General features: G+C 64.4%; 49 protein-coding genes and 1 pseudogene (1 of these 50 running past the window's edge). 30 read left to right on the top strand and 20 right to left on the bottom strand.

Features of this window, described 5'->3' with window-relative positions; translation table 11 throughout:
* The 6 genes from AC0L3P_RS19055 to AC0L3P_RS19030 form a co-directional block, all read left to right on the top strand.
* Positions 1–39, top strand: partial view of an aliphatic sulfonate ABC transporter substrate-binding protein gene (locus tag AC0L3P_RS19055; RefSeq protein ID WP_473303933.1) — the final stretch only. Its footprint begins 933 nt before the window's first position; 39 of the gene's 972 nt are visible here — the last part of the coding sequence; its start codon lies beyond the left edge, outside the window; the stop codon is at positions 37–39.
* Positions 40–165: 126 nt separating this feature from the next.
* Entirely contained in the window at positions 166–1,008 is an 843-nt protein-coding gene (locus AC0L3P_RS19050) for an ABC transporter permease (protein WP_473303931.1), read from the top strand.
* 4 nt (positions 1,009–1,012) lie between these two features.
* Entirely contained in the window at positions 1,013–1,798 is a 786-nt protein-coding gene (locus AC0L3P_RS19045; RefSeq protein WP_473303929.1) for an ABC transporter ATP-binding protein, read from the top strand.
* 69 nt (positions 1,799–1,867) lie between these two features.
* Positions 1,868–2,377, top strand: coding sequence for an OsmC family protein (locus AC0L3P_RS19040; protein WP_027566043.1), 510 nt, complete (start codon positions 1,868–1,870; stop codon positions 2,375–2,377).
* Between the two features lie 178 nt (positions 2,378–2,555).
* Positions 2,556–3,356 (top strand): hypothetical protein, encoded by an 801-nt coding sequence (locus AC0L3P_RS19035; RefSeq protein ID WP_473303926.1) that lies wholly within the window; start codon positions 2,556–2,558, stop codon positions 3,354–3,356.
* Positions 3,357–3,725: 369 nt separating this feature from the next.
* On the top strand, positions 3,726–5,402 hold the full coding sequence (locus AC0L3P_RS19030; protein WP_354064564.1) for a methyl-accepting chemotaxis protein: 1,677 nt from the start codon (positions 3,726–3,728) through the stop codon (positions 5,400–5,402).
* Between the two features lie 33 nt (positions 5,403–5,435).
* On the opposite strand, the gene mutS is transcribed toward AC0L3P_RS19030, so the two are convergent.
* Complete coding sequence (gene mutS, locus AC0L3P_RS19025) at positions 5,436–8,174, bottom strand: DNA mismatch repair protein MutS (protein WP_473303922.1); 2,739 nt, start codon at positions 8,172–8,174, stop codon at positions 5,436–5,438.
* Between the two features lie 216 nt (positions 8,175–8,390).
* Here mutS and pcaF point away from each other — a divergent pair, with 216 nt between their 5' ends.
* From pcaF to AC0L3P_RS18995, 6 genes are all read left to right on the top strand, one after another.
* A complete protein-coding gene (gene pcaF, locus AC0L3P_RS19020; RefSeq protein ID WP_354064568.1) occupies positions 8,391–9,599 on the top strand; it encodes a 3-oxoadipyl-CoA thiolase in 1,209 nt (402 codons plus the stop codon).
* Positions 9,600–9,721: 122 nt separating this feature from the next.
* The gene (locus AC0L3P_RS19015; RefSeq protein WP_473303919.1) at positions 9,722–10,615 is read left to right on the top strand and encodes a dioxygenase family protein; all 894 of its coding nucleotides are present in this window, start codon (positions 9,722–9,724) and stop codon (positions 10,613–10,615) included.
* Positions 10,616–10,706: 91 nt separating this feature from the next.
* Complete coding sequence (pcaH, locus tag AC0L3P_RS19010; protein ID WP_473303917.1) at positions 10,707–11,408, top strand: protocatechuate 3,4-dioxygenase subunit beta; 702 nt, start codon at positions 10,707–10,709, stop codon at positions 11,406–11,408.
* On the top strand, positions 11,409–11,999 hold the full coding sequence (pcaG, locus tag AC0L3P_RS19005; protein WP_473303915.1) for a protocatechuate 3,4-dioxygenase subunit alpha: 591 nt from the start codon (positions 11,409–11,411) through the stop codon (positions 11,997–11,999).
* Between the two features lie 207 nt (positions 12,000–12,206).
* Positions 12,207–13,898, top strand: coding sequence for a methyl-accepting chemotaxis protein (locus AC0L3P_RS19000; protein WP_473303911.1), 1,692 nt, complete (start codon positions 12,207–12,209; stop codon positions 13,896–13,898).
* Between the two features lie 75 nt (positions 13,899–13,973).
* Positions 13,974–15,038: a phosphotransferase gene (locus AC0L3P_RS18995; protein ID WP_473304079.1), complete on the top strand. Its 1,065-nt coding sequence runs from the start codon at positions 13,974–13,976 to the stop codon at positions 15,036–15,038.
* Positions 15,039–15,070: 32 nt separating this feature from the next.
* On the opposite strand, the gene AC0L3P_RS18990 is transcribed toward AC0L3P_RS18995, so the two are convergent.
* From AC0L3P_RS18990 to AC0L3P_RS18980, 3 genes are read right to left on the bottom strand one after another with little or no spacing between them, the layout of a single operon-like run.
* Positions 15,071–16,627, bottom strand: coding sequence for an MDR family MFS transporter (locus AC0L3P_RS18990; protein WP_473303909.1), 1,557 nt, complete (start codon positions 16,625–16,627; stop codon positions 15,071–15,073).
* 16 nt (positions 16,628–16,643) lie between these two features.
* The gene (locus tag AC0L3P_RS18985) at positions 16,644–17,819 is read right to left on the bottom strand and encodes an HlyD family secretion protein (RefSeq protein WP_473303907.1); all 1,176 of its coding nucleotides are present in this window, start codon (positions 17,817–17,819) and stop codon (positions 16,644–16,646) included.
* Positions 17,812–18,294: a MarR family winged helix-turn-helix transcriptional regulator gene (locus AC0L3P_RS18980; RefSeq protein ID WP_354205917.1), complete on the bottom strand. Its 483-nt coding sequence runs from the start codon at positions 18,292–18,294 to the stop codon at positions 17,812–17,814. The genes AC0L3P_RS18985 and AC0L3P_RS18980 overlap by 8 nt, the downstream gene beginning before the upstream one ends.
* 157 nt (positions 18,295–18,451) lie before the next feature.
* On the opposite strand from AC0L3P_RS18980, the gene AC0L3P_RS18975 reads away from it, so the two are divergent.
* From AC0L3P_RS18975 to AC0L3P_RS18950, 6 genes are all read left to right on the top strand, one after another.
* Positions 18,452–18,946, top strand: a complete 495-nt coding sequence (locus AC0L3P_RS18975) for a Fur family transcriptional regulator (RefSeq protein WP_007598132.1) — start codon at positions 18,452–18,454, stop codon at positions 18,944–18,946.
* Positions 18,947–18,982: 36 nt separating this feature from the next.
* Positions 18,983–19,936, top strand: coding sequence for a DMT family transporter (locus tag AC0L3P_RS18970; protein WP_007615962.1), 954 nt, complete (start codon positions 18,983–18,985; stop codon positions 19,934–19,936).
* Positions 19,937–19,948: 12 nt separating this feature from the next.
* The gene (gene ispG, locus AC0L3P_RS18965; RefSeq protein ID WP_354205920.1) at positions 19,949–21,232 is read left to right on the top strand and encodes a flavodoxin-dependent (E)-4-hydroxy-3-methylbut-2-enyl-diphosphate synthase; all 1,284 of its coding nucleotides are present in this window, start codon (positions 19,949–19,951) and stop codon (positions 21,230–21,232) included.
* 241 nt (positions 21,233–21,473) lie between these two features.
* Entirely contained in the window at positions 21,474–22,370 is an 897-nt protein-coding gene (locus tag AC0L3P_RS18960; RefSeq protein WP_473303904.1) for a TauD/TfdA dioxygenase family protein, read from the top strand.
* Positions 22,371–22,456: 86 nt separating this feature from the next.
* Positions 22,457–23,794 (top strand): Rieske 2Fe-2S domain-containing protein, encoded by a 1,338-nt coding sequence (locus AC0L3P_RS18955; RefSeq protein WP_473303902.1) that lies wholly within the window; start codon positions 22,457–22,459, stop codon positions 23,792–23,794.
* A gap of 3 nt (positions 23,795–23,797) precedes the next feature.
* Positions 23,798–24,619 (top strand): N-acetylmuramoyl-L-alanine amidase, encoded by an 822-nt coding sequence (locus AC0L3P_RS18950; RefSeq protein WP_473303900.1) that lies wholly within the window; start codon positions 23,798–23,800, stop codon positions 24,617–24,619.
* A gap of 26 nt (positions 24,620–24,645) precedes the next feature.
* Here AC0L3P_RS18950 and AC0L3P_RS18945 read toward each other — a convergent pair whose 3' ends face one another.
* The 3 genes and pseudogenes from AC0L3P_RS18945 to AC0L3P_RS18935 form a co-directional block, all read right to left on the bottom strand.
* On the bottom strand, positions 24,646–26,253 hold the full coding sequence (locus tag AC0L3P_RS18945) for a Na+/H+ antiporter (RefSeq protein WP_473303898.1): 1,608 nt from the start codon (positions 26,251–26,253) through the stop codon (positions 24,646–24,648).
* A gap of 48 nt (positions 26,254–26,301) precedes the next feature.
* Positions 26,302–27,171, bottom strand: a pseudogene (gene bla / locus AC0L3P_RS18940) (class A beta-lactamase).
* Positions 27,172–27,360: 189 nt separating this feature from the next.
* Entirely contained in the window at positions 27,361–27,735 is a 375-nt protein-coding gene (locus AC0L3P_RS18935) for a nuclear transport factor 2 family protein (protein WP_007598116.1), read from the bottom strand.
* Positions 27,736–27,829: 94 nt separating this feature from the next.
* Between AC0L3P_RS18935 and AC0L3P_RS18930 the strand changes: the two genes are divergently transcribed.
* Entirely contained in the window at positions 27,830–28,258 is a 429-nt protein-coding gene (locus tag AC0L3P_RS18930) for a GFA family protein (protein WP_473303896.1), read from the top strand.
* Positions 28,259–28,441: 183 nt separating this feature from the next.
* Positions 28,442–30,280 (top strand): caspase family protein, encoded by a 1,839-nt coding sequence (locus tag AC0L3P_RS18925; RefSeq protein WP_473303894.1) that lies wholly within the window; start codon positions 28,442–28,444, stop codon positions 30,278–30,280.
* 16 nt (positions 30,281–30,296) lie between these two features.
* Here the strand turns inward: AC0L3P_RS18925 and AC0L3P_RS18920 are convergent, their stop codons facing one another.
* Together AC0L3P_RS18920 and AC0L3P_RS18915 are read right to left on the bottom strand one after the other, a co-directional pair.
* Positions 30,297–30,986, bottom strand: coding sequence for a DUF1345 domain-containing protein (locus AC0L3P_RS18920; protein ID WP_473303892.1), 690 nt, complete (start codon positions 30,984–30,986; stop codon positions 30,297–30,299).
* Positions 30,987–30,993: 7 nt separating this feature from the next.
* On the bottom strand, positions 30,994–31,917 hold the full coding sequence (locus tag AC0L3P_RS18915) for a polyprenyl synthetase family protein (RefSeq protein WP_473303889.1): 924 nt from the start codon (positions 31,915–31,917) through the stop codon (positions 30,994–30,996).
* Between the two features lie 159 nt (positions 31,918–32,076).
* Here AC0L3P_RS18915 and mtgA point away from each other — a divergent pair, with 159 nt between their 5' ends.
* The 3 genes from mtgA (at position 32,077) to AC0L3P_RS18900 (ending at position 33,878) form a co-directional block, all read left to right on the top strand.
* Positions 32,077–32,751 carry a monofunctional biosynthetic peptidoglycan transglycosylase gene (gene mtgA, locus AC0L3P_RS18910; protein WP_473303885.1) on the top strand — a complete coding sequence of 225 codons (675 nt, stop codon included), beginning with the start codon at positions 32,077–32,079 and terminating at the stop codon, positions 32,749–32,751.
* A gap of 168 nt (positions 32,752–32,919) precedes the next feature.
* Positions 32,920–33,102, top strand: a complete 183-nt coding sequence (gene rpmF, locus AC0L3P_RS18905; RefSeq protein ID WP_007598106.1) for a 50S ribosomal protein L32 — start codon at positions 32,920–32,922, stop codon at positions 33,100–33,102.
* Between the two features lie 143 nt (positions 33,103–33,245).
* A complete protein-coding gene (locus AC0L3P_RS18900) occupies positions 33,246–33,878 on the top strand; it encodes a hypothetical protein (RefSeq protein WP_473303881.1) in 633 nt (210 codons plus the stop codon).
* Between the two features lie 6 nt (positions 33,879–33,884).
* Here AC0L3P_RS18900 and AC0L3P_RS18895 read toward each other — a convergent pair whose 3' ends face one another.
* Positions 33,885–34,145 (bottom strand): hypothetical protein, encoded by a 261-nt coding sequence (locus AC0L3P_RS18895; protein WP_473303877.1) that lies wholly within the window; start codon positions 34,143–34,145, stop codon positions 33,885–33,887.
* Between the two features lie 219 nt (positions 34,146–34,364).
* Between AC0L3P_RS18895 and AC0L3P_RS18890 the strand changes: the two genes are divergently transcribed.
* Positions 34,365–36,062, top strand: coding sequence for an EAL domain-containing protein (locus AC0L3P_RS18890; RefSeq protein ID WP_473303874.1), 1,698 nt, complete (start codon positions 34,365–34,367; stop codon positions 36,060–36,062).
* Between the two features lie 17 nt (positions 36,063–36,079).
* Here the strand turns inward: AC0L3P_RS18890 and AC0L3P_RS18885 are convergent, their stop codons facing one another.
* The 7 genes from AC0L3P_RS18885 to AC0L3P_RS18855 form a co-directional block, all read right to left on the bottom strand.
* On the bottom strand, positions 36,080–37,588 hold the full coding sequence (locus AC0L3P_RS18885) for a tripartite tricarboxylate transporter permease (RefSeq protein ID WP_473303872.1): 1,509 nt from the start codon (positions 37,586–37,588) through the stop codon (positions 36,080–36,082).
* 4 nt (positions 37,589–37,592) lie between these two features.
* Complete coding sequence (locus AC0L3P_RS18880; RefSeq protein WP_473303870.1) at positions 37,593–38,078, bottom strand: tripartite tricarboxylate transporter TctB family protein; 486 nt, start codon at positions 38,076–38,078, stop codon at positions 37,593–37,595.
* A gap of 82 nt (positions 38,079–38,160) precedes the next feature.
* Positions 38,161–39,135: a tripartite tricarboxylate transporter substrate binding protein gene (locus AC0L3P_RS18875; protein ID WP_354063755.1), complete on the bottom strand. Its 975-nt coding sequence runs from the start codon at positions 39,133–39,135 to the stop codon at positions 38,161–38,163.
* Positions 39,136–39,327: 192 nt separating this feature from the next.
* Complete coding sequence (locus tag AC0L3P_RS18870; protein WP_473303868.1) at positions 39,328–42,195, bottom strand: PAS-domain containing protein; 2,868 nt, start codon at positions 42,193–42,195, stop codon at positions 39,328–39,330.
* 207 nt (positions 42,196–42,402) lie between these two features.
* Positions 42,403–43,278: an acyl-CoA acyltransferase gene (locus AC0L3P_RS18865; protein WP_473303866.1), complete on the bottom strand. Its 876-nt coding sequence runs from the start codon at positions 43,276–43,278 to the stop codon at positions 42,403–42,405.
* Between the two features lie 37 nt (positions 43,279–43,315).
* Positions 43,316–44,296, bottom strand: coding sequence for an amino acid--[acyl-carrier-protein] ligase (locus AC0L3P_RS18860; protein WP_275168565.1), 981 nt, complete (start codon positions 44,294–44,296; stop codon positions 43,316–43,318).
* 56 nt (positions 44,297–44,352) lie between these two features.
* Positions 44,353–45,570, bottom strand: a complete 1,218-nt coding sequence (locus tag AC0L3P_RS18855) for an acyl-CoA dehydrogenase family protein (RefSeq protein WP_473303863.1) — start codon at positions 45,568–45,570, stop codon at positions 44,353–44,355.
* Positions 45,571–45,927: 357 nt separating this feature from the next.
* Here AC0L3P_RS18855 and AC0L3P_RS18850 point away from each other — a divergent pair, with 357 nt between their 5' ends.
* The 3 genes from AC0L3P_RS18850 to mtnA all read left to right on the top strand — a co-directional run bounded on the left by AC0L3P_RS18850 (position 45,928) and on the right by mtnA (position 48,327).
* Complete coding sequence (locus AC0L3P_RS18850; RefSeq protein WP_354063760.1) at positions 45,928–46,200, top strand: phosphopantetheine-binding protein; 273 nt, start codon at positions 45,928–45,930, stop codon at positions 46,198–46,200.
* 123 nt (positions 46,201–46,323) lie between these two features.
* The gene (locus AC0L3P_RS18845; protein WP_473303858.1) at positions 46,324–47,199 is read left to right on the top strand and encodes an S-methyl-5'-thioadenosine phosphorylase; all 876 of its coding nucleotides are present in this window, start codon (positions 46,324–46,326) and stop codon (positions 47,197–47,199) included.
* Between the two features lie 18 nt (positions 47,200–47,217).
* Positions 47,218–48,327 carry an S-methyl-5-thioribose-1-phosphate isomerase gene (gene mtnA / locus AC0L3P_RS18840; protein ID WP_275168558.1) on the top strand — a complete coding sequence of 370 codons (1,110 nt, stop codon included), beginning with the start codon at positions 47,218–47,220 and terminating at the stop codon, positions 48,325–48,327.
* 120 nt (positions 48,328–48,447) lie between these two features.
* On the opposite strand, the gene AC0L3P_RS18835 is transcribed toward mtnA, so the two are convergent.
* On the bottom strand, positions 48,448–49,083 hold the full coding sequence (locus AC0L3P_RS18835; protein ID WP_354063766.1) for an HAD-IA family hydrolase: 636 nt from the start codon (positions 49,081–49,083) through the stop codon (positions 48,448–48,450).
* A 111-nt stretch (positions 49,084–49,194) separates the two neighbouring features.
* Here AC0L3P_RS18835 and AC0L3P_RS18830 point away from each other — a divergent pair, with 111 nt between their 5' ends.
* Complete coding sequence (locus AC0L3P_RS18830) at positions 49,195–49,953, top strand: S1 family peptidase (RefSeq protein WP_275168555.1); 759 nt, start codon at positions 49,195–49,197, stop codon at positions 49,951–49,953.
* A gap of 125 nt (positions 49,954–50,078) precedes the next feature.
* Positions 50,079–51,581 carry a flavin-containing monooxygenase gene (locus AC0L3P_RS18825; RefSeq protein ID WP_275168554.1) on the top strand — a complete coding sequence of 501 codons (1,503 nt, stop codon included), beginning with the start codon at positions 50,079–50,081 and terminating at the stop codon, positions 51,579–51,581.
* Between the two features lie 185 nt (positions 51,582–51,766).
* Here AC0L3P_RS18825 and AC0L3P_RS18820 read toward each other — a convergent pair whose 3' ends face one another.
* Positions 51,767–52,696, bottom strand: coding sequence for a response regulator (locus tag AC0L3P_RS18820; protein ID WP_275168553.1), 930 nt, complete (start codon positions 52,694–52,696; stop codon positions 51,767–51,769).
* Complete coding sequence (locus tag AC0L3P_RS18815) at positions 52,680–56,051, bottom strand: hybrid sensor histidine kinase/response regulator (RefSeq protein WP_473303851.1); 3,372 nt, start codon at positions 56,049–56,051, stop codon at positions 52,680–52,682. Before AC0L3P_RS18815 ends, AC0L3P_RS18820 begins: the two co-directional genes overlap by 17 nt.
* A 173-nt stretch (positions 56,052–56,224) precedes the next feature.
* Between AC0L3P_RS18815 and urtA the strand changes: the two genes are divergently transcribed.
* Positions 56,225–57,484, top strand: a complete 1,260-nt coding sequence (gene urtA, locus AC0L3P_RS18810) for an urea ABC transporter substrate-binding protein (RefSeq protein ID WP_007615926.1) — start codon at positions 56,225–56,227, stop codon at positions 57,482–57,484.
* The last annotated feature ends 187 nt before the right edge of the window (positions 57,485–57,671 follow it).

Here is a 57,671-nt window from a genome sequence, read left to right as displayed (position 1 = left end):
GCTCTGATCGACGACCAGGTTCCGCTGCCGACGAATTGAAGGCAGGTGCGCGGCAAACTCGGTCGTCGTCCCGGATCTGCGCTCCGCTTCGCTGCGCTTGTCCGGGACGACGCCAAGAGTGCCGCGCGCCCTTGCAATCCCCGATCAGACGCGCTTCCTACGGCCATGATCTCCGACGCGCCAGTGCTGCAACAATCTTCGGAACCGGCCGAGAGCGCCGCGCCCTCGCGGCTGTCGCGCTATGCGGGGCCGACGCTGGGATTGCTGTTGCCACTGACCCTCGCGCTCGGTTGGGAGTTCCTGGTCTGGCGCGGCTGGTCCAACGGCCGGCTGGTGCCGCCGCCCTCGCGCGTGTTCGCCACCATCGCTGATCTTGCCCGCTCCGGCGAACTGGGCCGTCACATCGCCGCGACACTGTGGCGCGTCGGCCTTGGCTTTGCGTTCGGCGTGGTCGCGGGCACCTTGCTCGGCGCCATATCCGGCTATTGGTCGCTGGCGCGGCGGCTGCTCGATCCGACCGTACAGGCGCTGCGTGCAATTCCATCGCTGGCCTGGGTGCCACTGTTCATCCTCTGGCTCGGCATCTTCGAGACCTCGAAGATCGCGCTGATCGCGGTCGGCGTGTTCTTCCCGGTCTATCTCGGCGTGATGGGCGCGATCCTCATCGTCGATCGCAAGATCGTCGAGGTCGGTCGCACCTTCCGTCTCTCCGGACCTGCCATGATCCGCCGTATCCTGCTGCCCGCGGTGCTGCCGGCCTATGTCGTGTCGTTGCGCGTCGGTCTTGGTCTGGGCTGGATGTTCGTGGTGGCGGCCGAGCTGATCGGCGCGTCTGAAGGCCTCGGCTACCTCCTGCTCGACGGTCAGCAGCTCGGCAAGCCCGCGCAGATCCTCGCCGCCATCGTGATCTTCGCGATCCTCGGCAAGCTCACGGATTGGCTGATCGAGATCGCGGCCGCGCCCTTCCTGCGCTGGCAGGACGCCTTCGGGCGTACGACGGGAGCATAAGGCGATGCTGGCGCTCGACCGGGTCAGCAAGACCTATCCCAACGGCGTGCAGGCGCTGGCGCGCTTTTCCGCCGAGATCAGGCAAGGCGAGATCGTCGCCATCATCGGCGGCTCGGGCTGCGGCAAGTCCACGCTGCTGCGCGCCATCGCGGGGCTCGACCGCGCAAGCTCGGGCACGGTGACGCTCGACAACGAGCCGATCGCCTCGCCGCATGCCAAGATCGGCATCATCTTCCAGGAGCCGAGGCTGCTGCCCTGGCTCAGCGTCGCCGACAATATCGGCTTTGGTCTTGCCGACGGGCCCGCGACCGAGCGGCGTGAAAAGGTGGCGCGTGCGCTCGAGCGTGTCGGGCTCGCCGAGAAAGCGCAGGCCTGGCCGCGCGAGCTCTCGGGCGGGCAGGCACAGCGCGTCGCGATCGCCCGCGCCCTGGTGCCGCAGCCCGAGGTGCTCTTGCTCGACGAGCCGTTCTCGGCGCTCGATGCCTTCACCCGCAGGGACCTCCAGGATCATCTGCTCGATCTCTGGGCCGACACGCGGCCGACGCTCATCCTCGTCACGCATGACGTCGACGAGGCCGTGGTGCTGGCCGACCGGGTGCTGGTGATGCGGCCGCGGCCGGGCCGGCTGTTCGACCAGATCGAGATCAATCTCGGCCGGCCACGCGACCGCAATTCGCCGCTGTTCGAGAATTTCAAGCGAAGTGTGCTGACGTCACTCGACCGTTCGCTCGCCCGCAGCGTGCCCGACCGTGACGCAACCCAGGGTCCCGGTCAGGCCATGTGGTGGTGACAATTTCTCTCTGAGCCGGTACATCGCAATCCGGTACTTCGCAGAGACGATTTTCCCGGGAGAGACAAAATGGACGCCGCAGCACTGCGCCAGATGCAGGCCCCGATCAAGGAGCGCTACAAGACCGACCCCAAGACCGCGATGATCACGTTGAAGGCCAAGGGCTCGACCGATAGCGAGGGCATCGCCTGCAAGGTCGAGACCGGCCGCGCCATTGCAATGGCCGGCCTGCATCCCGCGACCGGCGGCTCCGGCCTCGAGCTCTGCTCCGGCGACATGCTGCTGGAGGCGCTGGTCGCCTGCGCCGGCGTCACGCTGAAATCGGTCGCGACCGCGATCGAGGTGCCCTTGAAGACCGGCAACGTCTACGCCGAGGGCGATCTCGATTTCCGCGGCACGCTCGGCGTCGACAAGGAGACGCCGGTCGGCTTCGCTGAGATTCGTCTGCGCTTCGACGTCGACACCGATGCGCCGCAAGACAAGCTCGACCTGCTGCTCAAGCTCACCGAGCGCTATTGCGTGGTCTATCAGACCATCAAGAACGGGCCGAAGGTCTCGGTCTCGATGCAGCGGATGTGACTGCGAGGTCGCAAGGCCAACAATCGATGTCGTCCCGGCCTAGTGCGCAATTGCGCACGGGGGCCGGGACCCATGACCCCGATGCTGATTGTCTTGCGATACTGACAACCACGATTCGTCCAACACAGCGCAGCCTGTGGTTATGGGTCCCGGCCTTCGCCGGGACGACAAAACAAAAATGTCCCCCGAGCTCCACTTCATCCTCATCCTCCTGCTGCGCATGGCGATCGCGGCGGCGTTCGTCGTGACGGCGTCGATCATCACCGAGCGCTCAGGGCCGGTGATCGGTGCGCTGGTCGCGACCTTGCCGGTTTCGGCCGGACCATCCTACGTCTTCCTCGCGCTCGACCACAATGCCGCCTTCATCGCGCAGGGCGCACTGTCGAGCTTGCCGGTCAATGCAGCGACGATCTTCATGTGCGTTGCCTATGTGGTCTTGGCACAGCGGCGCAGCCTGCTGGTGAGTTGCGGAAGCGCGGTCGCGGTCTGGATCGTGTTCGCCTCGATCATCAAGCAGTTCGACTGGTCGCTCACCGCCGGGCTCGCAGCCAATCTGATCGCGTTCGGCATCTGCATTCCGCTGCTCGCGGGCTATCGCTACGTGAGGATGCCACTGGTGACGCGGCGCTGGTACGACGTGCCGATGCGGGCCGCGCTGGTCGCGACCCTCGTCGCCATCGTCGTCTCGACCTCGGGCTGGGTCGGTCCCCGGATCAGCGGCATCATCGCGCTGTATCCGGTTGTGTTCTCCAGCATCATGTTGATCCTGCATCCACGCATCGGCGGTCCGCCGACCGCCGCGGTGCTCGCCAATTCGGCCTGGGGCCTGCTCGGATTCGGAATGGCGATCGCGGTGTTGCACGTTGCGGTCGTGTGGTTCGGCTCCGCCCCCGGTCTTGGGCTTGCACTCGCCACGTGCATCGTTTGGAATCTTACGCTGTGGGGGATCGGGCGGCGTACGCTGCACAAGGCGCGATAAGCACCGTGACACTACGGATAGCGCAATATCGAGTCGCGAACGGCCTCCTTCGGTGAAACCCGTTTGCGCCAACAGCGCGTCCATGTTCCGCAACGCGTTGAACAACAAGTCTCATTTCAAGTGACGCGATCGCGGCTGCCGCGTGCGAGAGAACGTTCGTGCAGCGCCAAGTTGCTCCTTTTGCCTGTCGATCTCCAAAAATCCGTTAGAACTTTATTCGACTTTTTCCCGTACGACTGACCTTGCGTACCCGCCTCGGTCTTCGCCATGCGACTTTTACCGGCGGAATTGTCGATTGGAATTCGGCACGTGTTGCCGCCGTCACGTCCCGTGATCCTCGTTACGCCATTTCATAATTTGGAGATTCCCATGTTTGGCCGCAAGTCCCGCAACGACGCGGATGCTAAGCTCGCTGCCATCGGCCGCTCGCAGGCCATGATCGAGTTTGCCATAGATGGCACGATCCTGAGCGCCAACCAGAATTTCTTGAACGCCCTCGGCTACTCCCTCGACGAGATCAAGGGAAAGAAGCATGCCATGTTCATGCCGGCCGATCAGCGCGAGAGCGCCGAGTACAAGGCGTTCTGGGCTGCATTGAACCGTGGCGAGTATCAGGCACGCGAGTTCAAGCGGATCGCGAAGGGCGGCCGTGAGGTCTGGATCGAAGCATCCTACAATCCGGTGCTCGACGGCAACGGCAAGACGGTGATGGTCGCAAAGATTGCGACCGACATCACCGAGAAGAGGATCCGGAGCATGACGGACGCGTCGAAGATCGCCGCCATCAGCCGGGCCCAGGCCGTGATCGAGTTCAAGCTCGACGGCACCATTGTCACCGCCAACGAGAATTTCTGCAACGCGCTCGGCTATTCGCTGACCGAGATCCAAGGCAAGCATCACAGCCTCTTCGTGCCACAGGCCGAGCGCGACGGCACGGCCTATCGCGAGTTCTGGGCCGCGCTCAACCGTGGCGAATACCAGGCCGGCGAGTTCAAGCGCATCGGCAAGGGCGGTCGTGAGGTCTGGATCCTCGCCTCCTACAATCCGCTCCTCGATGAGAACGGCAAACCCTTCGGCGTCGCCAAATTCGCGACCGACGTCACGGCGGAGAAGCTGAAGAATGCCGACCTTGCCGGCCAGATCTCGGCGATCGAGAAGGCGCAGGCGGTGATCGAGTTCAACATGGACGGCACGATCATCACCGCTAACGCCAATTTCCTCGGCGCCCTCGGCTATTCGCTGGCTGAGATCAAGGGCAAGCACCACAGCATGTTCGTGGAGCCGTCGGAGCGCGATGGCAATGGCTATCGCGAGTTCTGGGCGGCCCTCAACCGCGGTCAGTACCAGGCGGCCGAATACAAGCGTATCGGCAAGGGCGGCAAGGAGGTCTACATCCAGGCCTCGTACAACCCGATCATGGATCTCAACGGCAAGCCGTTCAAGGTCGTGAAATATGCGACCGACGTCACGAAGCAGGTGCTGGTCCGCATGGGCAACGAGCGCGTCCGCGGTATGATGGAATCGGTCGCCGCCGGATCGGAGGAGCTGAACGCGTCGGTGCGGGAGATCTCCGAGGCCATGACCAAATCGCGCGAGACCGCGATGAGCGCGGTGGAGCAGGTCGCGTCCGCCGACGCCCAGGCGCAGCGCCTCACTGAAGCGGCGCTGGCGATGAGCGGGATCGTCGAGCTCATCAACAACATCACCGGGCAGATCAACCTCCTGGCACTTAACGCCACCATTGAATCCGCCCGCGCCGGCGAAGCCGGTCGGGGCTTTGCGGTGGTCGCATCGGAGGTCAAGAGCCTCGCGAACCAGGCCAAGCAGGCCACTGACAAGATCGGCGCGGAGATCGGCAGCCTCAACGGCATCTCCGGCGACGTCGTCAGCGCGCTCGGTTCGATCAAGCAGGCGATCACCAGCGTCAGCGAATATGTGACGTCGACCGCCGCCGCCGTCGAGGAGCAGAGCACGGTCACGAACGAGATGTCGAATAGCATGCAGCGCGCGGCAGCCGAGGCAGCGGCGATCGCGGCAAGGACGTAACGCGCCTAGAACCGTAGGAGGTCCCACGGCACCTCATTCCTTCGGCAGCTTGGCCTTCAAGGCATACAGCGCATCGAGCGCTTCGCGTGGCGACATCTCGTCCGGATGCAGCGCCTTCACCGCGGCCATCAGCAGTTCGGCCTCGCTCGGCGGCGCGGCTTCTGCGGCGGCGCGTGAGGGCACTGCGAACAGCGGCAGATCGTCGGCGAGCGCGCGCGCGGTCTGACCGCGGTCCTGGGCTTCCAGCTTCGCCAGCACCGATTTGGCGCGCGTGATCACGGCGGGCGGCAGGCCTGCGAGCTTGGCGACCTGGATGCCGTAGGAGCGATCGGCCGAACCCGGCAACACCTCGTGCAGGAATACGACGTTGCCCTGCCATTCCTTCACCCGCACGGTCGCGTTGAACATCCGTGGCAGCTTTGCGGAGAGCGCCGTCAGCTCGTGATAATGCGTCGCGAACAGCGTGCGGCAACGGTTGCTCTCGTGCAGGTGCTCGATCGCGGCCCAGGCGATCGAGAGGCCGTCGAAGGTGGCGGTGCCGCGGCCAATTTCATCGAGGATCACAAGCGCGCGCTCGCTGGCCTGGTTGAGGATCGCGGCGGTCTCGACCATCTCGACCATGAAGGTGGAACGGCCGCGGGCGAGATCGTCGGCGGCGCCGACACGCGAGAACAGGCGATCGATGATGCCGATCCGCGCGCGTGTCGCCGGCACGAAACTTCCGATTTGAGCAAGAAGAGCAATCAGCGCGTTCTGGCGCAGGAAGGTCGATTTACCGGCCATGTTCGGACCGGTCAGCAACCAGAGCTGGCCGGATTTTTGCGCGGGGCCCGGCGAGAGGTCGCAGGCATTGGCGATGAACGGCTCGCCATTGCGCTTCAAGGCCTGCTCGACGACGGGATGGCGGCCGGCTTCGATGGCGAAGCCGAGTGAGGGGTCCACCTCGGGCCGCACATAGTTCTCGTCGATCGCCAGCTTGGCCAGCGAGGTCGCGACGTCGAGCAGCGCAAAGGCGTGGGCCGCGGCGCGCAGCTCCTCGCTGATTGCCAAAGCCTTGGCGCAGAGCCGCTCGAAAATTTCGAGCTCGAGCCCGAGTGCGCGGTCGCCGGCATTGGCGATCTTGGCTTCAATCTCCCCGAGTTCCGAGGTGGTGAAGCGGACCTGGCCGGCCAGCGTCTGGCGGTGGATGAAAGTCGCGTTCAGCGGCGCCGACATCAGCTTGTCGCCGTTCTGCGCGGTGACCTCGACGAAATAGCCGAGCACGTTGTTGTGCCGGATTTTGAGACCCTTCACACCCGTGTTGTCGGCGTAGCGCGCCTGCATCGAGGCCACCACCAGGCGCGAGGCGTCGCGCAGGTTTCGCGTTTCGTCCAGCGCAGGCTCATAGCCCTGGCGAACGAACCCGCCGTCGCGCTTGATCAGCGGCAGCTGATCGTCGAGCGCCCTGGCGAATTCCGCCGCGAGCTCGCGCGATGGCCTTTGCAGCGCCGCCATCACCACGACGATCTCCTGCGGCGGCTGGTCGAGTTCGCCAAGCCGCGTCAGCACCTGGTCGGCGGCGACGATGCCGTCGCGCAGACCGGCGAGGTCACGCGGCCCGCCGCGGCCGACGGATATACGGGCCAGCGCCCGCGACATGTCCGGGGCGCCGCGCAGGATGCTGCGGATGTCCTCACGCGCGGCCGAGTCGGCAACGAAGCTGCCGACGGCATCGAGCCGCCGCGCAATCGCCGCCGCATCGGTCAGCGGCGCGGCAAGCCGCTGCGCCAGCAGGCGCGAGCCGGCCGAGGTCACCGTGCAGTCGATCGCATCGAGCAGCGAGCCGCGGCGCTCGCCGGCCAGCGTCCGCGTCAGCTCGAGATTGGCGCGCGTCGCCGGATCGATCGCCATGGTCGCACCCGAGGCCTCGCGCGCGGGCGGCGACAGCGGCGGATGCTTGCCGACCTGGGTGCGGTCCACATAGGTGACGGCGGCGGCGGCGGCAGTGGCTTCCAGCCGCGTGAGCTGAGAGAGTCCGTCCATGGTCGCGACTGCAAAATAGTCGCACAGCCGCTTCTCGGCGGTGGCGCCGTCGAAGACGTCGCGGGTCAGCGGCGTCACCGCCGGCAGCTCGCGCAGGGTCTGTCCGAGCTCGCTATCGTTATAGAGCGCGTCGGTGACGATCACCTCGTTCGGATTGATGCGCGCCAGCGTCGCGGCGAGTTCGCCGCCCGAACATTCCATCACCGTGAATTCGGCGGTCGAGATGTCGATCCAGGCGAGGCCAAAGCGGTCACCGCCCGCCGATGAGCGCGCGCGCGCGAGCGCCAGCAGGTAATTGTTGGCGCGCGCGTCGAGCAGCGTGTCCTCGGTCAGCGTGCCCGGCGTGACCAGCCGCACCACGCCGCGGCGCACGACGCTCTTGTTGCCGCGCGCCCTGGCGGCGGCGGGATCCTCGGTCTGCTCGCACACCGCGACCCGGTGGCCGGCGGTAATCAGCCGGTGCAAATAATCCTCCGAGCGCTCGACCGGCACGCCGCACATCGGGATATCGGCGCCCTGATGCTTGCCGCGCTTGGTCAGGACGATGCCGAGTGTCCTGGAGGCGATCTCGGCGTCCTCGAAGAACAGCTCGTAAAAGTCGCCCATCCGGTAGAACAGCAGGAGGCCCTGATGCGCCGCCTTGATTTCAAGGTACTGTTCCATCATCGGCGTGACGCGCGCGGCAGCTTCCGCCTGCGGCGCGGGCGCTTCGTCGGGGGGCGGCATAGGGATCGGCTGTTGCATCGTCATGGGCGGCGCAACCTACAAAATTTCACCCCGCGCTCCTATCGCTTTGGGCGGGGAGGGGAGGTTTTCCACGTTGTCCGCACCGCGGCATGCGCAACTCGCGTGCGCACCCCCAGGAACACGCGCGTATCGGTCAATTGACCTGCCGCGGGCGCCCTCCTAAAACTCCGTCGACATTGAAGAATTTAGGCCGGATCGCGGCATTCAGGGAGAATAACGATGCGTGACGTCTTTATCTGCGATGCCGTGCGGACCCCGATCGGCCGTTTCGGCGGCTCGCTCGCCAAGGTGCGTGCCGACGACCTTGCGGCGGCCCCGATCAAGGCGCTGATGGCCAAGCATCCCAATCTCGATTGGGCAGAGGTTGACGAGGTCTTCTTCGGCTGTGCCAACCAGGCCGGCGAGGACAACCGCAACGTGGCACGCATGGCGCTCCTGCTGGCGGGCCTGCCGGATTCGGTGCCGGGCCAGACCCTGAACCGGCTCTGTGCCTCCGGTCTCGATGCGGTCGGTGCCGCCGGCCGCGCCATCCGTTCCGGCGAGATCGAGCTTGCGATTGCCGGCGGCGTCGAATCCATGACGCGCGCGCCCTTCGTGATGGGCAAGGCGCAGGAAGCGTTCTCGCGCTCGGCTGAGATATTCGACACCACGATCGGCTGGCGATTCATCAATCCGCTGCTGAAGGCGCAGTATGGCGTCGACGCGATGCCCGAGACCGGCGAGAACGTCGCCGAGGAATTCCAGGTCTCGCGCGCCGATCAGGACGCCTTCGCAATCCGCTCGCAGCAGCGCGCGGGCGCCGCGATCGCGGCCGGCTATTTCGCCGAAGAGATCATCCCGATCACCATTCCCGGCGGCAAGGCCGGCCCTGTTACCGTCGACAAGGACGAGCATCCGCGTCCCGAGACCACGCTGGAAGCGCTGACGAAGCTCAGGCCGATCGTGCGCAATCCCGGCACGGTGACCGCCGGCAACGCCTCCGGCGTCAATGACGGCGCCGCCGCGATGATCCTGGCGTCCGAGGCCGCCGTGAAGAAGCACGGCCTGACGCCGCGCGCGCGCATCCTCGGCCTCGCGTCGGCCGGCGTGCCGCCGCGCATCATGGGCATCGGTCCGGTGCCGGCCACCCGCAAGCTGATGGAGCGTCTCGGCAAGAAAATCAGCGATTTCGACCTGATCGAGCTCAACGAAGCCTTTGCCTCGCAGGGTATCGCCTGCATGCGCCAGCTCGGCGTTGCCGACGATGCCGATTTCGTCAATCCGCACGGCGGCGCGATCGCACTCGGTCATCCCCTCGGCATGAGCGGCGCGCGCCTCGCGCTCACCGCCGTGCACGGCATGGAAAAGCGCGGCGGCAAGCTGGCGCTCGCCACCATGTGCGTCGGCGTCGGTCAGGGCGTTGCCGTCGCGATCGAGAAGCTGAATTGACCGGACGCCCCAGACTCGTCATGCCCGGGCTTGTCCCGGGCATCCACGTTCTTGGTGCCGCGAGAAGAAGGTCGTGGATGGCCGGACAAGCCCGGCCATGACGCAAGGTGAGGGAGCATCCCATGATCATTGCGGGCGAGCAGGACGTCACGGCGGCGGCATTGGCGGTGATGGAGCAGACATCCGATCCCCGGCTGCGCCAGATCATGGTCTCTCTGGTCAAGCATCTGCACGGTTTTGTTCGCGACGTTCGCCTGACCGAGAAGGAATTCCGCGACGCCACGGCTGTCATCGCCGAGCTCGGCAAGCTCTCGACCGATACGCATAACGAGGTCGTGCTGATGGCAGGCTCACTCGGCGTCTCGCCGCTGGTATGCCTGCTGAACAATGGCGATGAGGGCAACACGGAAACCGACCAGTCGCTGCTCGGACCGTTCTGGCGGCTGAACTCGCCGCGGGTGGAAAATGGCGGATCGATCGTCCGCTCCGAGACGCCGGGGGCGCCGCTGTTCGTCAACGGCCGCGTCGTAGACAAGGACGGCCGTCCCGTCGCCGGCGCCGAGGTCGACGTCTGGCACGCCTCGCCGGTTGGTCTCTATGAAAACCAGGACCCCGAGCAGGCCGACATGAACCTGCGCGGCAAGTTTACGACCGACCAGGACGGAGCCTTCTCTTTCCGCTCCGTGATGATGGTCGGCTATCCCATTCCGGCCGACGGCGTGGTCGGCCGGCTCCTGGAGGCGCAGAGCCGGCATCCCTATCGTCCCGCGCACCTGCACGCCCTGGTCTTTAAGCCCGGATTCAAGGTGTTGATCTCGCAGGTCTACGACCCCGCCGATCCGCATATCGACAGCGATGTGCAGTTCGGCGTGACGAAGGCCCTGATCGGCAAGTTCCTGCGCCATGACACGCCACATCCGACCGAGCGCGACGTCGCGACGCCCTGGTATTCGCTCGACCATGTGTACCGGCTCGAAGCCGGTGAGGCCGTCCTGCCGCGTCCGCCGATCAAATAGGGCTCAAAGCCGCTTCCCCCAATTAGTTATATCCTATAATGATTGGCGGAAGCGTTGACCGGTCGAAAAAGGACCGGGGAGGAGTTCGCCAATGACATTCATCTATCCCGTCGACAGCAACACGGCGCATCCGTTGCCGCTGTCGGCCGAGTACAAGAGCTCGATCAAGCGCGCGCCGAACAAGCCCTTGATCCCGATGCGCCATACGCTGTCGGAGCTGACCGGCCCGGTCTACGGCCACGAGACCGTGCGCGAGGGCGACAGTGACCTCACCACCCAACACACCGGCGAGCCGCTCGGCGAACGCATCATCGTGCACGGCCATGTGCGCGATGAAGACGGCCGCGGCGTGCCGAACTCGCTGGTCGAGATCTGGCAGGCCAATTCCTGCGGCCGTTACGTTCACGTCCGCGACCAGCATCCGGCTCCGCTCGATCCGAACTTTACGGGCGCCGGCCGCACCGTGAGCGACGCCTCTGGTTACTATCGCTTTGTCACGATCAAGCCTGGCGCCTATCCCTGGGGCAACCATCATAACGCCTGGCGTCCCGCACACATCCACCTCTCGGTGTTCGGCCATTCCTTCGTCACGCGCCTCGTGACGCAGATGTACTTCCCGGCCGATCCGCTGTTCCCGTTCGATCCGATCTTCAATTCGGTGCCGGACGAGAAGGCGCGGGCGCGGATGGTGTCGTCGTTCGATCTCGAGAACACTCAGCCCGAATGGGCGCTGTGCTACCGCTTTGACGTCGTGCTGCGCGGCAAGAACGCCACCCCTATGGAGAACCATTAAGTGCAGGACAATGGGATCACGCCGTCACAGACTGTCGGCCCGTTCTTCAAATACGGCCTGACGCCGACTGGCGAGTATGCCTGGAACGATGCGTTCACCAACTCGACCCTGACGCCCGACGTCACCGGCGATCGCGTCCGGATCGAGGGCCGCGTGTTCGACGGCGATGGCGTCGTTGTGCCCGATGTCATGCTGGAGATCTGGCAGGCCGACGCGCAGGGGCGCTTCGCCGATCCGCAGGACAAGCGCGCGCTGCCGAATGCGAGCTTCCGTGGCTTTGCCCGCTGCGGCACCGACAAGGACGGCAATTATTCCTTCGAAACCATCAAGCCGGGCGTGGTGCCCGATCCCGACGGCAAGCCGCAGGCACCGCATATCCTGCTTGCGGTGTTTGGTCGCGGCATGCTGCGGCATCTCTATACCCGCATCTATTTCAGCGACGAGGCCGGTAATGCCGCCGATCCCGTGCTGGCGGTGGTGCCCGCCGACCGTCGCGCTACGCTGACGGCCGTGCGCGAGGCCGGCAAGCCGGTGTACCGGCTCGACCTGCGGCTTCAGGGCGACAACGAGACGGTGTTTTTCGACGTGTGAGCCCAGCCTCGTCCCGGACAGGCGGAGCGCCGATCCGGGACGACAGCGGAGGACGGGCCTGATTTCGCTGCCCGAAACCGTTCACCTGACGCCGTTTCCCGTAGTTTTTCGGAGTTCGCGCGATGCAATTTCCGCGCGATGCAATCCCGTGTTTACCGTAATCCTTTAGGGTCCGTTGGATTCGGCGCCGCCCCATTGGATTGTTCCATGAAAATTCGCCTTTCGCTTTCTTCCGCAATCATTGCTTTCGGCGTCGTTCTGGCCCTCGGCTTCACCGCCGTGGTCTCCACCAGCCTCTACGCCTTGAAAGAGCTCAAGGTCGGCGGTCCGCTCTATTCCGACATCAAGCTGGGCAACGATCTCATCGCCGACATCCTGCCGCCGCCGGAATATGTGATCGAGGCCTATCTTGAGGCCACTCTCGCCATGCGCGAGCCCGACCAGCTGGCGGCCCATGGCGAACGCCTGGTCCAGCTCCGCAAGGATTACGACGAGCGCAAGGCATTCTGGGTCGCCTCCAGCCTCTCGGCCGACCTGAAGACGGCCCTGGTGTCGAAATCCGACGGCGAGGTGCAGAAGTTCTGGAAGCTGTTGTCCGACCAGCTCCTCCCCGCCCTCAAGGCCAAGGACCCGGTCGCCTCCGAGCGCGCCTACGCGCAGCTCAAGGACGCCTACACCGCGCATCGCGCCGTCATCGACAGCATCGTCGAGAGCGCCAACAAGCAGAATGCCGACATGGAGAAGCTGGCCGCGGACCGCGACAGCTCCATGCTTTATATCCTCCTCGGCGTTTCCGCCGCCGTCCTCGCCTTCACTGCGGTGGGCCTGCTCGGCGTCGCCCTCGGCGTGGTGCGCCCGATCGTGCGCATGACGAGCGCCATGCAAAAGCTCGCGACCGGCGATCTCGCCGCTGACATTCCTTTCGCGCACCGGCGGGACGAGGTCGGCTCGATGGCGGGCGCGCTCCTGGTGTTCAAGCAAGCGGCGGTCGAGAATTCCCGCCTGCGCGAGGAGCAATTGCAGAAGGATCAGGAGGCGGCGCTCGCCAAGCGCGGGGCCCTGCACCAGATGGCTGAAACCGTCGAGCGCGAGACCGGCCGCTCGGTCGACACCGCGAGCGCGGCGACGCAAGGCGTGGAGCGTGCCGCCTCCAGTCTGTCCGAGATCGCAAAGTCGCTCTCGACACAGTCGCAGGCGGTCGCAGCCGCGTCCACCCAGGCCCTCGGCAGCTCGCAGACCGTCTCGGCCGCAGCTGAAGAACTCAGTGCTTCGATCCGAGAGATCGCAACCCAGGTCGCGCGGACCAGCACGGTTACGAAGTCCGCGGTCGCCGGTCGTGAACAGGCGCGCTCGACCATCCAGGCGCTGGCCGGATCGGTGAAGAAGATCGCCGAGGTCTCCGACCTCATCGGCGGCATCGCCGGCCAGACCAATCTGCTGGCACTCAACGCCACGATCGAGGCGGCGCGCGCCGGGGAAGCCGGCCGTGGCTTCGCGGTGGTCGCCGCCGAAGTGAAATCCCTCTCCGACCAGACCGCCAAATCCACCGAGGAGATCGCGCGGCTGATTGCCGAGATCCAGGCCTCAACCCAGGCCGCGGTCGATGCCGTCGAAACCATGGGCGGCCACATCGTCGAGATCGACGGCGTCGCCACCTCGGTTGCCGCGGCGATGGAAGAGCAGGACGCCGCGACCCGCGAGATCACGCGGTCGATCTCCGAATCGGCCTCCGCGGCCAAGGAGGTCTCGGCCAAGATCGGTGATGTCAGCCGCGACGCCGCCTCCGTGAACGAGCGCGCCGCCGAGGTCAGGCAGGCGATCGCCGGCATGGCGGCCAATCTCGAACAGCTCCGGTCGGTTGTCGTCAGGACCGTGCGCGACTCGACCGCTGCGGCTTGATTCGGCTGCTGAGGCCGCTGGCGCCCGGCAGCGCGGTTGTGCAGAATGGAGCAACGCGACGGGGGTCGGGCGCTCATGACAGATATACGATTGCCGGAGGTGGCGGACGCGGCAAATCTCACCGCGGCGCTGCGCAAGGCCGGCGCATTGGACGCCGGTGCCGTGCGCGAGGTCAAGGTACTGCATGAGCGCGACACGGTCGTGTCGCATATCACCCGACTCGGCCTGCGCTATGTCGGGGAATCCGCCGGGTCGCCGCAGTCACTGATTCTCAAGACGCCGCATGCTGCGTTCGCCAAGCCGCTGGCAAATGCCGGTCGCCACGAGGTGGCCTACTACACACAGCTTGCACCCAGAATGCCCGCGCAGTTGGTGCCGCGCTGCTTTGACGGGAACTTCGACGAGGAGAGCCTCGCCTGGCATCTCCTGCTGGAGGATCTCACCGATAGCCACGAGATCGCGACCCAATGGCCGCTGCCGCCATCGCGCGGTCAGGCGATGGCCATCGTCGCCGTGCTCGCGCGCTGGCATGCGGCGTGGTGGGACCATGCTGGTCTCGGCGAGACCGCCGGGGTCTGGGCGAGCACCGACGATACGGCCGAGCATATGGAAACGTTCGCATCCCATTACGACCGGTTCGCCGATCAGCTCGGCGATCGTCTCAGTGAAGAGCGCCGCACGCTCTACCGCCGCTTCATCGATCAGTCCGACAGGATGTCATTGCGCTACCACTCGCACCGTCACCTCACCGTCACCCATGGCGATGCCCATATCTGGAATTTTCTGCTGCCGCGTGCCGGCGTGTCCGACACTGTCCGCATCTTCGACTTCGACCTGTGGGATATCAACGTGCCGACCCACGACCTCGCCTACATGATGGCGCTGCACTGGTATCCGGAACGCCGGCAGGCGTTCGAACGCCTTCTGCTCAACCATTACCACGACACGCTGATCGCGCACGGCGTCAGCGGCTATACGCGCGGCGCGCTCGATCGGGATTATCGCTGGTCGGTGCTCTGGCACATCACCAAGCCGGTCCGACAATGGAGCATCAACATCCCGCCTGTGATCTGGTGGAATAATCTGGAACGGGTGATGATGGCGGTCGAAGATCTGGGCTGCGAGGAGTTGTTGGGGTAGGGACGCGCAACACCTTCGCCGGGACGACGGTATCACTCCATCACCGCATGTTCCGGCCCGGCCGCCTGCTTGCGCAGGGTGGCCTTGGTCGAGCCGATCAGCAGGGCGAGCGGGATGGTGCAGAGGATGAAGAACATCACCAGCTCGTAGTCGTGCGCGAAGGCGATGATCTGCGCCTGCACGCTGACCATGCGATCGGCCATGGCGCGGCCGGCGTCGGTCGAGAGATTGATCATGCCGCTGACGCTGGGCATCTGGAGCGCATGGTTGAACGGGTTGATGTGCTCGGACAGGATCGCGTAGGTCCGCCGCGTGCCCTGTGTCAGCTGGGCGATGACGACGGAAATGCCCACCGAGCTCGCGACGTTGCGCATCAGGGTCAGCATCGCGGTGCCGTCGGTGCGCAGCTCATTCGACAAGGTCAGGAACGCCACCGTCGATAGCGGCACGAAGACGAGGCCGAAGCCGAAGCCCTGGATGACACTGACGGTCACGATCTCCGGCACCTGGGTCAAATCGGTCCAGCCGGTCATCTGGAACAGCGAGCCCGCGGTCAGCGTCAGGCCCGTGATGATCAGCGTGCGGGCCTCGACATAACGCATCATGCGGCCGACCAGCATCATGGCGAAGAAGGTGCCGAAGCCACGGCTCGCCAGCAGCAGGCCCGCGGTGATGATGGGATAGCCGATCACGTTCTGCATATAGGGCGAGGCCAGCGCCATGGTCGAGAACAGCACGAGCCCCATCACGACCATGAACATGCAGCCGGTGACGAAGTTGCGATCCCTGAAGAGCGCGAAGCGGATGAACGGCGTCGAGGTCGTGAAGGAATGCGCGATGAAGAAGTAAAAGGCGACGGCCGAGACGATGAACTCCGCAAGGATCTCACCCGATTCGAGCCAGCCCAATTGCTCGCCGCGGTCGAGCGCGAGCTGAAGCGAGCCGATCGCGACCGCCAGCGCCGCGAAGCCGAACCAGTCGAACTTGAGGCTGAGATCCTTCCGGGTCTCGTCCATGAAGATGATCAGCCCGATCACGGTGATGGCGCCGAACGGCAAATTGACGAAGAACACCCAGTGCCAGGAATAAGTCTCGGTCAGCCAGGCGCCGAGTGATGGACCCATGATCGGCCCCATCATCACGCCCATGCCCCAGATCGACATCGCTTTGGCGCGTTCTTGCAGCGTGTAATAGTCGAGCATCACCGATTGCGACAACGGCACCAGGGCCGCGCCGAACACGCCCTGCAGCAGGCGGAAAAGCACCATCTGGTTGATGTCCTGCGCAAGCCCGCACAGCACCGATGCCATGGTGAAGCCGGCCGAGCAGATGATGAAGATGCGCTTGCGGCCGAAGCGGTTGGCGATCCAGCCCACCGGAGCCGTCATGATCGCGGCGGCGACGATGTAGGAGGTCAGCACCCAGTTGATCTGGTCCTGCGAGGCCGACAGCGTGCCCTGCATATAGGGCAGGGCGACGTTGGCGATGGTGGTGTCCAGCGCCTGCATGATGGTTGCCGTCATGGCGCAGATCGTCACCATGTTCCGGCGCAGGCCGGGAACCATCAAATGGGCATTGGGGCCGGACATCGGATCAGTCCTTGTCTCAGTCTTTGTCCGAATCTTTGTCTTGGCTCGCGGTCGCCGACAGGCCGAGCAGGCCGGCGAGCGAGCGCTTGTGGCCGGTGTCGATGGTGGCGTAGACGCTCATGCCGGCCTTCAGCTTGCGCACGTATTTGTCGGTCTCATCGAAATAAATGCGGATCGGCACGCGCTGCACCACCTTGACGAAATTGCCGCTGGCGTTCTGCGGCGGCAGGATCGCGAATTGCGCGCCGGTGCCGGGCGAGAGCGAGCCGATCTTGCCCTTGAAGACATGGTTCGGGAACGCGTCGACCTCGAGCGTGACCGGCTGTCCTTCGGTGACGAAGGTGAGGTCGCTCTCCTTCGGATTGGCGTCGACCCAGGGATGGGCGACGTCGATGATGGAGAACACCGGCGTGCCGGCGGCGACGTAGCGGCCGAGCTGGATCTGCTCCACCTGTGTTGCCACGCCATCCATCGGCGCGCGGAGCACGGTGTGGTCGAGGTTGCGCTGGGCATCGTCCAGCTTGGCTTTCGCCTGCGCGTAGGCGGGGAATTGCTCCAGCGGCAACTCGGGATTGCCGAGCAATTGCGTCCTGGCATTGGAGAGTTGCTGCTTGATGTATTGCGCCTGCGCGCCGGCGGTAACCAGTGCGTTCGAGGCGTTGTCGAGATCGAGCTGCGAGCCGTAATTGTTCTTCACCAGCGACTGCTTGCGCTCGACGTCGCGCTGTTTCAGGTCCATGCCCTGCTGGGCGAGATTGAGCATGTCGCCGTAGATCTTGATGTTGGCAACGAGATTGTCATAGGTGATGCGGGCTTGGGCGAGTTGCGCTTTGGCTTCTTCCAACGCATGACGAAACGGAGCGGGGTCGATCTCGAACAGCTCGTCGCCGTGCTTGACGATCTGGCCTTCCTTGACGACGACCTTCTGGATTTTGCCGGAGATATCGGGCGTCACCAGCACCTTCTGCGCGCCGACATAAGCATCGTCGGTGCCGACATAGCGGCCGCCATTGAGATAGAAAGTGAAGCCGGCGACCGCGACGACGACCGGCAGCACGACCAGGAGCAGCACGCGGCGATAGCGGCGCAGGCCCGCCAACAGGCGGCGGCGCGGATTGGTGCCGGCTTTCTTGGTGGGCTTGCCGCCGTCGATTTTCTGCTCGGGCTGGAACTTGAGAACCTGATCAGCCATAGCGCTGCTCCTTACGCGCTTGCTCCGCTCCGCTGGTCTGGATCGCGGTACGCACGTTTTCCTTGATTGTTTCGAGTTGGGTGAGGAGCCGGTGGGCGTCCGCGGGAGTGATGCCGTCGAGCGCGTTGGCCGTGAGCTCGGACTTCAGCCCGCTCATCCGCCCGAGCAACTGCCGCCCGGCCTTCTTCAGGTACAGCCGCTTGACGCGGCGGTCCGAAGGATCGTTGCGTCGCTCGATCCAGTCGCTGTCACAGAGTTTGTCGATCAGGCGTGTCAGCGTGATCGGCTGCACTTCGAGAAGCTCGGCGAGTTCCGACTGCTTCATGCCTTCGCTGCGCTCGACCTTGGCGAGCACCGCCCATTGTGCGCGGGTGATGCCGAAGCGCGAGGCTTCCTTGTCGGCATAGACCCGGAGCAGGCGATAGAGCTCGGCGAGCGTAAACAGGAAATTCTGGTCCACGGGGCCTGGGCTCATGAGCTTGGTCTCCAATAAGCTTGGAATATAATAAGCAAGCTTATGATTATTTCATGGCGGGTTTGCGGGATACTGTCCCGCAGCAAGAGCATGGCTGATCGCCGCATCGCCGGTCCTGCTTTGGGTTCCCCTTTCGAAATGCTAGAACGCCGGTCGCATGACGCTCGCAAAACCTGCATTTCCCGCACCCGACCACGATCACGGCCGCTGCACCGCGGATGCGCTGGCGCATGCCGAGGCCGTCTGCGGAGAGCGCGCGCAGAAATTCACGCCGATACGCCGCCATGTATTGGGGGCGCTGCTCTCGAGCCACCGCCCGCTCGGCGCCTATGAGGTGATCGACGAGCTGGCGAAATCGATGCCGCGGCCGGCGCCGATTACGGTGTATCGTGCTCTCGATTTTCTGATGGCCAACGGCCTTGTGCACCGCATCGAAAGCCGCAACGCGTATCTCGCCTGCGCCGCTCACGACCACGATGCGACCTCGGCGGTGACGTTCCTGATCTGCGAGCGCTGTGGCTTGGTCGGTGAGATTCCGTCGGCGTCCTTCGCCAAGGACCTCAACGCCGCCGCGCGCAGCTCAGGCTTCGCTCCCAAATTGTCCGTGGTGGAAATCACGGGCGTTTGTGCGCATTGTCAGAAAGCTGCATAGAGCAACAACGGCGCAAAGCCGGTTTTTCAGGAAGAAATGTCCTCACCTCAAGCCATACCGTCCGCCGGTCGTCCCCTTAGTGCCGGCGCCATTGCCCTGATGCTCATGCTGTGCCTGACCTGGGGGTTCAACCAGATCGCGGTGAAGCTGGTGCTGCCGGACATTCCGCCGATGCTTCAGGCCACGTTCCGCTCGATGGGCGCGCTGCCGGTGCTGTTCATCATCGGCAGCTTGCGCGGCGTTAAATTCTTCGAACGCGATGGCACCTGGAAGCCGGGCGTGATCGCCGGACTGATGTTCGGCATCGAGTTCGTGCTGATCTTCCAGGGCCTGCGCTTCACACCGGCGTCGCGGGCGGTCGTGTTCCTCTACACCGCGCCGTTCTTCGTCGCGCTCGGCTCCTACCAGGTGCTTGGCGAGCGACTTGGCGGGACGCAATGGCTGGGGCTCGCCATCAGCTTTGCCGGCGTCGCACTCGCGATCGGGGTGCCGCAGCCCAATGTCGATTCGCATGTTCTGCTCGGCGACCTCATGATCGTCGGCGGCGCCGCGCTGTGGGCGGCGACCACGCTGGTTGCCAAGGGCACCCGGCTGCGGTTCGCCGCGCCCGAGAAGGCGCTGGGCTATCAGGTCGCGACGTCGATCCCGATCCTCGGGCTGGCCGCCTGGCTGTTCGGGGAGACCATCCCCCACACCCCGTCGCCGCTGTCGCTGGGCCTGATGGCCTTCCAGGCGATCTGGGTCGTGGGAACCACGTTCACGCTTTGGTTCGCACTGGTGAAGACCTATTCGGCCAGCAAATTGTCGGCTTTTACCTTCATCACCCCTTTGTTTGGCGTGGTGGGTAGCTATTTCATCATGCACGACACGCTGAACCTGACATTCGGGGCTGCCGCCGTCCTTGTCATTGCTGGGCTTTTTCTGGTTAACCGTCCCAGTCAATCCGCTGCGGCGCCGCGCGATGCATTGCTGAACGTCACCAAAACCTGATATTTGGACGCCATGAACAAGCTCGAAAACACCATCGATTCCGACATTGCGGGCCCCGCGCCCCGGCACAAGACCACCCAGGTCAAGGTCGGCGACGTCGCCGTCGGCGGCGGTGCGCCGATCGTCGTGCAGTCGATGACCAACACCGACACCGCCGATATCGACGGCACCATCGCCCAGGTCGCAGCGCTCGCCCGCGCCGGCTCCGAAATGGTCCGCATCACCGTGGACCGCGAGGAGGCCGCCGCCGCCGTCCCGCACATCCGCGACGGCCTGCTCAAACGCGGCATCACCACGCCGCTGATCGGCGACTTTCACTATATCGGCCACAAACTGCTCGCGGCCTATCCGGCCTGCGCCGAGGCGCTCGCCAAATATCGCATCAATCCCGGCAATGTCGGCTTCAAGGACAAGCGCGACACCCAGTTCGGCGACATCATCGAGATCGCCAACAAGAACAACAAGCCGGTGCGCATCGGCGCCAATTGGGGTTCGCTCGACCAGGAGCTGCTGACCAGGCTGATGGATGAGAACACCGCCTCGGCCAATCCGCGCGATGCGCGCGCGGTGATGCGCGAAGCCATGGTGCAGTCGGCGCTGCTCTCGGCGGCGCGCGCCGAAGAGCTCGGCATGCCCAAGAACCGCATCATCCTGTCGGCCAAGGTCTCGGCGGTGCAGGATCTGATCGCGGTCTACGAGGTTCTCGCCAGCCGTTCCGACTACGCGATCCATCTCGGCCTGACCGAGGCCGGCATGGGCACCAAGGGCATCGTGGCGTCCTCGGCCGCGCTTGGCATCCTGTTGCAGCAGGGCATCGGCGACACCATCCGGATCTCGCTGACGCCGGAGCCCGGCGGCGACCGCACCCGCGAGGTGCAGGTCGGTCAGGAGCTCTTGCAGACGATGGGCTTCCGCACCTTCGTGCCGCTGGTTGCGGCGTGCCCCGGCTGTGGCCGCACGACTTCGACCACATTCCAGGAGCTGGCCAGCTCGATCCAGGGTTTCATCCGCGACGAGATGCCGACGTGGAAGACGAAATATCCCGGCGTGGAAGAGCTCAACGTCGCGGTGATGGGCTGCATCGTCAACGGCCCCGGCGAATCCAAGCACGCCAATATCGGCATCTCGCTGCCGGGTACGGGCGAGGCGCCGGCTGCCCCGGTGTTCGTCGACGGCAAGAAGTTCCGCACCCTGCGCGGCCCGACCATCTCCGCCGACTTCAAGGCGCTCGTGATCGAGTACATCGAGCAGCGCTACGGCCAGGGCGCCAAGGTGCCGGTGACCGCGGCGGAGTAGGCTTACTTCGCTCGCGCCTCGTACTGAGCTGTCGTCCCGGCGGAGGCCGGGACCCATAACCACAGGATTGGTGGTTAGAACGAGCTGTCACTCCGGGTTTTCGCAAACCAGCTCCTGTGGTTATGGGTCCCGGATCTGCGCTTCGCTTGTCCGGGACGACGAGCAGTGTTTGCGATGCAGATTGCACATCCCCAACCGCGCGCTACCATGCCCCCAATCAAGAGCGATCGGGAGACACGCCATGAGCTCACTCGCCGGCAAGCAGGGCCCGCGCTATCGGCATACGGCGGATGACGGGGCGCCGTATGAAACCATCGCGGTCGAAAAGCTCACCCCGATCATCGGCGCGGAAATCTCCGGCGTCGACATCGGCAAACTCGTCTCCGACGATGCGCGGTCCAACCGGCAGGTGGACGAGGTCCATCGCGCGCTTGCCGAAAACCTCGTCATCTTCTTCCGCGACCAGCACATCACGCCGCAACAGCATCTCGCCTTCGGCCGCAAGTTCGGCGAGCTGCATTTTCATCCTGCCGCGCCGCACGAGGATGAAGACCCGGCTCTGATGAAGATCCATGCGGATGCGAACTCGCCGCGTGCCAACGGCGAGGGTTGGCATTCCGACGTGTCCTGCGATCTCGAGCCGCCGATGGGCTCGATCCTCTACATCAAGCAGTGCCCGCCGCGCGGTGGCGACACGCTGTTCGCCAACATGTGCGCGGCCTACGAGGCGCTGTCGGATCGCATGAAGGCCTATCTCGACGGCCTGACCGCGCTGCATGACGGCGAGCCGATCTATCGCGGGCTCTACGCCAATTACGGCGTCGCCGACCGTCCGTCCTATCCGAGTGCCGAGCATCCCGTGGTGCGCACGCATCCGATCACCGGCAAGAAGGCGCTCTATGTCAACCGCGGCTTCACCCGGCACATCAACGGCATCCCGCGCGACGAGAGCGACGCGATGCTCGCCTATCTCTACCAGCACGCGGAGAACCCGCTGTTCCAGTGCCGCTTCCGCTGGACCGAGAATGCCATCGCGTTCTGGGACAATCGCTGCACCCAGCACCGCGCGATGTGGGACTACTGGCCGCACATGCGCTCCGGCACGCGCGTGACCGTGAAGGGGGAGCGGCCGGTTTAAGCCGCCTGCGCACCGCGTTCCGCGTTGACGTCCTCCCGCGTCCGCGCCAATCTTGCCGAAAACAAAGACCGTCGGGAGGATCCGCCATGCTCCGCGCCGAGGACAACAAATTCCTGACCGAGTCGGGCCCCGGAACGGGGATGGGCGAATTGTTGCGCCGGTTCTGGATTCCCGTGCTTCTGTCCGAAGAACTCCCCGAGCCCGACGGCGAGCCGAAGAAGATCATCGTTCTCGGCGAGGAGCTGCTCGCCTTCCGCGATACGCGCGGCGTCGTCGGACTCATCGATCAATACTGCCCGCATCGCGGCGCCAACCTCTGGCTCGGGCGCAATGAGGAATGCGGCATCCGCTGCGTCTATCACGGCTGGAAGTTCGACACCGACGGAAGGTGCGTCGACATGCCGACCTCCTATCCCGACCTCGACGCCAAAGACCTGATCCGCATCAAATCCTATCCGGCGCGGGAATGGGGCGAGATGATCTGGGCCTATATGGGCCCGGCTGAGGCCATGCCCGAGCTGCCCGATCTCGAAATGGCGCTGCTGCCGGCCTCGCACCGCTATGTCAGCAAGAAATGGCAGGACTGCAACTGGGTGCAGGCGCTGGAAGGCTCGATCGATACCGCGCATTTCACCTTCGCCCATCTCTCCTTCGACAAGGAGGAGGACGAGATTCTGGACATCAAGAAGCATTTCGTGAATCCGATCGCGCGGATGTCGAGCGATCACATGCGCTGGATCGCGGAGGATCCGCGCCCTGTGATCAAGATCGCGCCACACGCGGCGGGCCTCACCATCGCCGGTGGGCGGCTCACCGGGGGCGACAACGTTTACTGGCGCATCGCACAGTTCCTGATGCCGTTCCACGCCTATGCCCCGAGCGCGATGCCGGGCGAGAACATCTTTGGTCAGACCTTCGTGCCCGTCACCGACACCAAATGCTGGATCTACACTTATGCCTGGAATCCGGAGCGGCCGCTGACGCAAGCCGAGCGCGACGCCTTTGACCGCGGCAACGGCGTGATCGCGGAGGTCGGCGACAATTACGTGCCGCTGCGCCACAAGGGCAATGATTACCTGATCGACCGCAAGCTCCAGAAGATCAGGAGCTACACCGGCATCAAGGGCGTCTCCGAACAGGATGCGGCCGTGCAGGACAGCCAGGGCCCGATCGCCGACCGCACCCGCGAGCATCTCGGTCCGACCGATCTCGGTATCATGCATTTCCGGAAAGTCGTGATGGAGCTGGCGCGGGCTCTTCAAAACGACGAGCCGCCGCCGCAGGCTGCGCATCAGGATCGCTACGCCGTGCGCTCGGGCGCCTGCGTCACCAGCAAGACCAAGGACCTTTCCGCGGTGATGCTGGAGCGTTTCGGCGACGTCACAGGCTTTGTCGGTCGGCCGCGAATCGCGGCAGCGGAGTAGCGCTTGGGGCAGCCGCGCAGCATCGTCGCAAGTCTCGTCTCGACGCTGGTCGCGTCGATCTTGCTATGGTCGCTGGCGCCTGCAGGCACGGGTCATGCTGCTATCGCGCGGAAACTCGTGAAACCCAAGCCGCCGCACGCGCCGGTCAAATGTGAGATGCCGAAATTTCGGATCGTCGTGGATGTCGGGCACACTCCGGACTCCTACGGCGCGTTGAGCGCACGCAACGACACGGAGTTCGGCTTCAACTTCCGGCTCGCAAGTCTGATCACGGCGAGGCTCAAGGCCGAAGGCTTTGCCGCGGCCCGCCTGCTCGTCACGGACGGCAAGGCGCGGTCGAGCCTGCTCAAACGCGTCGGTACTGCGAATGAGGCCCGGGCCGATCTCTTCCTGTCGATCCATCACGATTCGGTGCCGGACAAGCTGATCGAGACCTGGGAGTTCGACGGGGCGAACAGCTATTTCAGCGACCGCTTTTCGGGTCACTCTCTGTTCGTGTCGCAGCGGAACCCGCACTACGCCACGAGCCTGATGCTGGCCCGGATGATCGGCCGGCAGCTGAAGGATCAGGACCTGCATTATGCCGGCCAATATGCCCTGCCGGTGATGGGTCGCTACCGGCGCCAATTGCTCGATAAGGATGTCGGCGTCTACCGCTATGACGGGCTCGTCGTGCTCTCGCAAACCCGCAGCGCCGCAGTGCTGCTCGAAGCGGGCTCCATCATCAACCGCGACGAAGAGATGGCGATGAACTCCCCGGAGCGTCAGGAGATCATCGCGCGCGCCGTGGCGGTGGCGATGAAGGAATTTTGCGAGAGGCGGTAGTTTGCGCCGCCAGCAATGACGGGAATCTACAGCGGCCCGCCCCGATACTCGCGGTTCGCCAAACTCGCCTCCTCCAGATCCAGATCCCGCTCGATCCGCCGGCGCGTCTCGTCGGTGATCTGGCCGTCGCGCAGCAGCTCGTGGATGAATTTGCGCTCGGCGGCGATCAGGTCGCGGGTCAAGGCGGTGCCAGCGGCGGAGACGTCGTGGTGGGTGGGATCGAGCGAATCGGGAAGCTGGTTGACCCGGATCTCGTGGCGGGCGCGCAGGAGCCGCATCACCTCGTCCGATACGTCCTTCTCCTCGGTCAGCGCGTCGAGCGACTTCAGGGCGGCATTGAGGGCCTGGCGCCGTGCTGCGATCTCGGACTCGTGCTCGGCGGCATGCTCGCTGCGACCGGCTTCCGCGACGCCGAGCCAACGCACCACCGGAGGCAGCGTGAGGCCGACGCCGATCAGAGTGATGAAGATGACGCCGAAGGCGACGAACAGGATCAGGTCGCGAAACGGAAAGGCCTCGCCGCCGGGCAGCGTGAACGGGAGCGCCAGCGCTGCCGCCAGCGACACCGCGCCGCGCACGCCGGTGAACGCAAGCACGAACGGCCATTGCCATGGTGGTGACGGATCGCGCGCGCGCAGCGACTTGCTGAGCATTCGTGGCAGATAGGTCGCGGGATAAAGCCAGGCGAAGCGCGCGATCACGACGACCGCCAGCACCACGGCGGTCGCAATCATGATGTCGTCGAGCGGAAACGCCTTCGACTTCTCGTAGAGCGCGCGCATCTGGAATCCCGTGAGCAGGAACAGCAGGCCCTCGATCAGGTAGATCACGAGGTCCCAGAAGAAGATGCCTTGCAGGCGCGTCGATGCCGAGATCAGCAGCGGGCCGTTCCAGCTCACATAGAGGCCGCAGGCGACGGTTGCGATCACGCCGGAGCCGCCGAGATGCTCCGGCAGCCAATAGGACACGTAGGGCGTGATCAGCGAAAGTGTCAGCTCGACCTGCGGATCCCCCGACCATTTGCGGAATCGCAGGGAGAGCCAGCCGACCCCGATGCCGAAAGCGATCTCGCCGGCGACGATGAGCAAGAACTCGCCGCCTGCCAGAGGCAGCGAGAAATGCCCGAGCATGATTGCGGCGAGCGCGAATCGATAAAGGATCAGCGCGGTGGCATCATTCGCGAGCCCTTCGCCTTCGAGGATGACCATGAGCCTGCGCGGCAAATGCAGCCGGCGTGCGATCGCGAGTGGCGCCACCACGTCGGGCGGCGCCACAATGGCGCCGAGCAGGAAGCCGATGGTCCAGGGCAGGCCGATGAAGTAATGCGTGGCGGTTGCGACCAACGCCGCGGTGAAGATCACGGCGCCGACCGCGAGCAGCACGATCGGGCGAAGATTCTTTTTGAATTCGCGCCAGCTCATCGCGACGCTCGCCGAGTAGATCAGCGGCGGCAGCACCATCAGCAGCACCAGTTCCGGCGGCAGTTCGACCGGCGGCATGCCCGGCACGAAGGCGAGGCCGACGCCGGAGAGCATCAGCAGAATGGCAGGCGCGATGTTGAAGCGGCGGGCGACAAGCGCGGTGCCTGCCAGCACGGCGAGCAGGATGAGAAAGGTCTGAAATTTCGCTTCCATGATGATCTGTCTTCACCCGGAAGCGGTCGCAAGGTCAATGCGTGCGGCTTACGCCAGCCGATCGGCCACCATGCGGCCGATGCGTGCGAACGCGGTTTCGATCTGCGCCGCACTCGGCGTGCCGCCCTGGGTGTAGGCCGCGATCAGGATCGGCGCATTGGGCTTCGTGTCGGGCTTGGGTCAGGCCACCGCGATGTCGCCGGAGGCGTCCTTGCCGTTGTTGCCGGTCTTGTCGCCGATCTTCCAGCTTGCGGGCAGCCCGCCACGCAGCCGGTTCGCGCCGGTCTTGCAACCCACCAGCCACTCCGTGAGCTGCGCGCGAGAGGTGGTCGACAGCGCCTCGCCCGTCACCAGCCGGCGCAGATTGCCGGCCATCGCCGCCGGCGTGGTGGTGTCGCGGGGATCGCCGGGCGGTGAGCGGTTGAGCTCGGGCTCGTTGTGGTCGAGCCGCGAGGTGGTGTCGCCGAGCGACCGCCAGAACGCGGTGAGTGCGGCGGGACCGCCGATCCGCGCCAGCAGCAAATTGGCGCAGGTGTTGTCGCTGAGCTCGACGATCGCCTTGCACATCTCGGTGATCGACATTGCGCCGGCGGCAATGTTCTGCTTGGCGACCGGTGCGTACTCCAGCAGGTCGGCCTCCCCGTACGGAATCATGGCCGCAAGCTGATCCTCGCCACGATCGACCCGCGCCAGTACGCAAGCCGCCAGCGAAGCCTTGAATGTCGAGCACATGACGAACCGTTCGTCGGCGCGCCATGCGAGCCTTGCGCCAGTCGCGAGGTTCTCGGCATAGACCCCGATCCGGCCGCCACTCTCGCGCTCACAGGTTTCGAGCTCAGGCAACGCGTCTGCGGCGCGCGCGGGGGAGGCAGCAATCCAGCACAGCGAGGCGAGCAGCGAACGGCGGTCGAGAAGCATGGGGGACCTTGAGCGAGACGGGGGCGGGGCGGAGATGCGGCATGCACTCCATCCGCATCGTCATTGCGAGCGCAGCGAAGCAATCCAGTCTGCCTCCGCGGAAAGACTCTGGAGCTTCGCTTCGCTCGCAATGACGGAGGATGTGGGACGAGTGCGCCCGATTTCGGGCAGCGGAAGATTAGGCCCCCCTCACTCCCGCAGGTCGTACCGATAAGACTTCGACACGATCTGCCAGCCGTCGGCGAGCTTCATCGCCACCAAATAGTCGGTGAAAAAACGCGGCGGAAGTTGGCACCGGACCTTGATGAAGGCGGTCTTGTCGTCGGAACGGTCGATGGTGACGATGAAATCCTCGCGCGGCTTGCCTTCGGCCTTGCCGGAGGGACGCTTGCGCACGCGGTCGAGCCAGTCCGGCACGGTCAGCACCTGCAGTTCACCCTTCTCGACCCAGCGCAAATCGGCGGAGGGGTGGAATATGGCGCCGAGTTTTTCGGCATCGCCCTCGTAAAGTCCGTCGAAATAGGATTGCACGACGGCTTCGACGCTCGAACGGTTCTGGCTCATGGGTCATCCCTTTGAATGATGGCTCAGGGTGAACTTAGTCGTACACGTCAAAATGCGCTATGGGAGGGCGTGCCATTTGCGCAAGGACACTGTGATGACCGGATCAGAGAATTCGAACGCTTCCTTCCTGATCGGCGAATGCTACTGCCGCGTCGTGCGCTACGAGGTGGCGGACGCGTTCTCCTATGCGATGCACTGCCACTGCTCGAATTGCCGCCGCACCACCGGCGCCGCCTTCAAGCCGTTCGCCGGCATCGAGCAGAGCAAGCTCCGCATCCTCAGCGGCGAGGACCAGCGCACCATCTACGGTGACGACACCACCCATGACGCCCACTGCGCCCGCTGTGGCTCGCTGCTTTATTCCCGGGTGCGCGACGGAAAATGGGTCCATGTCGCCATGGGAACCCTGGTCGATGCCCCCTCGATCCGACCGAGCGCCCACATTTTCGTGGGCTCGAAGGCGCCCTGGCACGAGATTACGGACCATCTGCCTCAATATCGGAGCCACATCGGGGATGCCTGAGGGAACCTGCTGTGGGACTGTTTCTCGGCGAACCGCGCCCGGACTGGCGCGACAAACAAAAGGGGCCTTTCGGCCTGCCGCCGGCGCCAGCTTCGTGACCTCCGTCACAAGCGCCCGCGGCGGACCCTGCTAATAAAGCCGTCTCAAAGGGGCTTGAAATGCCCTGAACCCGGAAGTCGTGTCATGCGCAAATTGCTCAGACTTTGCCCCCTTCTCCTTGCGGTCGCGCTGCTATTCGGCGCCGGGCCCGCTTTCGCCGGGAAGCGCGTCGCGCTGGTGATCGCCAACTCCGCCTACCAGCACGCGCCGTCGCTTACGAATCCCGTCAATGACGGTTCGGTGATGGCCAGAACGCTGAAGGAGGCCGGGTTCGACATCGTCGATTCCCGGCACGACCTGACGGCGCAGGAAACCCGGCGTGTGCTGCGCGAATTCGCCGACGGGACCCGCGATGCCGATATCGCCGTGGTCTACTATGCCGGCCACGGCATCGAGGTCGAAGGCTCGAACTATTTGATCCCTGTCGACGCCAAGCTGGAGCGTGACACCGACGTTTTTGACGAGGCGCTCTCCCTCGACCGCGTCCTGGTCGCGGTCGAACCGGCCAAGCAGCTTCGCCTAGTGATCCTGGATGCCTGCCGCGACAATCCGTTCGGCAAGACCATGAAGCGCACGGTTGCCTCGCGCGGCATCGGCCGCGGTCTCGCCCAGGTCGAGCCGACCAGCTCCAACACGCTGATCGCCTATTCGGCCAAGGCCGGCTTCACCGCGCAGGATGGCGATGGTGCGAACAGCCCCTTTACGGTGGCGCTGTCGAAGCATCTGACGACGCCCGGCCTCGACGTCCGCCGTGCCTTCGGCTTTGTGCGCGACGACGTGCTCAAGTCGACAGGTAACAAGCAGGAGCCGTTCGTCTATGGCTCGCTCGGCGGCGAAGACGTGCCGCTGGTGCCGGTCAAGGTGACCGCTGCAGCTGCCGCGGCCACGGCGAATCCTCAGGCCGACACCCGCCGCGATTACGAGCTCGCGCTGCAGGTCGGCAACAGGCCGGCATGGGAGGCGTTCCTGGCCCAGCATTCCGACGGCTTCTATGCGAGCCTCGCCAAACTTCAGCTCGAAAAAATCGGCGCCGAGCAGGCGCATGCGGCGGCCACCGAGAAGGCCAAACAGGCCGAGGCCGAGCGCGATCGTCTTGCCGCACTTGGCGCGCAGAAAGATACGCAGGCCAAGGCAGCCGCCGATGCGAAGGCCGCAGAGCAGGTACAGCTTGCGGCGCAAAAGGCCAAGGAGCAGGCGCAGCAGCAGGCGGCCGCCGCCGAGCAGCAGCGCGTCAATCTCGCCGCCGCGGCGCCGAGTGCAGCGCCCGCCAGCACGGCGAGCCCGGCCGGCACCAACGTCGCGTCGCTGACGCCGGCCACCGCGCCGGCCGATCTCAGCCGCTCGGTGCAGACCGAGCTCGGCCGCGTCGGCTGCTTCTCCGGTGCCGCCGACGGCAACTGGACCACGTCCGCGCAGCGCTCGTTATCGCAGTTCAACCGTTACGCCGGCACCAAGCTCGACGTGAAGGTGGCGAGTACCGATGCGCTCGATACGCTCAAGTCGAAACAGTCGCGCGTCTGTCCGCTGGTTTGCGAGTACGGCTTCAAGGCCGACGGCGACAAGTGCACCAGGATCGTCTGCCGTGATGGTTTTGCGCTCAATGACGACAACGAATGCGAGAAGCAGCGTGCTGCCAAGCCCGCTAAGCCGGCGACCGCCAAGTCTTCGACCGCAAAGCGTGACGACGGCGACGAGCGTCCCGCACGGCAGCGTCGTCAAGCCGGCGGTGAGGCTGCCGGAGCGGCGGGCGGCTTTGGTGGCGCTGCGGGCATCGCTGCTGCCGCTGGTACCAGTCGCCGCTCGAGTGGCGGACAGCTATTCTGCAATAACAGCGGCTGTCGTGCGGTCAACCGCGGCTGCCATCTCGAATATCGCGGCGGCGGCGGCCCCGGCAACGATGCCAATGCCGAGGTCTGTAACTAGGATTGCGGGAGTGAGTTCAAGCCGAGATCGCGCTCGCCGCAATGTTGACCGCCAGCGCCAGCAAGGCCGTGTTGTAGATGAATGAGATGATGCCGTGCGCGGTGGCGGTGCGGCGGATGGTCTTGTCGGATATGCCGACGTCGGAGACCTGCGCGGTCATGCCGATCACGAACGAGAAATAGACGAAGTCCCAATAATCGGCGTGGTCTTCCTTGTCGCGACTGGGAAACTCAAGGCCACCTGGCGTTGGGTGACGATAATAATCATGCGCGTAATGCAGCGCGAAAGTCGTGTGCACCGCGGCCCAGGACAGCGCGATGGTGGTGATCGCGATGGTCAGCTCCGCGGCGCCGCGGTGGGCGCCGAGTTCGGCCACAATAGCGGCGATGCTGGCGAACGCGCCGGTCGCCGTCACCAGCAGGATCACGAAGCGGCCGTCGTCCTGCATCGCAGCGGCGCGGCGGATGTGCTGGTGGTCGTTGCACAGCATCATCGCATAGACCAACACGAGATAGACCGCGATCAGCGCATCCCAGCCGAGCACAAGCCGCTTCGTCAGCCGGGGTGAGCCCGGCAAAAGCAGGCAGACGAGGATACCGACACCAAGGGAGATGAACGTCCGCGGCCGCGCATAAATCAGCCGCATCGGCCGCGACATCTTGCGAAAGCGGGTGAGGGCGGGATCCTCTTTGGTGCCGCCCGTCATCGCCCGGCTAGTTCTTGCGTTCGGCGACGAACCGCGCAGCCGCTTGCAGCACGGCGGCCCGTTCGCCGAAGATCGACACGGCGCTGTCGGCTCGCGCGAGCAGGTCGCGGACGCGCTGCTTGGCGCCTTCAATTCCGAGCTGGGTGACGAAGGTGGTCTTGCCGAGCGCTGCATCGGCGCCGGCAGGCTTGCCGAGCGCGGCGGCATCGCCTTCGACGTCGAGCAGGTCGTCGGCGATCTGGAAGGCTTCGCCGAGCGCGCGGCCGTAATCGTCGAGCGCCTGATATTCCTTTTGCGAGGCCTGGCCGAGGATCGCGCCGGCGATGCAGCCGTAGCGCAGCAGCGCGCCGGTCTTCATCTGCTGAATACGGGCGACGTCGATCGGTTCGTTGCCGCCAAAGCGGCCTTCGCCGGCGAGATCGAGGATCTGGCCGCCGACCATGCCGCCAATGCCGGCGCAGCGTGCCAGCGCGCGCGTCAGCAACAGCCGCACATTGGCGTCGCGATGAATCTCGTCGCGGGTGACGATGTCGAAAGCGAGCGTCAACAGGCCGTCGCCGGCGAGGATCGCGGTCGCGTCATCGGTCTTCTTGTGCAGGGTGGGGCGGCCGCGGCGCAGGTCCGAATTGTCCATCGCCGGCAAATCGTCATGGATCAGCGAGTAGCAGTGGATGCATTCGAGGGCAGCGCCCACGAGCAGCGCGGCTTCGCGCGGCACGCCGAACACGGCCGCGCTCTCGACCACCAGGAACGGCCGCAGGCGCTTGCCGCCGTTGAGGCTCGAATAGCGCATTGCGTCCATCAGTCGCTTGGGCCGGGCGATCTCATCGGGCAGGATGTCGTCCGACAGCAGGCGCCCGAGCAGGGCCTCGGTGTCATCAGCGGTCTTGTCCAGACGTTTGGCGAAATCGGACGGGGACGTGCCGGTCATCAAGAAGGGCTCCAGAACAAAATTCGGCGGGACAATCCTTTATGCGCCCGCCTCAGTCAATCGTTTGGAAGGCCTAAAAAGTGCTGGAAAAGGCCCGAATTATCACAGACTTAATGCCGGGTCCGTGGCCGCGTTTCGTTCTGCGCCGGAAAGGTTGATTTGCGCGTCGTCAAAACCCTTCTCCTGGTGCTCGCGGTCGCGATTCTCGCGCCCTATGTCGTCGCGCCGTTCTACCGTGCCGGCCATCCCGTTTCGACGCTGATGGTCTGGCGCTCGCTTCGGGGTGCGCCGATGCAGCGGGAATGGATCGATCTGGCGGCGATGTCGCCCTCGCTGCCACGCTCGGTGGTGGCGGCCGAGGACGCTCATTTCTGCAAGCATCACGGCATCGACTGGGGCGCGTTGCGTGAGGCGATCGACGATGCCAAGGAGGACGGCACCCCGTTCCGGGGCGCTTCCACCATCACCCAGCAAGTGGCGAAAAACCTGTTCCTCTGGCAGGGGCGGGACTTCGTCCGCAAGGCGCTGGAATTCCCGTTGGCGCTGTGGATTGATCTCGTCCTGCCCAAGGCACGAATCCTGGAGATTTACCTCAACATCGCCGAACTGGGACCGCAGGGCCAGTTTGGGGCCGAGGCGGCCAGCGCCTATGCCTTCGGCAAGTCGGCGGCGAACCTCTCCGCCCGAGAGGCGGCGCTGCTGGCCTCGATCCTGCCGAATCCGGTCAAACGCAGCGCCAGGACGCCGGGACCGGGTGTCCGGCGGCTGGCCGGGACCTATGTGGCGAGGGCGCAGGCCAGCTCGCTTTCGACCTGCTGGCGGGAGAATCGCTGATTTCGGGTCCTTTTCGGGCGCATTTTCCGGCCCAGAGCCCTAGATTTAAGACCGGCCTTCCTCTATAAGCCCGGCCTTGACCGGCATTCAGCTCGCCTCGGTTTGCGGGTGCTGAGCCGTCCCCTCGCGGACGATGCCTGATGACACCAATCCCTAGAGGATACTGAAATGGCCGTTCCGAGAAGAAAAACCTCGCCGTCGCGCCGCGGCATGCGCCGCTCGGCTGACGCGATCAAGAAGCCGACCTATGTGGAAGACAAGGACTCCGGCGAGCTCCGTCGTCCGCATCATCTCGACCTCAAGACCGGCATGTACAAGGGCCGTCAGGTCCTGAAGAAGAAAGAGTCCTGAATTCAGGACCTTTCCCCAGGCAGGATGATTTCGCCTGCCTGATTTCGGCCAACCCATGAGATATGACAATGACGGCGGCGGAGCTAATGCTTCGCCGCCGCATTGTCCTGTCTGGATATCTTGATCGAGAAGGCATTTCGCCGATGGTCGGTTTCCCGCTGCTCCTGATCCCGCTCGCGGTCTACAACATCATCGCCTTCCTGATGCCGAGCGTGTCCTTTACGGACGTGCTGTTCAAGGTGCCGATGATCACGGGCGAGGCCTGGCCGGTCACGCTCTCCGACGTGATGCTGGCGCTAGGTGTCGTGCTGCTGCTGCTCGAGGTGGTCAAGGGCGCGCGGCCCGGCTCGAAATTCCTGATGGATCATTTGCTGTCGCTGATCGTGTTCGGCGCGGCTGCGGCCGAATTCGTGATGTGGCCGAAATTCGGCAACTCCACCTATTTCCTTCTGGTGCTGCTCGCGATGGCGGATTTCCTCGGCGGCATCGCCCAGCGCACGCGCCGCCGCGTCGCTTATGTCGCCGAAACGGCACCAGCGCCGCGCAAGGCCAGGCGTCAGACTGAAGTGCCAGTCGATGACGCGGTGGTCGAGCCCAAGTTCGAGCCGGTCGTTGCGCCGCCCGCATCCGCACCTTCCGCGCAGTCGGTCGCCGAATCCGTGCTGATGGATCATCCCGCGCCGAAGCCGGTCCAGAGCCCGTCCTCGCCGGAAATCCCCTCGCCGCATTTGCAGCCGGGCAACGGCACCCAGCCGTCTCCCGACGCGCCGCGCTGATTGACTTCAAGCCACCTGCCGCGTGCGCGCGGTGACGCTCGGAAGCGGGCGCTTGCTGCCATAGGCGACCTGCGCATCCTCGGAAGACACGCGGCGCAGCCGGCTCGCCTGGGGCAGATGCTCGGCATTGGCAATGAGCTGGGCGACGAAACTGGGGTCGGGGCGCGGCAGTGGTGCCTTGTGCACCCACTGCAAAACCGGCATCAGCGGCACCACAGCCGAGCCTGTGCCGTTGTCCGCCACGTCCAATTGATCAGTACTCAACATCGCAATCACCGTTGACCCGGCCAATTGTCGCGTTTCGAGACGCTGGCGCCGGTGCGTGTCATGTACTCGCAAGGCCTATGCCGGGCGGGCCGGTTTGGTTCCTGCGAGTGAGGAAACGTGGTTTCCAAATTGTTTATCAACTTTGCCTAGGGTCAATGGCGAATCTGGCTTTATCCTGTGCCGACTCAGGACTCCCCGCTGTCCCGAAACGAGGCGATTTTGACCCCCGCATTGCCGCAAGCCTCCGACATCCTGGCCGCCCTCGGCCAGGCCGTGTTCGCCTGGGACATCGCCAGCGATGCCATTGTCTGGGGTGAGCAGGTCGGCGCCATCTTTCCCGGAATTCCCGCCGAACGGCTGGCCACCGGCGCCGAATTCGCCAGGCTGATCGAGCCCGCGCAATCGCTGCGGAGCGCCGCGCTGGCCCAGACCTCAGCCGTGCATGGCGCCGACGGCACGCCCTACCGGGTCGAGTACGGCGTGCGCATGAGCGCCGCGGATCCCGTGGTTTGGATCGAGGAGACCGGCCGCTGGTTCGCTGGCCCCGACGGCCGGCCGGTGCGTGCGATCGGCTCCGTCCGCATCAACAATGAACGCCATGCCCGGGACGAGGAACTGACCAAGCTCGCCCGGCTCGATCCGCTGACCGGCGAGCTCAATCGCTCGCATCTGATCGCCGCGCTGGCCGAAGCCATCGAGGAGACGACCCGTTTCCGCTCGACCGCGGCCTTCATGCTGGTCGGCATCGATCATCTCGCGCGTGTCAATGAAGCCTTCGGCTTCGACGTTGCCGACGCTGTGATCCTCGACGTCGCCACGCGCATTCGCGCGCGCTTGCGCGGCGGCGACGTGCTTGGCCGCTTTTCCGGCAACAAGTTCGGCCTGATCCTGAAGAACTGCACCGTCGACGACATGAACGTCGCTGCCGAGCGCTTCCTCGCCGGCATCCGCGACGAGGTGGTGCCGACCAAATCCGGCCCGGTGTCGGTCACCGCCTCGATCGGCGCGGTCAGCGTGCCGCGCTACGCCCGCAACACCGATGAAGCCGTCAATCGCGCCCACGAGACGCTGGACACCGCAAAACAACGCCGCGTCGGCTCGTTCGCAGCCTGGCGCCCGGATGCCGCGCGCGACGCCCAGCGCCGCGTCAACATCCGTGTCACCGACGAGATTGTCACCGCACTGAATGAGCGCCGTATCAAGCTCGCCTACGAGCCGGTGGTTGCCGCCCTTTCGCGCGAATGCGCCTTTCACGAATGCCTGGTGCGGATGGACCAGGGCGACGGCCAGGTGCTGCTCGCGCCCGACATCGTGCCGGTCGCGGAACGGCTCGGCCTGATCCGCCTGGTCGATCACCGCGTGCTCGAGCTCGTGGTCGCCGAGCTCGCGGCCGCGCCCGGCATCTGCCTCAGCCTCAATATCTCGCCCGACACCACCATGGACCCGGATTGGTGGGCGGGAATCGAATCGCTCATGCGCGCCCACCCCGGCGTCGCCGAGCGGCTGATCGTCGAGATCACCGAAACCGTCGCGATCCAGGACATCGACGACGTGCGTGGCTTCGTCACCCGGCTGAAGAACTTCGGCAGTCGCATCGCCATCGACGATTTCGGCGCCGGCTACACTTCGTTCCGCAATCTGCGCAAGCTCGGCGTCGACATCGTGAAGATCGACGGGGCCTTCGTGCAGAACATCACTCGTTCCGCCGACGACCGCGCCTTTGTGCAAACCCTGATCGACCTCGCCCGCCGCCTCGACATCAAGACGGTGGCCGAATGGGTGCAGGACGAAGGAGCTGCCAACATGCTGCGCGACTGGGGTTGCGACTACATCCAGGGCCGCCTGATCGGGCTCGCCTCATCCGAGCGGCCGTGGGGCGCGCCGCCGCCGGACAGCGCGTTGCCCGCAGCAGGCTGAGACGCCCTACCAAGCCCTCACGCCCCCTCATCCAGCGCCACGAGTTCGCGCTTCTTGCGCAACGCGGGTAATAGCGGCGCCATCAGCAGCACCAGCGCGAGCGTAAGACACGCTGCCGAGATCGGCCGCTGCACGAAAGTCCAGAGGTCGCCCTGCGAGAGGATCAGCGACTTGCGCAGATTGTTCTCCATCATCGGCCCCAGCACGAACGCCAGCACCAGCGGCGCGGGCTCGAAGCCGAGCTTGCGCATGAAATAACCGATGATGCCGAATGCGATCATCACATAGACGTCGAACACGTTGTTGCTCGAGCAGTAGACGCCAAGGATCGTGAACAGGATGATCAATGGAAACAGGATGTTGTAGGGCAGCTTGAGCAGCTGCACCCACATGCCGATCAGCGGCAAATTGAGGATCAGCAGCATGACGTTGCCGATATACATGCTGGCGACGATGCCCCAGAACAGGCCGGGGTTTTGCGTGATCAGCAGCGGCCCCGGTTGCAGGCCGTGGATGACGAAGGCGCCGAGCAGCAACGCCATCACCACGTTCGGGGGAATGCCCAGGGTCATCAGCGGAATGAACGCGCCGCCGGCCGCCGCGTTGTTGGCGGATTCGGGACCCGCTACGCCCTCGATTGCGCCATGGCCGAAGCGCTCCGGCGTTTTCGACAGCCGCTTCTCCAGCGCATAGGACGCGAACGAGGCCACCACCGCGCCACCGCCCGGGAGAATGCCGAGCAGGAAACCGAGCAACGTGCCACGCGCCACCGGGCCGGCGCTCGCTTGCCAATCGGCCTTGTTGGGCAACAACTGCGTGATCTTGGCGTTGATGATGTCGCGCTTGATCGCCTGCTCGGTATTGAGCAGCACCTCGGCGACGCCGAACAGGCCCATCACCACGGGCACGAGTCCGATGCCGTCGATCAGCTCCATGCGGCCGAATGTCAGCCGCGGCTGTGCCGTGATGCTGTCGAGCCCGATCAGTCCGAGTACGACGCCGATGCATGCCATCAGAAGGGCTTTCGGCATCGATCCCTGAGTGAGGAAGGTGAGCACGATGAGGCCGAGCACCATCAGGCTGAAATATTCGGCAGGGCCGAACGCGATGGCGATGTTGGCGAGCCGCGGCGCCACCAGCATCAGCGCAACGAGCGAAAATGTGCCGGCGATGAATGAACCGAAGGCCGAGATGCCCAGCGCAGGGCCCGCGCGGCCCTGCTTCGCCATCTGGTGTCCGTCGATGCACGTGACGACCGAAGCAGCTTCGCCGGGGATGTTGACCAGGATCGAGGTTGTCGAGCCGCCATACATCGAGCCGTAATAGATCCCCGCCATCATGATGATGCCGGATTCCGGCGTTCCTGACAGTGTCACTGGAAGCAACAGCGACATCGCCGAGATCGGCCCGATGCCTGGCAGCACGCCGACCAGCGTACCGATGAAGACGCCGATGAAGCAGTAGAACAGGTTGATCGGCAGCAGCGCGACGCCGAACCCATGCGCGACGTTGACAAGCGTATCCATGCGATCAACCGATTCCGAATAGGCCCGAGGGTAGCTGGATCAGCAGCAGCCGCTTGAGCACCCACCACATGCCGAGTGGCACCAGCACGGCGACCGGCATCGCCAGCGTCCAGCGCACGGGATCGATCAAGCGCAACAAAAGCAGCATGAGCGGGATCGACGACAGCAGGAATCCCAGCGGCTCGAGAGCAAAGGAGAACGCGGTGAGGCAGACGATGACGAGAAGCGGCTTGCTCCAGCTCACATTGTCCCAGCGCGAGGCCAGCGTCGGGCCGCCCTCCGCAATAGCCGAGATGATAATGCTGACCGCGAACACGCACATCAGGATGCCCGTGTAGAACAGCACGTAGCCGGAGCCGGGGTCATTGATGGTGCCGAGCTTGAGCTTCACGCCCTGCCAGATTACGAATCCGCCGAGCGCGAGCCCGATCAAGCCGCCCCAGAGTTCGGAGTTGTTGAGACGGAGTTTGACGGAGGTTTGGTCGTTCATCGATACCCTCTCGGCCGTGCTCCGGATGCTACGCAGCGCGAAGCGGCGCGCTGCAGATCCGGGACACGGAAGTGGCTCAATCCTACTTCTTCGCAAGCCCGAGCGTGTCGATCACCTTGCGCTCTGACTCCGTGACCTCGAGGACGAACTTCTTGTAGTCTTCCGTATTCTTGTAGCTCGGCACCATGTCGTATTTGGCGAGCGTGGCGATAACCGCGGGGTCCTCGACCGCCTTCTTGAAGGCATCGTGCAGCTTGGCGACGATCTTGGGATCCATGCCCTTGGGCCCTCCGATGCCGAACGGGGAATCATAGACCATGGGATAGCCGAGTTCCTTCAGCGTCGGCACGTCAGGATAGTTCGGTGATCGCGCGCCGGTCCACACCATGAGAAGCTTCAGCTTGCCGGCATCGACCAAGGGCCGCCAACCGGTGGAGTCGGCCTGCAGCATGGTGTGCTGGCCGAGTACCGCGGCGTTGGTCTCCGCCCCGCCCTTGAACGGCACCTGTGTGAGCTTGATGCCGGACATCGCGGCGATCTGCTCCATGCCGATATGAAGCGAGGTGCCGGTACCCGGCGTCGCGTAGGTCACCTTGCCCGGATTTGCCTTTGCGAACTCGACCACGTCCTTCCAGGACTTGAACTGCGACTCCGCGCTGGTGGTTACGCCGAACGTATAGCCGGTGAGGTGAACGATATAGGTGAAGTCCTTCGCCGGATCCCACGACACCTCCTGCATCAGAGGCAGGCGGAAGACGGTGATCGGAAGCTGTGAAATGGTGTAGCCGTCCGGCTTCGCGGCCGCGGCCATGGTGGCAGGTCCAACCGTGCCGCCGCCGCCGGCCTTGTTGTCGATCACGATCGGTTGCCCCAGGACCTTGGAGGCGCTGTCGGCGATCGCGCGCATCGAGATGTCGGTCGATCCGCCGGCCGGCCATGGCACGATCAGCGTGACCGGTTTGGTGGGATAGTCCTGCGCACCGGCGGCAGTCGCGAGCAACGCGCCCACGACATGCATGGTGGCAAAGGCGATTGTCTTCAGCCCGTATCGCGACATCGAACTCCTCCCTAGCAGTGGCCTCGTTCGGGCCGCCGTCTCTCATTGTTATGACGGGATTGTCCCCGAAATCATGGGAGATGAAAAGCGCATTGCGCGGGCGCGATATGGTGATCCCGCCGAAAAGCGCACGTGCGACAATTGGTCGTTTGGAGGCGTGCCGAGATACGGAATTTGCCTTCGGCTGAGCCCTTACGCGACGCGGCGGACTGCGCTCAGCGTCTCGATCATGCGTCCGACCTCCGCGGCCGGAGAGGGCTTGCCGAAATAATATCCCTGCACGGCGGTGCAGCCGCATTCGCGGACGAAGTCGAGCTGTTCGATCGTCTCCACGCCTTCTGCCGTGGTCTCGACGCCGAGCACCGAGCCGAGGCTGGCGATGGTGCGGACGATCGCCACACTCTCCGGGCTTTCGCCGAGCGTGCCGACAAAGGAGCGGTCGATCTTGATACGGTCGAACGGAAACTTGCGCAAATAGCTCAGAGAAGAATAGCCGACGCCGAAATCGTCGAGGCTGACGCGCACCCCTAACGCGCGCAGCTGGTGCAGGATCCCGATCGTCGCCTCGCTGTCGTCGAGTAGCGCCGTCTCCGTGACCTCGAGCTCGAGCCGATGCGGTGGCAAGCCGGCCTCCGCAAGCGCGCTCGTGACCATTGTCACCAGCCCGCGCGAGCGGAACTGCACCGGCGACAAATTCACCGCGATGGTGAGATCGGGCCAGGTCGCGGCGGTCGCGCAGGCCGTGCGCAGCACCCACTCTCCGATCGGAACGATCAGCCCGTTCTCTTCCGCGATGGGAATGAATTCGGCCGGCGAGACGAGGCCACGCGTGGGATGTTTCCAGCGCAGCAACGCCTCGAAGCCGGTAAGTTCGGTGGTGTCGAGCCGCACCTGCGGCTGGAACGCCAGGTGGAATTCACGGGCCTCGAGTGCGCCGCGCAGATCGCGCTCCAGCGCGTGCCGGCTGCGAGCCTCTTCTTCCATTTGGGGCTCGAACAGCCGATAAGCGCCGCGCCCCTTCGCCTTCGCCTGGTACAGCGCAAGGTCGGCGCATTTCATCAGCTCGTCGGCATCGAGCCCGTGATCGGGCGCGATTGCGATGCCGACGGAGACGCCGACATGGATCGACTGGTTCTCCAGCGGCGGCGGGTGACCGATGATCTCCACCAGGCGGCGTGCGAGCCTTTCCGCCGATTGCGGCTGCGGTCCGCGCTGGAGAACCGCGAATTCGTCGCCACCGAGCCGCGCGACGGTGTCGTGCTCGCCGACATTCTCCTTCAGCCGCGCCGCGACCCAGCGCAACAGCCGGTCGCCGGCCGCGTGGCCGAGGCGGTCGTTGACGGTCTTGAAATTGTCGAGGTCGAAGCACAGCACGGCCATCGCGCCGCCGGCGATCGCGACCTGGTTCAGCCGCTCGCCCATCTTCTCGCGGAACAGTGTGCGGTTGGGCAGGTCGGTGAGCGAATCGTGCCGCGCCATGTGCGCCACGCGGGCCTGGGCCTTGTGACGCTCGGTGACGTCCTCATAGGTGACGACCCAGCCGCCATGCTCCATTCGCTTGTGATTGAGCTTGATGATGCGGCCGTCGCCCAAATAGCGGTGCAGCGTGTGCTCACCCTCGCGCAGCCTCTCGACATAGTCGGCATAAAGCTGCGCGGCGGTGGTGTTTGGATGGATGCCGAGCTCGCAGCTGTGCTCCATGATCTCGCGCATCGACACGCCCGGCTTCACCAATTCGGGCGACAGTCCGTACATCTCGATATAGCGCCGATTGCAGACGATGACGCGCAAGCTCGAATCGAGCATGCACAGACCCTGGCTCATGTTGTTCAGGGCCGCGTCGAAGCGCCGATACTGCTCGCTCAACTCCTCGACTGCGTGCTCGCGCTCGGTGATGTCCTCGTAGGTGGCCACAAAACCACCCTCGGCCAGGGCGCAATAGCGAACCGAGATCGTGGTATCATTCGACATCCGCCGGCGTATCGGCGAGGAGTTGCGGTTGGCAATCCTTGCGCTGGCGGCTTCCAGGAGTTGTTGCGGACTATACTCGGACGAGAACGCGCCGTTTGCCATCGAGCGTTCGATCAGTTCGCCGAGATGCGTGCCCGGCTTGGCTTCTTCCGGCGACAGCCGATAGATCTTCCGGTAGGTGGTGTTGCAGACGCGCAGGCGCATGTCGCTGTCGTAGAAGGCGAGCCCGTGCGCCATGTTCTCCAGCGCCGCATCGAGCATGAAGTTCTGCTGCCTCAGCATCTCCTCGTATTGCAGCCGCTCGGTAACGTCTTCGTGCACCGTCACCCAGCCGCCGTCGGGCAGGAAACGGGAGATCGCCTGCACCATCCGTCCGTCATAGCGCATCACCAGCAGGGTTTTCGCCTTCCTGGTGCGCACGTCCTCCAGCCTGGTGCCGTGGAATTCCTCGCCCGGCATGCCCGGCAGGTTGCCGCGCGACATCCAATGCTCGATCACCGTACAATGCGAGACGCCCGGCTTCACGATTTCAGGGTCGAGATTGTAGAGGTTCAAGAAGCGATCGTTGCAGACGACGACGCGGCTGTCGGCGCCGTACATGATCAATCCGTGCGACATGTTGGCGAGCGCGTGCTGGCTGCGCTCGGTCTGCACGCGCAGTTCCGCCTCGACCCGGGCGAGGCGGCTGACGTCGTCGCAGATCGTCATCCAGCCGCCGCCGGGAAGCGGCTTCAGCTCGAGCGCCATGACGAGGCCGCTCGCGAGCGTCTGTTGAGTCCGGAACGGCTGGCCGGTGGCGATCCGCGCCATGCGCTCGGCATAGAGTGTGTCGACTTCCCCCGCGGGGATGTTGCCGAGGGCCACGCTGTGGGCGAGCACGTCGCGGTAGCTCGTGCCGACCCGCACTTTCTCGGCCGACATGTTGAACAAGCTGAGATAGCGCTGATTGACCAGCACGATCCGGTTGCCGGCGTCGTAGACGCAGACGCCTTGCTCCATGTGGTCGAGCGCAAGCTGGCTCAGCCCGACCAGGGCCTTCGGGCCGTGATCGCGGCGTGCATCAAGCTCGTTGTCGCGGATCGACGTCATGGGGCGGCGGGGTCTCGGCGGGCAATAGACCTAACGCAAGGTAATTCAGTCGCCGAGGCTAGCGAAGAGGCGGGAAAATTCCCTTAAGCGCCGTAGTTTACGGAGGGTGACCAGGAGATGCAGGAATGCGTCGAATGTGGAGGGGCGTGCAAGGCGGCCTGCGTAATTGCGCGCTGGGCCCGGATGACATCTGGTTCAAAACACGAACTACGGCCCATACAGCACGAGTTCCGTATCCGTGAGGTCGGCGAGCTGCGGCCGGTGCGGGCCCTTGAAATATTTGCGGCCGCGACGCTCGGTGTAGATGCCGACGAGGCCGGGAACCGGGCCGTTGGAATCGACGGCGACCGCGATCTTGCCGAGCCGCAGCAGCAGCCGGCCGATGCGGCCCGCGCATTCGGTGTATTCGGCCGCGTTGCGGCAGTAGATCAGCTTCATCGCGGGCGGCGCAATGATGCCACGCCGGATGCGCACCGGTTGCAGGATGAAGGGGAACGTTCCATTTGGCGTGCGGCAGACGAGGCTGAGGCAATTGTAGCGCGCATGCCGCGTCAATAGATCAGTCTCGGCATCGGAAAGCCCGTCGATCGTTTTGGCGTGCTGCGAGATGACCTCGATCTTGCTCCAGCGCGGGACCCGCGCCAGAGCAGGCACCGAGAAGAATATACCCCTGCAATAGGCGCGAAAGCCCTGGGTCTCGATGATCGGCCAGGTCCACGGCGCCGGGCTGATGTTGAGATAGGTGACGTCCTTGTGCCGCTGCGCGATCTTGGTCAGGAGCGGGGCGTAGTTCCGGTAGGCCGGATCGACGTACCAGCTCGACAAATTGCACTTGATGGCGGTCTCATCGCCGTCCCTCCGCGCCGTGTAGATCAGCAGCAGCACGCCGACCGGCGTACCATCATTGTCGAGCATGTAGCCGAAGCGCGGGTAGCCGTCCGGTACCGGCCGGAAGGCTTGCCGGCGCAGGCCCTGAATCCAGTAGCCGCGCGAGCGGCCGACGAAGCCGCGCGTCAGCAAATCCGCGACCGCATCGACGTCGGACTCGGTGATCTCGCGGCATCGGACCTTGGTATGGATCACGCTCGTCTTTCCCGTGGAAATGACCGGCCTCGTTCCGTTAGCGCCAGCCTTCGCCGTGGGCATCGGCCGCGATCTGCGGCTGCAGGCCCATGATCTCCCGTACCTTGGCGGGCCAGGCGGAAGGGTCGGTGCCGTGGGTGTGGAACATGGCGACGGCCAGGCGGTCCATGCCGAAGGCGACGCAGCCGGTATGGGCCGGCTCGCCATTGGCGTCCTGGATGTCCCAGGTCGTGCCGAAATGCTCTCGATGATAATTGAAACTCATGCAGGCGGTCGGCTGCTCTTCCGAGCGCAGCGGGATCAGCAGTTCGAACTTGAGCTGCTGCTGCTTCTGGCTCACGGCCTTCATCTGACCGACGCGGCCGAAGAACGGATCGCTGGCATAGTCGACGCGGAAGCTGAGACCGAGATCGGTCGCGATCGCCTGCGCGCGCACCATCCAGCGCTCGCGGAAATCAGCGACGTCATCGGGGCTGCCGATGCAGACATATTCCCGCATCCGGAACGATTGCAGCCGGTCGAGATGTTTTGACGGTTCACGGCGGAAGCAGTCGGCGGCGACGTCGAAACGCAGGCCACCCTTCGGCAACTGGCCGCGGCTCGCCGCGATCGGATAGACGGGGTAGCAGGCCGCCGGCGACAGCACGAGGTCTGCCGGCGAGAGCGAGCTGGTCCAGTCGCCGCCGGCATCAAAGCGGCTGACCGCGGCGTTGATCTCGCGCTCGGTGCCGTGCAGGCCGCAGACGCAGCCGAGCAGGTTCGGAAAGCTCTTGAGGTAGCCGGACTTCTCGAGCTGTGAACGGCTCATCACCGGTGGGAATCGCATCACCTCGGTGCCGGCTTCACGATGGCTCGTGATCAGTGCGGCGAGCCGCTCGACGATGCCCTCATAAAGCGCGGTGCGGGCGTAGACGCCGTCCGAGCCCATGGGGTGGAACAGCTTGTCGGCGAGATGATCGAGCGGGTCCGCGATTTGCGGGGCGATCTCGGGCGAATTGGGGAGGACGGCAATGTTCATGGTTCGGTGTCCTGCTATCTCAAAATTGTTCTTGTTGGTTTGGTCGTGAAGGCACGTCAGTCGTGAAGGCTCAAGGGCACGCCGCTCATCAGGGTCGAGGTCGCGGCATTGGCCAGAATGCGGTCGTTGTTGATCATGATCGGCGACGACAGCACGTCGCGCAGGTGGCGGCCCATGGTGAACTCGCCGTCGTTGCGGTAGCCGGAAAGGCCTGCGGTGCGCATCGCATGCATCACGGTCTCGACCGCGAGCTCCGAAGCCTGCACCTTCAGAAGCGTGATCGAAGACTGGAAGTCGAGCGAGCCGAGCGCGCGTTCGTCGTGCTCGGCGCGAGCAAAGGCGTCGATATTGGCCGATATCAGCGCCCGCAGCTTGGCCAGCGACATCTTGGCGGCGGTGAAATGCGCGGCCGCCGGAGGCATCTGGCCGCCTGAGGTGCGGGCCGCCTTGCGGACGAAGGCCTGCGCACGGGTGACGGCAGCTGCAGCGATACCCGCCCAGGCCGAGGACCAGCACAGATGCGCGAACGGCGTCATGGTCTGGGCGTGGATCTTGTCGTAGGCTTCCGGAAAGACGCGGTCGGTCGGGCAGTCGACCTTCAGCTCGAAACCGGTCGAGCAGGTGCCGCGCATGCCGAGCGTCTCCCAGCCCAGCGTCCGCTTCAGCGAATAATCGTCCCTGGCGAGGGCCAGCAGCACCTGGTCGGACGCAGAAGCGTCGGTGGCGCGGCGGGCGATGGTGACGAGGCCGTCGGCTTCGGCGCCGTAGGAGATCACGGTGGCGTCGCGCAGCAGCGAGACGGTGTCGCCTGCGACGTCGACAGCGGCTGCGCTGGCGCGGATGTTGCCGCCGTTCTGGCCTTCGGTGGTGGAGGAGGCGAGCAGCCACTGGTCGCGCGCGACCCGGCGCATCATGGTTTCCATCCAGGGGATGCCGTGGCCGTGCCTGACGACGCAGGCGACCTTTGTCGTGTGCATGGCGTAGATCATCGCCGTGGAGGCGCAGGCCCGTCCGAGCGTGTAGCAGACGTGGGAGACGTCGTGGATCGAGGCACCGAAGCCGCCGAACTCGGCCGGGATCATGACGCCGAGCAGCTTCTGCTCACGCGCGACCTCGAAGGCCTTGTGGGGGAAGCGGGCATCGCGATCGACCCCGTCTGCGTCGGCAGCCGCTGTGGCAGCGGTTCGAGCGGCGCGTTCGATGAGGGAGGGACCCTGCTCGAGAAAGCTCGTCTGCGTCTCGTCGACAGTGAGGACTGCTTCACGCACGTTCATACTCGTCCGCCTCCGGTTTGCCGTTCGGGATCGCCGGCATCATTCGCGATGCCGCTTGAGCGATCCTTCGACCATCTTTGCTTATGAGATGAGGCTACGGATTTAATTCAAATTCGTCGATGAAATAGAGGGTAAACAAAGCCCAATTCCGAACGAACAGTTAAGTTCGGGTTGTTTGCATCGTCCGGATTCCCGCGATCGCATTAGGGATATGTAAGAAGCCAGAAATCCAGAAAATCTGAGTCATCGTTTACTAAGAAACGCGAAGTAATGGTGGTGTCCATTGCGGGATCGGCCTGCCGTGCCCATCGTAGCCGGCAACCGGTCCGACCTTTGTCGACAGATGGGAATTTACCGATGCAGGCTTTCGATACCGAATTGCGCAATCGCATCATCAAGCTGGTGAAGGGCATCCTCGCCCAGAACGCGCTCTCCGCCGACGTCACGCCGCAGGCTAAGCTCGTCGACGTCGGCCTCACCTCGATGGACATGGTCAATCTGATGCTCGGTGTCGAAGCCGAGTTCGACTTCACGATTCCCCAGGCCGAGATCACACCGGAGAACTTCCAGTCCGTCGAGACGCTGGAGCGCATGGTCTCGGCTCAGCTGCAGTCGGCGGCCGCGGCTTAGTCAGGCGCGCTGGCGCGCGTCCTCCTGACAGCACTTCCCGCCCCATCACCCGTTCCAAAACCCACATAAAACTGGCATAGCTTCTCCACGGAATCGCGAAGGCGCGAACGGGGTGGAGCAAGCATGACGCAGGCGGTATTGGGCATCATCGGCGGTTCCGGCATCTACGATCTGCCGGGGCTGGAGGATGCTCGCGAAGAGGTGATCAACAGCCCCTGGGGTGAGCCGTCGGCGCCCCTGCGGCGCGGCTCCATTGCCGGCCTGCCGATCGTGTTCCTGCCGCGCCACGACAAGGGCCACCGGCTCTCGCCCTCCGACATCAATTATCGCGCCAATATCGACGTCCTCAAGCGCGCCGGCGTCACCGACCTGATCTCGCTGTCGGCCTGTGGCTCGTTCAGGGAGGAGCTGCCGCCGGGAACCTTCGTTCTCGTCGACCAGTTCGTCGATCGCACCCACAAGCGCGAGAGCTCGTTTTTCGGGAGGGGATGCGTCGCGCATGTGTCGATGGCGCACCCGGTCTCACCGCGGCTGCGCATCCATCTCGCCACGGCGGCCGAAGCCGAGGGCATCGCGTTTGCGCGCGGCGGCACCTATGTCTGCATGGAGGGACCGCAATTCTCGACCTATGCGGAAAGCACGACCTACAAGACGCTGGGCTATTCCGTGATCGGCATGACCAACATGCCCGAAGCGAAGCTCGCGCGTGAGGCCGAACTTTGCTACGCCACCGTTGCGATGGTGACGGATTTCGATTGCTGGCATCCCGATCACGACGCCGTCACCGTGCAGGACATCATCCGCGTTCTGAGCTCGAATGCCGACAAGGCAAAAGCGCTGGTGGCGCGGCTGGCGAAAGACTTCCCGCGCGAGCATGAGCCGTGCCCGATCGGCTCGGACCGCGCGCTCGATACCGCGCTGATCACCGCGCCCGAGGCGCGCGATCCCGAGCTCTTGAAGAAGCTCGATGCGGTGGCCGGGCGCATCCTGCGCACGTGATACGAAAGGCAGAATGCCATGAAGGTCGACGGCAAGCATTTTCGCAGCATCTGGCGTGAGCGCGACGGCTGGTCGGTCGGAGCGATCGACCAGCGCCGGCTGCCGCATGAGTTCATTGTTGCGAAGCTGACCTCATGCGAGGACGCGGCCCTCGCCATCCGCGACATGCTGGTGCGCGGTGCGCCGCTGATCGGCGCGACCGCAGCTTACGGCATGGCGCTCGCGATGCGCGAGGACGCCTCCGACGCCGGCCTGAAGCGTGCCTACGACACGCTCGTAGTGGCGCGGCCGACCGCGATCAATCTGAAATGGGCGCTGGACGAGATGCGCGCGAGCCTCGCGCCGATCGATCCGCTGGAGCGCGCCGAAGCTGCCTATGCGCGCGCCGACGAGATCGTCGAGCAGGACGTCGAGATCAACCGTGGCATCGCCGGCAACGGCCTGAAACTCATCGAGGCGATCGTCGCAAAGAAGAAGCCGGGCGAGACCGTCAATTTGCTGACCCATTGCAATGCCGGATGGCTCGCGACCGTCGACTGGGGCACGGCGACGGCGCCAATCTATCTCGCGCATGAGCGCGGCATCAAGATCCATGTCTGGGTCGACGAGACGCGTCCGCGCAACCAGGGCGCCTCGCTCACGGCCTGGGAGCTCGGCCATCACGGCGTGGCGCATACCGTGATTCCCGACAACACCGGCGGGCATCTGATGCAGCACGGCATGGTCGATCTCGCCATCGTCGGCACCGATCGCGTTGCCGCCAACGGCGACGTCTGCAACAAGATCGGTACATATTTGAAGGCTCTGGCCGCGCATGATAACGGCGTGCCGTTCTATGTCGCGCTGCCGTCGCCGACGATCGATTTCGCCGTCGATGACGGCATCCGCGACATCCCGATCGAGCAGCGCAGCGGCACGGAAGTCACCGATATGACCGGCCGCACCGCGGACGGAAGACTTGAGACGGTGCGCATCGTGCCGGAGGGCTCGCCGGTCGCGAACTATGCCTTCGACGTCACCCCGGCGCGGCTCGTCACCGGCCTCATCACTGAGCGCGGCGTATTGAAGCCCGATCGTGCGTCGCTGGCTGCGGCGTTTCCCGAGCGGATCGCTGCAGCCGCGGAGTAGGTCTGGTTCGGCGACATCTCGCCACAGTCGTCGTTGCGAGCGTAGCGAAGCAATCCAGAGTCTTTCCGCGGCGGCAGTCTGTATTGCTTCGCTGCGCGCGCAATGACGGAGAAAGAGGCTCTAGCTCAGCTTCAATCCCGTTGCTGCCTCGAGCTCGGCGATCGCCTGGGCGCCGCTGGTCACCTTGATCGTCGTCATGCCCATCTCGCGTGCCGGCTTCAGATTGACGCCGAGATCGTCGAGATAGACGCAATTCTTCGGATCAACCTTCAGCGTCTCGACCATCAGCTGATAGATGCGCGGGTCGGGCTTGCGCAGGCCGATCTTGGCGGACTCAATGACATGGTCGAACAGCACCATCACCTCGGCGACATAGAGTGAACGCCCGGTCATGCTGCCGATCGCATTGGCCGGCAGATTGTTGGTAATACAGCCGGTCTTGAATTGCGCCTTGATGCGCTTCAGCGCTTCGACCATCTCGGGGCGCAGATCGCCCTGGAGCAACGGCAGCACATCGCGGCCGCGCACCTCCGCGCCGAGCGCCAGCGACTCCGTCGCGAACAAATGATCGAACGTGTCGATATCGACCTCGGCGCGCTCGAACTTGGCCCAGGCATTTTCCAGATGATTGGCGGCGTTGGTGCGCCGGATGATGTCGATGGGCAGGCCACGCTCTGTCTCGAACCGCGTGAACGCTTCGAACGGCGAACTCGTCAGCACGCCACCAAAATCAAAGATCACAGCCTCGATCGTCAAGATCCCGCCCTCGTCTGTTCCTTTCCAAGAGCGCTAGCATGCGCTATCGGCAAGGGCCAGTCCGAAGCAATCCCACCGCCGTCAACGATGCCGACACCGAAGCGTGTTCCCATGAAAAAGCTCGTAACCCTCATTACATCCGCGCTGCTGCTCGCCACGCCCGCCTATGCCATCGTTGGTGGCGGCACGCCGCAGGCCGATGGTGTCGCGCGCGCCGTCGTCACCATCGTCGGCTCCCGCGGCAATTTCTGTACCGGCACCCTGGTTGCGCCAAAGCTTGTGCTCACCGTTGCCCACTGCGTGCAGCCAGGCGCGGACTACAAGATCGTCGATCGCGGCACCGACGGGCAGCCGCAATTGCTGAACGTCCGCACCGTCGCGATCCATCCGAATTTCAACATGCAGGCAATGCAGGCGCATCGCGCTACCGCCGACTTGGCGCTGCTGCAACTGGAAATTCCACTCAAGGGAAAATCGACGGTGCCGGTCGGGACGCCGAATATACCGATCCAGGTCGGCAGCCGCTTCGTCATCGCCGGTATCGGCGTCACAGTGCGTGGCGACGGCAAGAGTGGCGGCGCGACGCGTGTTGCCGGCCTCGTCGCGACGGGGCAGCCCGGCACGCTCCAGATCCGGCTGGTCGACCCCGTAACCAACGGTGTTCGCGACGGAATTGGCGCCTGCACCGGTGATTCCGGCGGTCCCGTGTTCGAGGACAAGGCGACCGGATCCGTGCTCGTCGGCGTCATCAGTTGGTCCACGGGGCCGAACGGAGCCGCCGGCTGCGGCGGGCTGACCGGTGTCACGCCGCTCACGCTCTATCGCGACTGGATCTTGCAGACCGCGCGGAGCTGGGGTGCGGCGCTGTGATTTGACCGCGTCCTGATCTATGTCATCTTGAAGCGGAAGCGCGATGGGCAACCACGTCCGTCGCGGAGGAAACGCGCCGCCCAATCAAGGGCGGCCACAAAAACAAGCAAGGCATAGAAGCAACAATGAATGTCGCTGTTCGCAGTCACGCCACGGCCAAACAGGCTTCTGAACATTTCGACGTGCTGATCGTCGGCGCCGGTATCTCGGGCATCGGTAGCGCCTATCACATGACCAGGCAGCTTCCGGATGCGAGCTTCGTCATCCTGGAAACGCAGGCGACGTTCGGCGGCACGTGGACCACGCATCGCTATCCCGGCATCCGCTCCGACAGCGATCTCCACACCTTCGGTTATAGCTTCAAGCCCTGGGTCGGGCCGCCGATCGCGACCGCCGACGAAATCCTCGCCTATATGAACGAGGTGATCGATGAAAACGATATCGCGCGACATATCCGCTACAAGCACAAGATCAATTCCGCGAGCTGGTCGAGCGAGCAGAACCTCTGGACCATCGAGGCGGTGACGACCGACACTGGCGAGCCAAAGACCTTCACCGCGAATTTTCTCTGGATGTGCCAGGGCTATTACCGCCATTCGGAAGGCTATACGCCGGAATGGAAGGGTACGGATCGCTTCAAGGGCCGCATCGTTCATCCGCAGACCTGGCCTGATGATATCGACCTCGCGAACAAGAAGGTCGTCGTGATCGGCTCCGGCGCGACGGCGGCGACGCTGGTGCCGAACATCGCCGACAAATGCGCGCATGTCACGATGCTGCAGCGTTCGCCGACCTATTTCCGTCTCGGGCGCAACGCCATCGAGATCGCGGAGGAGCTGCGCCGGCTGCAGGTCGACGAGGCCTGGATCCACGAGATAGTCCGCCGCAAGATCCTGTTCGAGCAGGACGCCTTCACGAAACTCTGCATCTCCAAGCCCGAGCAGGTGAAGAAGGAGCTGATCGGCCAGATCAGCGCGGTGCTCGGTCCGGAGTACGATGTCGACACCCATTTTACTCCGAGCTATCGGCCGTGGCGGCAGCGCATCGCCTTCGTGCCCGATGCCGATCTGTTCAAGGGCATCGCAAGTGGCAAGGCGTCCGTCGTCACCGACGAGATCGAGTGTTTCGTCGAGAACGGCATCCAGCTCAAATCCGGCAAGCTGCTCGAAGCCGACATCATCGTCACCGCAACCGGATTCAATCTCGCGGCGCTCGGCGACATCGCCTTCGAGGTCGACGGCAAGCCGCTCGACTTCGGCGACACCGTCACCTATCGCGGCATGATGTTCACGGGCGTGCCGAACATGGTCTGGGTGTTCGGCTATTTCCGCGCCAGCTGGACGCTGCGCGTCGACCTCGTCGCCGACTTCGTCTGCCGCCTGCTCGGTCACATGAAGGCCAAAGGCAAGAAGAAGGTCGAGGTCAAGTTACGCGCCGAAGACCACAACATGCCGATCCTGCCCTGGATCGATCCGGAAAACTTCAACCCCGGCTACATGATGCGCAACATGGACCTGCTGCCCAAGCGCGGGGACAAGCCGGAATGGCAGCACAGCCAGGATTACTGGACCGAAAAGGACGAGATCCCGAAGACGGATCTGGATGGCGGGGAGTTTGTGTACGGGTGAGGAGAGGCAGGTGTCGCTACAAGCTTCTCCGTCGTCCTGGCGAAAGCCAGGACCCATTACCCCAGGGAGAAGTTGCGGCGCGAGCTTGTCATAAAGAATCGTCGCCAAACCACGTACTGTGGTAATGGGTCCTGGATCGGCGCTCCGCTTCGCTGCGCTTGTCCAGGACGACGGCGGTGGAGGCGTCAGGAATTCCTTCTTGTCGCATTCGTTGCAATCGCCGCCGCCGCAGTCCGGTTCTCGACCCCGAGCTTGGAGTAGATCTGCTCGAGATGCTTGTCGACCGTGCGCGGGCTCAAGCCCAAAATCTGCGCGATGTCGCGGTTGGTCTTGCCCTTGCTGAGCCAGGCCAGCACCTCGCCTTCGCGGGTGGTGAGGCCGAGCTCGCTGGTGAATTCGGGTGGCGGCGCGGTGCCGGACTCCCTGGACAGCCGAAGCAGAAACTCGTTCGGCGCGGTCTCGCCCATGTAGTACAGCCGGAGCTGAGGATTGTCGGGCAGGGAAGCCGCCTGAGATTTCGAGCTGCCCTTGCCCTTGGCCTGCTCCAGCCATTGCAGCAATGATACTGGCAGGACGAAGTCGTCGTCGGCCTGCGCGCCGTGGTGGTCCGTCAGCAGCTTCTGCGCCTGCGGGGTCGCCCACAACAATTTGCCCTGGCGGTTGACCGCGAACAGGAATCGGCCGGAGACGTCAAGCGCGGCGCGTGCGCTTTGCGTCAGCCGCGCATTGCCGAGATGAACGCGGATGCGCGCCAGCATCTCCTCGATCACGATCGGCTTGGTCACGTAGTCGACGCCGCCGGCCTCCAGCCCGCGCACGATGTGCTCGGTCTCGGCGAGCCCCGTCATGAATATCACCGGGACATTGGCAAGGCCCGCATCGCGCTTGAGGCGGCGGCAGGTCTCGAACCCGTCCATGCCAGGCATCACCGCGTCGAGCAGCACGATGTCAGGCGTGATCTGGTCGACGATGCGCATTGCGGCCGCGCCGTCGAGCGCCACCATTACCGTCATCCCGGCGCTGTCGAGCGCGTCGGTGAGCAGCCGCAGCGTCTCCGGGGAGTCGTCGACAACGAGCGCGACGTCGCGCTTTTTCGACTCAGTGCTCATACGCATGCAACGTCTTCAATGTGGCCATGTACTGGTCGAGATCGAAGCGGTCGATCAGCGACCGCATTTCCGCGACGAAGTCGGCATGTTCGGGGTGCTCACTGCCGATCTCGTCCAGCTTCAACTGGATAGCCTTGACGTAGCCGATCTGACCGAGCCCGATCAGCGCCTCGATGTGTCGTACAGGCGGCCGCGAGCCGCTCTCCGGCCGCCATAGCGGCACGGCGATCTCGTCCGAGCCGTATTGCCATTCGATCTTGAGAAGCTGGCGGATGCCTTCCAAAAGCCTGGGAATGTCGATCGGCTTCATCAGATAGCCGTCGTGGAAAGGCTGCGCCAGCGGTGCGCCGTGGGCCTCGAGCGCGCTGGCGGACACCATCAGGATGCGCGCCTGATGGTGGCCGTTCGCGCGCAACGTCTCTGCGACCGTCCAGCCATCCATACCAGGCATGGAGATATCGAGCAAAAACAGATCGGGCCGGCAGTGCTGGGCCAGCGCCAGGCAGCCAGGTCCGTCCGGCGCGCTGAGCAGGATGAAGCCGAGTGGTGTCAACACCTCGCGCAGGAGGCCGCGATGCACGGGATCGTCGTCGGTAATGAGGATGGTCTTGCGCGTGCCGTGATAGCCGGAGATCGGGGCCTCCACCGGCGCAATGCGCTGCGGATTGGTGACTTCCGAGAGCAGCATCTTGACCTTGAACGTGCTGCCGCTGCCGACCGTGCTCGAGACCTTGATGTCGCCGCCCATGACGCCGGCGAGCAGCCGGCTGATGGTCAGGCCCAGCCCGGTCCCGGTCTGCGGCTGCGAGACACCGAGCGCGCCGCGTTCGAAAGGTGCGAAGATGCGTTCGAGATCGTCGCCCTGGATGCCGGGGCCGGTGTCGATCACCTCGAACTCGGCGACCGGGCTGCGATAGTGCACCACGAACTGCACACTGCCGGCCTGGGTGAACTTGATCGCGTTGGACAGCAGATTGATCAGCACCTGGCGCAGCCGCTTCTCGTCGGCATAGACCACGACCGGCAAATGCGCCGGCCGCCTGAACACGAAGTCGATGCTCTTGGCCGCGGCTTGAAGGCGGAACATGCCGACGAGCTGGTCGAGGAATTCGCTCAGGCGCACCTCGTCGCGCGACAGGTACAGCCGCCCCGCCTCGATCTTGGAGATGTCCAGAATGCCGTCGATCAGGCCGGAGAGGTGATCGGCACTGCGGCGGACGACGCGGACCTGGTCGCGCGGCTTGGTGCTGAGCGTCGTGTCCTGCTCCAGGAGTTGGGCATAGCCGCTGATCGCATTGAGCGGCGAGCGCAGCTCGTGGCTCAGGCCCACCACGTAGCGGCTCTTGGCGAGGTTGGCGGATTCGGCGATTTCTTTGGCGCGCTGGAGCTCGGCGTCGGTGCGCTTGTGCGCGTCGATCTCCTGGATCAGCAGCGTGGTCTGGCGCCGGGTCTCGGCCTCAGCGGCCCGTCGGCTCTGCTGCGCCAGCACGAACAGCCAGGCCACCACGCCGATGATGATGCTGAGTGAGAAGAACACCTTCCAGAGCACGTTGGAGACGAGCATGTTCTCGCCAGGCACGCTGACCGAGGTCTGGAGGTAGATCAGCCCCAACACCAGCGCGACGAGGCCAGCCGAGACCATGAACACACCGATGTAGTGACCGAACTGCGAATTGATCCGCTGATAGATCGGCTGCGGCAAGATCCTGGCGAGCGCGTCGGCGAATTGCACCTGCGCGCGCGCATGCGGTTTGCATAGGTCATGGCAGCGCGCGTCGAGCGAGCAGCATAGCGAGCAGATCGGGCCGGCATAGGCAGGACAGGAAGTCATGTCCTCCGGCTCGAAATGGTGCTCGCAGATGCAGCACTGGATCGATTCGATATTGGCCCAGCTCCTCTTCGGCTTGCGCGCGATGTAGTATTTTCCGTCGGTGAGCCAGGCGATGACGGGTGCGGTGACGAAGGCGACCGTCAGCGCGACAAAGGCCGCGAGCGCTTTCATGGTCGAGCCGAACAGGCCGTAGAATGCCGCGATCGAGACGATGGTCGCGATCGTCATCGCGCCGACGCCGACCGGATTGATGTCGTAGAGATGGGCGCGCTTGAACTCCATCTGCGGCGGGCGCAGGCCGAGCGGCTTGTTGACCACGAGATCGGACACCAGCGCGCCGACCCAGGCGATCGCGACATTGGAATAGAGCGCCAGCGTCTGCTCCAGCGCCTTGTAGACGCCGATTTCCATCAGCAGCAGCGCCACCATCACGTTGAACACCAGCCAGACGACCCGGCCGGGGTGGCTATGCGTCAGACGCGAGAAGAAGTTCGACCAGGCGATTGAGCCTGCATAGGCGTTGGTGACGTTGATCTTGAGCTGCGACAGGATCACGAACGCGCCGGTGAGTGCCAAGGCCATGTCCGGTTGCGACAGCACGTAGCGAAACGCTTCGAGATACATGTGCGCAGGCTCGGCGGCCAGCTCGCTGGAGAGACCGTGGCTCAGCGCGAAGAAGGCGAGAAACGAGCCCAATAGCAGTTTCAGCGCGCCGAAGATGATCCAGCCGGGGCCCGCGATCAGCAGGGCGGTCCACCACGACGTTCGCGAGGTGCGGCGGTCGCGCGGCAGGAACCTGAGGAAGTCGACCTGTTCGCCGATCTGGGCCACCAGCGAAAACACCACGGAGGATGCGACACCGAACAGCAGCAGATCGAAATGTCCGCTGGGGTCGCCGTGCTCGCCGGCGAATTTGCGCCATTCCGTGAACGAGTAAGGATTGGCCCAGGCGATCGCGGCAAAGGGCAGGATGTGCAGGATGATCCAGATCGGCTGCGTCCAAAGCTGGAAGCGGCTGATCAGCGTGATGCCGTAGGTGACAAGCGGGATGATCGCGACCGCGCTGATGAGGTAGCCGATCGGGCGGGGAATGCCGAAGCACATCTCAAGCGCCGTGGCCAGGATCACCGCCTCGATCGCGAAGAAGATGAAGGTGAAGGAGGCGTAGATCAGCGAGGTGACGGTCGAGCCGATATAGCCGAAGCCGGCGCCGCGGGTGAGCAGGTCAATGTCGATGCCGCATTTGGCGGCATAATAGGCAATCGGAACGCCGCAGCAGAAGATGATGGTGGAGACGACGAGGATCGCTGCGGTGGCGTTTGTGACGCCGTAGTTCAGGGTGATTGTGCCGCCGATCGCCTCCAGCGCCAGAAAGGAGATGGCGCCGAGTGCAGTGTTGGCTACGCGAGCGGCGGACCAACGGCGCGCGCTCTTGGCGGTGAAGCGCAGCGCGTAGTCTTCCAGCGTCTGGTTGGCGACCCATTGGTTGTACTGGCGCCTGACGCGATCTATTCGCTGCCGCCCTGCCACTTAAGCCCCACTCCCACTCCCGAACTTACCGGACCCCTCGCAAAACCCGTACCAAAAGCCTACGTCGTCATTTTGCGGTGCAGTATACGCGATCTTGCGTATGCTTGCAGTGCACAAATTCGAGCCATCCTCACGGCACCAATCGCGTGTCCTCGAACAACAGTGGGGTGCTCATGTCAGACGAAGCGAACAAGGGCCTGTTATCGCCGCTCCGGCGCAAATTATTGATGGGAATGGCGGCCGTCCCGGCCATCACCATGCTGCCGCGAGCATCCTTTGCGCAGGCCCCGGCGACCTCGGCGGTCAATACCACGGGCCTCGCGGTCACCGACACCGAGGTGACGGTCGGCATCCTGCATTCGGCGACCGGCACCATGGCCATCTCCGAGACCGGCTCGATTGAAGCCGAAAAGCTCGCCATCGAGCAGATCAATGCCATGGGCGGCGTGCTCGGGCGCAAGATCAAGTTCATCCAGGAGGACGGCGCCAGCGATTGGCCGACCTTTGCCGAGAAGGCCAAGAAGCTGCTGGTCAACGACAAGGTCGCGGCGATCATGGGCTGCTGGACCTCGGCGTCCCGCAAGGCCGTGCTGCCCGTCATGGAGCAGTACAACGGCATGCTCTATTACCCGACCTTCTATGAGGGTCTCGAGCAGTCGAAGAACGTGATCTACACCGGCCAGGAAGCCACTCAGCAGATCCTCGCCGGCCTGAATTGGATCGCCAAGGAGAAGGGCGCGAAGTCGTTCTTCTTCATCGGGTCCGACTACATCTGGCCGCGCACCTCGAACAAGATCGCGCGCAAGCACGTCGAGAACGTGCTGAAGGGCAAGGTCGTCGGCGAAGAATATTATCCGCTCGGCAATACGCAGTTCAATTCGGTCATCAACAAGATCAAGCTGACCAAGCCCGACGTGATCTTCACCGACGTCGTCGGCGGCTCGAACGTCGCATTCTACAAGCAGCTCAAGGCGGCCGGCATCGACCTCTCCAAGCAGGCGCTGCTGACGATCTCGGTGACCGAAGACGAAATCGACGGCATCGGCGGCGAGAACATCGCGGGCGCCTATGCCTGCATGAAGTACTTCCAGTCGCTCGACAATCCGAACAACAAGAGCTTCGTCCCGGCGTTCAAGAAGATGTGGGGCGAGAAAACCGTGATCGGAGACGTCACCCAGGCTGCCTATCTTGGCCCGTGGCTGTGGAAGTTGACGGTGGAGAAGGCGGGCTCCTTCGACATCGACAAGATCGCGGCGGCGTCGCCGGGCATCGAGTTCAAGGGCGCTCCGGAAGGCTATGTGCGCATCCACGAAAATCATCACCTCTGGTCGAAGACCCGGGTGGGACGCGCCAAGCTCGATGGCCAGTTCGAACTGATCTACGAGACCGCCGATCTGGTCGAGCCGGATCCGTTCCCCAAGGGCTACCAGTAAGACTGGGGTTACCAGTAAGACGCGGCGCCTGCCGCGGCTTCCCTCGAGATCAAGCGTCTCCCTGGCGTGGATCGCAAGTCCCACGCCCAAGACCCCCGCCGGGCGGCCCCCCGCCCCGCCCCGGGCCCCAAACCCCCCCGGGGGGGCCCAAAATTTTGCGGCAAAACCGCAGGGGGGGCTGGGGGCG

The organism is Bradyrhizobium sp. WSM4874 (assembly GCF_055811835.1).
This window is presented reverse-complemented; position numbering and strand designations above follow the sequence as displayed.

What these genes read in the sequence shown, in the direction of transcription:
- AC0L3P_RS18975 (WP_007598132.1), top strand. Translation starts at nt 18,452, where the DNA reads ATGACGCTCGCAAAACCTGCATTTCCCGCACCCGACCACGATCACGGC.
- AC0L3P_RS18850 (WP_354063760.1), top strand. Translation starts at nt 45,928, where the DNA reads ATGCAGGCTTTCGATACCGAATTGCGCAATCGCATCATCAAGCTGGTG.
- rpmF (WP_007598106.1), top strand. Translation starts at nt 32,920, where the DNA reads ATGGCCGTTCCGAGAAGAAAAACCTCGCCGTCGCGCCGCGGCATGCGC.
- AC0L3P_RS18845 (WP_473303858.1), top strand. Translation starts at nt 46,324, where the DNA reads ATGACGCAGGCGGTATTGGGCATCATCGGCGGTTCCGGCATCTACGAT.
- AC0L3P_RS18895 (WP_473303877.1), bottom strand. Translation starts at nt 34,145, where the DNA reads ATGTTGAGTACTGATCAATTGGACGTGGCGGACAACGGCACAGGCTCG.
- AC0L3P_RS18990 (WP_473303909.1), bottom strand. Translation starts at nt 16,627, where the DNA reads ATGTCCGGCCCCAATGCCCATTTGATGGTTCCCGGCCTGCGCCGGAAC.
- AC0L3P_RS18885 (WP_473303872.1), bottom strand. Translation starts at nt 37,588, where the DNA reads ATGGATACGCTTGTCAACGTCGCGCATGGGTTCGGCGTCGCGCTGCTG.
- AC0L3P_RS18875 (WP_354063755.1), bottom strand. Translation starts at nt 39,135, where the DNA reads ATGTCGCGATACGGGCTGAAGACAATCGCCTTTGCCACCATGCATGTC.
- AC0L3P_RS18925 (WP_473303894.1), top strand. Translation starts at nt 28,442, where the DNA reads ATGCGCAAATTGCTCAGACTTTGCCCCCTTCTCCTTGCGGTCGCGCTG.
- AC0L3P_RS18880 (WP_473303870.1), bottom strand. Translation starts at nt 38,078, where the DNA reads ATGAACGACCAAACCTCCGTCAAACTCCGTCTCAACAACTCCGAACTC.
- AC0L3P_RS18960 (WP_473303904.1), top strand. Translation starts at nt 21,474, where the DNA reads ATGAGCTCACTCGCCGGCAAGCAGGGCCCGCGCTATCGGCATACGGCG.
- AC0L3P_RS18970 (WP_007615962.1), top strand. Translation starts at nt 18,983, where the DNA reads ATGTCCTCACCTCAAGCCATACCGTCCGCCGGTCGTCCCCTTAGTGCC.
- AC0L3P_RS18930 (WP_473303896.1), top strand. Translation starts at nt 27,830, where the DNA reads ATGACCGGATCAGAGAATTCGAACGCTTCCTTCCTGATCGGCGAATGC.
- AC0L3P_RS18920 (WP_473303892.1), bottom strand. Translation starts at nt 30,986, where the DNA reads ATGACGGGCGGCACCAAAGAGGATCCCGCCCTCACCCGCTTTCGCAAG.
- mutS (WP_473303922.1), bottom strand. Translation starts at nt 8,174, where the DNA reads ATGACGATGCAACAGCCGATCCCTATGCCGCCCCCCGACGAAGCGCCC.
- AC0L3P_RS18985 (WP_473303907.1), bottom strand. Translation starts at nt 17,819, where the DNA reads ATGGCTGATCAGGTTCTCAAGTTCCAGCCCGAGCAGAAAATCGACGGC.
- AC0L3P_RS19000 (WP_473303911.1), top strand. Translation starts at nt 12,207, where the DNA reads ATGAAAATTCGCCTTTCGCTTTCTTCCGCAATCATTGCTTTCGGCGTC.
- mtnA (WP_275168558.1), top strand. Translation starts at nt 47,218, where the DNA reads ATGAAGGTCGACGGCAAGCATTTTCGCAGCATCTGGCGTGAGCGCGAC.
- AC0L3P_RS19030 (WP_354064564.1), top strand. Translation starts at nt 3,726, where the DNA reads ATGTTTGGCCGCAAGTCCCGCAACGACGCGGATGCTAAGCTCGCTGCC.
- AC0L3P_RS18820 (WP_275168553.1), bottom strand. Translation starts at nt 52,696, where the DNA reads ATGCGTATGAGCACTGAGTCGAAAAAGCGCGACGTCGCGCTCGTTGTC.
- pcaH (WP_473303917.1), top strand. Translation starts at nt 10,707, where the DNA reads ATGACATTCATCTATCCCGTCGACAGCAACACGGCGCATCCGTTGCCG.
- AC0L3P_RS18995 (WP_473304079.1), top strand. Translation starts at nt 13,974, where the DNA reads ATGACAGATATACGATTGCCGGAGGTGGCGGACGCGGCAAATCTCACC.
- urtA (WP_007615926.1), top strand. Translation starts at nt 56,225, where the DNA reads ATGTCAGACGAAGCGAACAAGGGCCTGTTATCGCCGCTCCGGCGCAAA.
- AC0L3P_RS18855 (WP_473303863.1), bottom strand. Translation starts at nt 45,570, where the DNA reads ATGAACGTGCGTGAAGCAGTCCTCACTGTCGACGAGACGCAGACGAGC.
- AC0L3P_RS19045 (WP_473303929.1), top strand. Translation starts at nt 1,013, where the DNA reads ATGCTGGCGCTCGACCGGGTCAGCAAGACCTATCCCAACGGCGTGCAG.
- AC0L3P_RS18825 (WP_275168554.1), top strand. Translation starts at nt 50,079, where the DNA reads ATGAATGTCGCTGTTCGCAGTCACGCCACGGCCAAACAGGCTTCTGAA.
- AC0L3P_RS19050 (WP_473303931.1), top strand. Translation starts at nt 166, where the DNA reads ATGATCTCCGACGCGCCAGTGCTGCAACAATCTTCGGAACCGGCCGAG.
- AC0L3P_RS18915 (WP_473303889.1), bottom strand. Translation starts at nt 31,917, where the DNA reads ATGACCGGCACGTCCCCGTCCGATTTCGCCAAACGTCTGGACAAGACC.
- AC0L3P_RS18980 (WP_354205917.1), bottom strand. Translation starts at nt 18,294, where the DNA reads ATGAGCCCAGGCCCCGTGGACCAGAATTTCCTGTTTACGCTCGCCGAG.
- pcaF (WP_354064568.1), top strand. Translation starts at nt 8,391, where the DNA reads ATGCGTGACGTCTTTATCTGCGATGCCGTGCGGACCCCGATCGGCCGT.
- AC0L3P_RS18955 (WP_473303902.1), top strand. Translation starts at nt 22,457, where the DNA reads ATGCTCCGCGCCGAGGACAACAAATTCCTGACCGAGTCGGGCCCCGGA.
- AC0L3P_RS18870 (WP_473303868.1), bottom strand. Translation starts at nt 42,195, where the DNA reads ATGACGTCGATCCGCGACAACGAGCTTGATGCACGCCGCGATCACGGC.
- ispG (WP_354205920.1), top strand. Translation starts at nt 19,949, where the DNA reads ATGAACAAGCTCGAAAACACCATCGATTCCGACATTGCGGGCCCCGCG.
- AC0L3P_RS19035 (WP_473303926.1), top strand. Translation starts at nt 2,556, where the DNA reads ATGTCCCCCGAGCTCCACTTCATCCTCATCCTCCTGCTGCGCATGGCG.
- AC0L3P_RS18830 (WP_275168555.1), top strand. Translation starts at nt 49,195, where the DNA reads ATGAAAAAGCTCGTAACCCTCATTACATCCGCGCTGCTGCTCGCCACG.
- AC0L3P_RS18860 (WP_275168565.1), bottom strand. Translation starts at nt 44,296, where the DNA reads ATGAACATTGCCGTCCTCCCCAATTCGCCCGAGATCGCCCCGCAAATC.
- AC0L3P_RS19015 (WP_473303919.1), top strand. Translation starts at nt 9,722, where the DNA reads ATGATCATTGCGGGCGAGCAGGACGTCACGGCGGCGGCATTGGCGGTG.
- AC0L3P_RS18935 (WP_007598116.1), bottom strand. Translation starts at nt 27,735, where the DNA reads ATGAGCCAGAACCGTTCGAGCGTCGAAGCCGTCGTGCAATCCTATTTC.
- AC0L3P_RS18945 (WP_473303898.1), bottom strand. Translation starts at nt 26,253, where the DNA reads ATGGAAGCGAAATTTCAGACCTTTCTCATCCTGCTCGCCGTGCTGGCA.
- AC0L3P_RS18900 (WP_473303881.1), top strand. Translation starts at nt 33,246, where the DNA reads ATGGTCGGTTTCCCGCTGCTCCTGATCCCGCTCGCGGTCTACAACATC.
- AC0L3P_RS19040 (WP_027566043.1), top strand. Translation starts at nt 1,868, where the DNA reads ATGGACGCCGCAGCACTGCGCCAGATGCAGGCCCCGATCAAGGAGCGC.